Genomic DNA, 41,611 nt, shown 5'->3' with positions numbered 1-41,611 from the left:
GCGTGGCTGCGTGACCTCAGAGACCAGGGTGTCCAGGTTAGCGTCCATCGCAGGTGCCCCCTTCAGGGGTTCGGCGTTCGGGTAAGCAACGCTGAGTCTGGACACCCTGGTCTCTGAGGTCACGCAGCCACGCCGAAGACCTTATCTCCCCGCATCAATCATCTAGCCGTGCCCGGTCCCTGAGGTGCGAGCGCAGCACAGCCGGGTCCTGAGGTGCCGCGAGGAACGAGCGGCCTCGAAGGGCGAAGGGACCTGCCATCGCAGGCTTCGAGGCTCCGGCCGCAAGCGGCCTACGCACCTCGGCCAGCGCCTATCCGCGCAGCCTTAGCGGAGCAGCCTGCGCATCGCCTAAAATCGCCCAATGTTGAAGATCCCTACGCCCGCTCCGTTGCCCGACGTGCCCGTGCCGAAGCCGGAGACGGTGGTGCTGGTCGTGCGGGTCACGTGGGTGGCCGGTAAGGCGGTCGTGACGCATGCGGACCTCTCGCAGGCGCGTCGCCTTCCGTACGTGCTGACCCATCTCGACGATGCGGTCGTGGTGGCCGATGCCCTGGCCAATCCGGTCGAGACCACGGTGCGCATGCCGATCACGGTGACCAGACTCGGCGTCCGCGGGGCGGTGGCCGCGCCCGGTGCTGCCTTGCGCCTCGGTGTATGGGGGGCGGGCACCTCGGGCCGGTTCGTTCGCCGGGTCGCCCCTGTCGTCTCCCGGCGCTGAACCCGTCCTGCGGTCGCGCGGTAGGTGGCGCTCGCTCTACGATGGGTCCAGACATGACTGAACCCGCCACGCACACCTTCACCGTGCCCGCGAGCATCGACGCCGTTGCGGTCTTCGGCCCGGGCGACGAGTTCCTGCGGCTCATCGAACGCGACTTCCCCGGTGCCGACATCCACGTCCGCGGCGACCGCGTCAGCGTCACCGCCGAACCGGGCGAGGCCGCCCTCGTGGAACGCCTGCTCGACGAACTCGTGACCATCGTCCGCACCGGTCAGGGGCTGACCCGCGAGGTCGTCGAACGCGGCATCGGCATGCTGCGTGCCGAGACGCAGGAGCGGCCTGCGGAGGTGCTGAGTCTCAACATCCTGTCCAATCGCGGGCGCACGATCCGTCCGAAGACTCTCAACCAGAAGCGCTACGTCGACGCCATCGACGCGCACACCGTCGTCTTCGGCATCGGCCCGGCCGGCACCGGAAAGACCTACCTCGCTATGGCCAAGGCCGTCCAGGCGCTGCAGGCCAAGGAGGTCTCCCGCATCATCTTGACCCGGCCGGCGGTCGAGGCCGGCGAACGACTCGGTTATCTGCCGGGCACGCTCAGCGAGAAGATCGACCCGTATCTGCGCCCCCTGTACGACGCGCTGCACGACATGATCGATCCCGAATCGATCCCCAAGCTCCTGACCGCCGGCGTCATCGAGGTCGCCCCCCTGGCCTATATGCGCGGCCGAACGCTCAACGACGCCTTCATCATCCTCGACGAGGCGCAGAACACGACCGCCGAGCAGATGAAGATGTTCCTGACCCGCCTCGGCTTCGGGTCCAAGATCGTCGTCACCGGCGACGTCACCCAGGTCGACCTGCCGACCGGCCAGCGCAGCGGCCTGCGCATCGTGCAGGACGTCCTCGGCGACGTCGACGACATCCACTTCTCGCGGCTCACCTCCCACGACGTCGTGCGTCACCGGCTCGTCGGAAAGATCGTCGCGGCCTACGACACCTTCGAGTCCAGTGAATCCACCGCGCCACGAGAGGGACAGCGTGAACGTCGACATTCTCGATGAATCGGGCACCGGAGCCGACGTCGTCGCGCTGACCCTCCTGAGCCGTTTCGTCATGCGGCGCATGCGCCTGCACCCGGCGACCGAACTGACCGTGCGGCTCGTCGAACCGGGCACCATCGCCACGCTGAACCAGCAGTGGATGGGCAAGAGCGGGCCGACCGACGTGCTCTCTTTCCCGATGGACGAGCTGACGCCGGGCCGTGACGACGAGGACGCGCCCGAGGGTTATCTCGGCGACATCGCGCTGTGCCCCCAGGTCGCCGCGCAGCAGGCACCGGCCGCCGGGCACACGACCTCCGACGAGATCGAACTGCTCCTCGTCCACGGCATCCTCCATCTGCTCGGCTACGACCACGCCGAACCCGAGGAACACGCCGAGATGTTCGGCCTCCAGGGGCGGCTGCTGCTGGAGTGGCAGCGCGCCGGCCTCGGTATCGACCCCGAGAACCCGTGATGTTCGATCCGGTCAGCTGGACCCCTGTCGTCGTGGCCGTCGCTTTGGCGTTCGCGGCCGGCGTGCTCACTAGCGTCGAGACGGCCATGTTGTCGTTCTCGCGGGCGCGAGCCGTCGAACTGAACGAGGGGGGCCGGGCCGGAGCCGCGCGTCTGGTGCGCATCCTCGACGATCCGGCTCCCTACCTCAACAGCCTCACTCTGCTGCGGGTGCTCGCCGAAACCGCAGCCATCGTGCTGGCGGCGCTGTTCGTGGCCGGCGAGGTCAACGGCCTGTGGCAGCAGTTCCTGGTGGCGACGCTCGTCATGGGCGTCGTCAGCTTCGTCTTCATCGGCGTCGGCCCGCGCACGCTCGGCCGTCAACGTGCCGAGGCCATCGCGGTGTGGGCGGCGCTGCCGACCACCGCGCTGGAGTGGGTTCTCGGCCCGATCCCGAAACTGCTCATCGTCGTCGGCAACGCCCTGACCCCCGGACGCGGTTTCAGCGAGGGGCCGTTCGCCTCGGAGGTGGAGGTGCGCGAGATGGTCGACATCGCGGCGGCGGCATCGCTCATCGAGACCGACGAGTCCAAGATGATCCAGTCGGTTTTCGAGCTGGGCGACACGCTCGTGCGCGAGGTCATGGTTCCGCGTACGGACGTCGTCTCCATCGAGCAGACCAAGACGCTGCGCCAGGCGATGTCGCTGTGCCTGCAGAGCGGCTATTCGCGGCTGCCCGTGGTCGAAGAGAATCTCGACGAGGTGGTCGGCATGGCCTATCTCAAGGACCTCACCAAACGGGTCTTCGACCATCACACCGCCGAGCAGGTCGAGCACGTCGACACGATCATGCGCCCGTGCCTGTTCGTGCCCGACACCAAGCCCGCCGACGACCTGATGAAGCAGATGCAGGCCACCCGCACGCATGTCGCCATCGTCGTCGACGAGTTCGGCGGCACTGCGGGCCTGGTGACTATCGAGGACATCTTGGAGGAGATCGTCGGCGAGATCACCGACGAGTACGACTCCGAGCCGGACGAGGCGGTGCGGCTCGCCGACGGTTCGTGGCGGGTCAGCGTGCGCCTCGACCTCGATGACCTGGCCGAGCTGACCGGGGTCGATGTCGATGACGACGAAGTGGACACGGTAGGCGGATTGCTCGCCAAACACCTCGGCGAGGTGCCGCTGCCGGGGTCGGCGGCCGAGGCACCCGGGCTGCGTCTGGTGGCCGAGGGGGCGTCCGGCCGGCGTAACAAGGTCGGCCATGTGCGGGTGACGCGGCTCACCGGGGCCGCCGGGTCGGTAGCCTCGAACGCATGACGGATGAACTCACGGCGGAGGACGCCAAACTCGTGACGCTGGCACGGGCGACACGGGCGCGTACGGGCGCGGCGCAGGGGGCCGCCGTGCGCGACCTCGACGGACGGACCTACACGGCGGCGACCGTGCGGCTGGCGTCCTTGGGGCTGGAAGCTCTCGACCTGGCGGTGGCGATGGCGGTGTCGTCGGGGGCGACGGGCCTGGAGGCCGGTGCGGTCGTCGGCCCGCAGGAGCGGCTCGTCGGCGTCGATGCGGTGCGCGACCTGGCTGGTGAGGGCGTCACGGTCTTCCTGGCCGATCCCGAGGGCGCGGTGCACACCGTCAAGCGCACCTGACATGGCGGCCTCCTTCCGCTCCGGCTTCGCCTGTTTCGTCGGGCGTCCGAACGCCGGCAAGTCGACGCTGACCAACGCGCTGGTCGGCGACAAGATCGCGATCACCTCCTCCAAGCCGCAGACCACGCGCCATGCGATCCGGGGCCTGGTGCATACCGACGGCGCTCAACTCGTGCTGGTCGACACGCCGGGCCTGCACCGTCCGCGCACGGTCCTGGGCGAACGGCTCAACGACCTGGTGCGCACGACGTGGGCCGATGTCGACACCGTGGCGATGTGTTTCCCGTCGGACCAACGGGTCGGGCCGGGCGACAAGTACCTGGTCAAGGAGTTGGCGGGGCTGCGCCGCAAGCCGGTCCTCGCTGTCGCGACGAAGACCGACCTGGTCTCGCCGGCGCGGCTGGCCGAGCATCTGCTGGCGATCCAGGCGGCCGGCGAGGAGGCGGGCATCCGCTGGCGCGAGATCGTTCCGGTCAGCGCCGCCCAGGGCGCCCAGGTCGGCCTGCTGCGCGATCTGCTCATCGACACGCTGCCCGAGGGCGCGCCGCTGTATCCGGACGGCCAGCTGACCGATGAGCCGGCCGAGACGCTCGTGGCCGAGGTGGTCCGCGAGGCGGCGCTGGAGGGTGTGCGCGACGAGCTGCCGCATTCGCTCGCGGTCGTCGTGGACGAGATCGTGCCGCGTGAGGACCGCTCCGCGCACAAGCCGCTGACCGATGTTCGGGTTCACGTGTTCGTCGAGCGCGACAGCCAGAAGGGCATCATCATCGGCCACAAGGGTGCCCGCCTGCGGGAGATCGGTGCGGCTTCTCGTCGCCAGATCGAGAAGATCCTCGGCACCCCGGTCTACCTCGACCTGCACGTCAAGGTCGCGAAGGACTGGCAGCGCGACCCCAAGCAACTCCGCCGCCTCGGCTTCTGAGGCTGTGGACCGGCGCGTTTCATTTATAGGTCGGGGTCGCTCGTTGAGGCTCGCAGCGAGGAACGAGCGGAGCCTCGAAATGGGCCTCCGAACCCACCCTTACAGAGCGACCAAGTGGCCGACACCATTGACTGCTACCGCGCGGGCGAAACGCTTGGTCGGTCGCCTGTCTGTGCGTGGCGTGGATAGGTGGGGTAGTGGAAGAAGCACCCGCGCAAAGATGTCGAAGCGCTGTTGGGTGAGTTTCATGAAGCGGGCTGGCGCATCGATGACCCGCCCACGTACTACCGCGTCAGGTGTCCGTGTGGCGACCACATGCGATGGATTCATCTGACTCCATCTGGGAAGAACTACGTCCGGAACGCGCTACATTGGCTATACCGCCAACCGTGCTGTCCAACGAAGGAGGAACGATGAGCGCGCAGATCGAACTACGAGCCGAGTTCGCCTTCGATCCCGCCGGAGGACGCTCCGAAGTCGAGGAGTTGACCGACCGGTTGATGCTGGAACTGCAGAACCTCGCGGACAGTGGTGGGGGAATCGATGACCCGGCGTTGTCGGTAGATCTGGCAACGTGCCGCTTGACCGTCGAGTTGGTAGCGCAGGCCCGTAACTTCGATGATGCCGTGGCGCTCGCCGATGCATCTGTTCGGGCCGCTGTGCACGCCGCTGGCTGGAACACCCCGGAGTGGGTACTGCAAGCGCGACGCAAGTCGGCTGGTCTGCTGGAATCTGCCTGACGCGAATGAACACGCGGACGCCCCAAGAGCATGGCGTTCAACTGAGAGATTCCGCAGATAGGTCCGCTGGCCGAGGTGCGAGCGAGGAACGAGCGGAGCCTCGAAGCCACCTGCGGGTGGGTCCCTTCGAGGCTCGTCGCAAGCTCCTCGCACCTCAGGGACCGGCTGCGGTGGGGGTCGTTTCGAGGCTCGCACGCTCGCACCTCAGGGACCGAGGGGTGGCGGTCAGGGGATGAGGGTGGCGGCAAGGGTCGCGCCGAGGTCGTAGGCGCGGGAGGTCTCGGTGTCGGTGACGTCGCCGAGGACGGTCAGGTGATCGGCCGCGCGCTGCCAGGGGAGCGCCTGCACGATGGACTCCACCGAGCGCACCGCGCCGGTCGTGTCGTAGCGACCGTGGACCCACAAGCCCCACGGCTTCTTCGGCCCGGTGAAGGATGACGAGCCGCCGCTGCCGTCGTCGGTGAGCGCGCCACCGGCCTGCAGGAAGATCGTGTCGAAGAAGTGCTTCAGCGCGCCGCTCATGTAGCCGAAGTTGGCAGGAGTCCCGAGCAGGTAGCCGTCCGCAGCCAGCACGTCGCCGGCATCGGCCTCCAGCGCCTCGCGCACGACCACCTCCACGCCTTCGATCTCCTCGTCATGCGCGCCGGCCACGACCGCCTCGGCCAGGTGCCGCACCGCAGGCGTCGGCGCATGCTGGACGATCAGCAGCCGGCTCATCGGCCCAGCCTCTCGCGTCCGTGCGGCGTCAGCCAGGCCGCCGGATCCGGTCCGCGCGGCACGATCCGCGTGGGATTGATGTCGGTGTGCACGACGTAGTAATGCCGCTTGATTTGGTCGAAGTCGACCGACTCCCCGAAGCCCGGCGTCTGGAACAGGTCGCGCGCATAGCCCCACAGGTTCGGCATCTCGGTCAGCTTGTTGCGGTTGCACTTGAAGTGCCCGTGGTAGACCGCATCGAAGCGAACCAAGGTCGTCCACAGCCGTACGTCGGCCTCGGTGATCGTCTCGCCCATGAGGTAGCGCCGCTCGCTCAGGCGCTCCTCGAGCCAGTCCATCGCCGCCCAGAGCCGTTCGTAGGCCGCGTCGTACGCCTCCTGAGACCCGGCGAACCCGCAGCGGTAGACGCCGTTGTTGACCTCGGTGAACACCCGCCGCATGACCGACTCCATCTCCTCGCGGACGTCGTCGGGCCACAGGTCGGGCGCGCCGTCGCGGTGGAAGTCGCGCCACTCGAAGAAGAAGTCGTGGGTGATCCACGGGAAGTCGTTGGTGACCACCTGCCTCGTCGGCACATCGACGATCGCCGGGACGGTGATGCCCTTCGGGTAGTCCGGGAACCGCGCGACGTAGGCCTCCTGTAGCCGCTCGTAGCCGAGCACCGGATCGACGCCGCCGGGATCGAGGTCGAAGGTCCAGCTGCGCCGGTCGTGGACCGGCCCGCACAGGCCCAGGCCGATCACGTCGTCCAGGCCCAGCAGTGAGCGCACGATGATCGCCCGGTTGGCCCACGGGCACGCGCGCGCCGCCACCAGCCGGTAGCGGCCCGGTTCGACCGGCCAATGCGGCGAATCGCGGGTGATCCGGTCACCGATGTAGTCCATGTCGCGGTCGAACTCCGCGCCCGCCTTGACATAGGCTCCCGCAGTGTCATGGGGGTCGGCGGCGGCACTGCTGTGGTCATTCATGGTGCTACGCTAGCGGCGACATGCGCACGGTGAACCTCCTTCTTCGCTGCCGCGTCGAGGTCTGATCTGGTCGGACACCTCGCCGCGGAGTCTCGCTGTGGCCGACCGCCCGAGACCGCACCCAAGCAGAGGAAATCCGCCATGAAGAACAACGTCGTCTCCGCGCAGACCGCATCGCCCATGCCGTTTCGCCGCTACCGCGCCTTCGCGCCCATCGACCTGCCCGACCGCACCTGGCCGAGCAAGGTCATCACCAAGGCCCCGCGCTGGCTGTCGACCGACCTGCGGGACGGCAACCAGGCGCTCATCGATCCCATGACCCCGGTGCGCAAGCGCCGCATGTTCGACCTGCTGGTCCGCATGGGCTACCAGGAGATCGAGATCGGCTTCCCGGCCGCCTCGGAGACCGAGTTCGAGTTCATCCGCTCGCTGATCGAGGGCGATCTGATCCCCGACACCGTGACGATCTCGGTGCTGACGCAGGCCCGCGAGGACCTGATCGAGCGCACCACGCAGTCGCTGTCTGGTGCCAAGCGCGCCAACATCCACCTGTACAACGCCGTCGCGCCGCTGTTTCGCCGGGTTGTGTTCAACGCTTCGACCGACGAGGTGCGGGCCATCGCTACGCGGGGTACCGAGATGGTGATGAAGTACGCCGAGCAGAACATGGCCGACACCGAATTCGGCTACCAGTACAGCCCGGAGATCTTCACCGGTGCCGAGCTGGATTTCTCCCTGGAGGTCTGCGAAGCGGTTATGGACGTCTGGCAGCCCGAGGACGGCCGCGAGATCATCCTCAACCTGCCCGCGACCGTCGAGATGGCCACGCCGAATGTCTACGCCGACCAGATCGAGTGGTTCGGCCGTCACATCAGTCGCCGCGAGCACGTCGCGATCAGCCTGCACCCGCACAACGACCGGGGCACCGCCGTGGCCGCGACGGAGCTGGGCGTCATGGCCGGGGCTGATCGTGTCGAGGGCTGCCTGTTCGGCCACGGCGAGCGCACCGGCAACGTCGACCTGGTGACGCTGGGCATGAACCTGTTCAGCCAGGGCATCGACCCGCAGATCGACTTCTCCGACATCGACGAGGTCCGTCGCACGGTCGAGTACTGCACGAACCTGCCGGTCCATCCGCGCCACCCGTACGCGGGCGACCTGGTGTACACGGCGTTCTCCGGTTCCCACCAGGACGCGATCAAGAAGGGCCTGGAAGACTTGGAGCGTCAGGCCGCCGAGCAGGGTGTCCCGGTCGGCGAGATCGCCTGGGAGGCCCCGTACCTGCCCATCGATCCGCATGACGTCGGGCGCACGTACGAGGCGGTCATCCGGGTCAACAGCCAGTCCGGCAAGGGCGGCGTGGCCTACATCCTCAAGGCCGAACACCAGCTGGACCTGCCGCGCCGGCTGCAGATCGAGTTCAGCCGGGTCGTGCAGCAGATGTCCGAGGGCGAGGCCGGCGAGATCGAGGCCGACGCGATCTGGGACGCCTTCCGCACCGAGTACCTGGAGCGCGAGACCCCGTATGTGCTGAATGCCTTCAGTTCCACGACATCGGCCGACGGACACGACCAGCAGGTCGTCGAGCTGGTCGTACGCGGCGAGACGCGGTCCTTCAAGGGCGAGGGCAACGGCCCGGTCGACGCCTTCGTCGACGGGATGCGCCAGGCGGGTGCCGAGATTCGCGTGCTCGACTACACCGAGCACGCGCTGTCGGCCGGGGGCGACGCTCTCGCGGCGGCCTATGTCGAGTGCGAGATCGCCGGTGAGATCGTCTGGGGCGTCGGCATCGATCCGAACATCGTGCGGGCTTCGCTCAAGGCGGTCGTCTCGGCCGCCAACCGCGCCGAAGCGGTGACGATCCCGAAGTAGGCGCAGCAGGTCATTGAGGTGCGCGTTTGGGTCCCTTCGCCCTTCGAGGCTCGTCGCAAGCTCGCACCTCAGGGACCGGCGGTTTCCGGTGGCTGAGGTGCGAGGCCGCCTGCGGCCGAGCCTCGAAGCCACCTACCCGGTGCGTAGCGGAGGTCCCTTCGAGGTGTGCTGCGCTCGCACCTCAGGGACCGGCCACGGCACACGACGCGATGGAGATCAGCAAGTCCTCAGCGGGTGGTGATCGTCACGGTGTCGGCGGCGGCGCTGGGGTCCTCGACCCAGCCGTCGGGGGAGTCCTCGACGCTCCACCGGCGCCCGTCGAAGTGGACACCGGTGATGCCGAGCCGTGAGGCGTTGGCCACCGCATACTGCGCGAGCGCCCACCCGCGGATCGCGGTGTCCTCCGGTGGCCCGGTGAAGACGGTGACGACATCGTCGCCCTGGACGACCCCGCCGAGGCTGCCGAAGGCGGCGTTGACGTCATCGAGAACCGCAGTGGCGCTGCCGCCCACCCCCTCGTTGAGTTGACAGGTGAAGGCCGCCGGACTGTAGCCTCGCAGCGAGGACGCCAGCGTCCGCGCTGCCGGCTCGTGCTGGGCGTAAGCCTCGGGATAGGCCGACCGCTGGACCGCCTGCGCGGCGACGGTGATCTCGGCGTTCTCGTAGTCGGGCACCTTGACCAGGGCGTCGTAGAAGGCCCCGATCGAATAGGCCGGATCGGTCAACTGCTCGACCGTGCCCCACCCCTGCGACGGCCGCTGCTGGAACAGGCCGACGGAATCGAGGTGGCCGTAGTCGAGATTGTGGATCTTCGACTCCTGGTACGCCGTGGCGATGGCGATGGTCGTCGCCCGCGCGGGCAGGCCGCGGTTCTGGGCGACGGCCGCCATGAGCGAAGCCCAGCGGGCCTGTTCGAGATCGACCTGAGTGCGGGTGCCGTCGACCTCGGCAACGCAGTATTCAGGGCGAAGGGGGGTGCGGTCGAGGATCGTGGTCGCCACCACGAGCACCGCGACGACGAACAGCCCGGCGAGGAGCCAGCGAAACTTCACGAGCGATGGCGACCGATCATCAGTTGGCGTGCAGGTCGGCGTTCAACTCGATGCCGGCCCGCTCCCCGCGCGCGCGGGCCTCAAGGGTGCCGGTCTCGCTGTTGAGCAGGAACAGCCAGCCGTTCTGGCCCGACAGCTCGGCGGCCTTGACCACCGATCCGTCCGGCAGGGTGACCTTCGAGCCGGCGGTCACGTAGCAGCCGGCCGCCACCACGCAGTCGTCGCCCAGGCTGATGCCGACACCGGAGTTCGCGCCGAGCAGGCTGTTCTGACCGATGCTGATGACCTCCTTGCCGCCGCCGGACAGGGTTCCCATGATCGAGGCACCGCCACCGATGTCGCTGCCGTTCCCGACCACGACCCCGGCCGAGATGCGTCCCTCGACCATCGCCGCGCCAAGCGTGCCGGCGTTGAAGTTGACGAAACCCTCGTGCATGACGGTCGTCCCCTCGCCCAGATGCGCGCCGAGACGGACCCGGTCGGCGTCGGCGATGCGCACGCCCGAGGGGACGACGTAATCGGTCATCCGAGGGAACTTATCGACACTGGTCACGCTCAGGTGCAGGCCCTGGGCGCGGGCGCGGGCGCGGGCGGCGGTGAGATCGCCGATGGCCACCGGCCCCAGCGACGTCCAGGCGACATTGGCCAGGAGACCGAACACGCCGTCGAGGCTCTGGCCGTGCGGGCGGACGAGGCGGTGCGACAGCAGGTGCAGGCGCAGGTAGGCGTCGTAGGCGTTCGCGGGGGCCTGGGCCAGATCGTCGATCACGGTGCGCACGACAATGGTGCGCACGCTGCGGATCGGGTCCTCGCGCTCTGCGGCGGTCAGGGCCTCCGGCTCGTGATCGTGATCGCCGGGGGCACCCAGGCGGGGTTCGGGGTACCAGACGTCGAGGACCGTTCCGTCCTCGGTGAGGGTGGCGAGGCCGAAGGCGTGGGCACCAGGATGCTCGGTCGTCATGGACTCCAACCTACCGAGTGGGGCGGGCCGGGTCAGACGGCACCGGCGAAGCCGTGCTGACGCCAGGCCTCGTAGACGGCGATGGAGGCGCAGTTGGCCAGGTTCATCGAGCGGCGCGCGGGCAGCATCGGCAGGCGCAGGCGGTCGGTGACCCGCTGGTGCCCGGTGACCTCTTCGGGTAGCCCGGTCGGCTCGGAGCCGAACATGAGCACGTCGCCCGGCTCGTAGGCGACGTCGGTGTAGGCGCGGGTGGCCCCGGTGGTGAACGCGAACAACCGCGCCTCGCCGAAGGCGTCGAGGGCCTGATCGAAGCTCTCGTGGACCGTGACGACGGCCAGGTCGTGATAGTCCAGGCCGGCCCGGCGCAGCTTGCTGTCCTCGAAGTCGAACAGCGGGTTGACGACGTGCAGGTGCGCCCCGGTCGCAGCGGCCAGCCGGATCGCGTTACCGGTATTGCCCGCGATGCGCGGCTCGACGAAGCAGATGGCGAACACGGCCGCAGCCTACGCGCCGCCGCGCCTACACTCGGGGTCATGGCAGCTCCCGCGCGCGTTTTCATCAGCCATGTCTTCACCTCCGCCCCGGAGGTCGTGTTCGACAAGCTGAGCGATCACGACAACCTCGGCCCGGTGCTCGGTGCCACCATCACTCGCCTGCGCGACGGTGACACCGAGCGCAACGGCGTCGGCTCGGCCCGCACGGTCAAGGTCGGCCCGCTGCCGGGCTTCGTCGAGACCACGACGACGGCCGAGCGCCCCTCGCTGATCGAGTACCGGATCACCGAAGGTTCGCCGTTGCGCGGCCACTGGGGCCGTCAGGAACTCACCGCGACGCCCGACGGCGGCACCCGGCTGGACTACAGCATCGGCTTCAACGCCGTCGTGCCCGGCCTGGCACCGCTCGTCGCGGCCGCCTTGCAGCGGGTCATCGGCAAGGGCATCGGCACACTCTGTCCCTGACCCGGCGGCCTCGGAACGTTCGCGCCAGTAGGTCCGCTGGCTGAGGTACGAGCGAGCCTCGAAGTCTGCCGTAGTTGAGTCCCTTCGAGGCTCGGCCGCAGGCGGCCTCGCACCTCAGGGACCGCCCTTCGAGGCGGCTCGTTCCTCGCGGCACCTCAGGGACCGGGCTTCGCCCACCAGCGGCGTCAGCTCATGCAGGCTGCGGCCAGGGACTCCATAGCCGAAGCGTCGAGCAGCGCGCTGCCGTCGAGGCCTTGCGCCAGCGCCTCGTCGACCAGGCAGTTGGCCGTCTCTTCCGGCAAGCCGCTGTCGACCATGCCGGCGATGACCTGCTCTCGCACGCTGGGATCGGTGAGGTCCACCTCGCCGACGAGGTTCGCGAGGTCCTCGTCGGACGCATCATCGACGCAGGCCATAGCGGCGGCGTCGATGGAGGACTCCCGGTCGCTCTCGTCGAGCTGACCGAAGTCCGAGAGGCTATCGGTGCCGCCCTTGATGTCTTCGACGATGCAGTCGGTGACCTTCTTGCCGAGGTCGCGGTCGGCGATCTCCTCGCGTAGATCGTCCTCGGTATAGCCGGGGCCGCAGGCTGACAGGGCCGCCGCAGCGAGCAGGCCGATCAAGGTCATCGAGAGGGACTTCATGCGATCTCCTAGGTTGAGAGGCACTGAACGTGCCGCCGTGCCGAAGGCGGGACTTGAACCCGCACACCCGAGGGCACAGGAACCTAAATCCTGCGTGTCTGCCAATTCCACCACTTCGGCGTGAACACCGGCAGTTTAGAACGTGTGCAGATAGGTCCGCTGGCTGAGGTGCGCCCTTCGAGGTTCGCCGCAAGCTCCTCGCACCTCAGGACTCGCGAGGAACGAGCGTCTCCCGCAAGCGGGAGGTGCCCCCACCTCGAAGCCTACGATGGTGGGTCATTTCGAGGCTCCGCTCGTTCCTCGCTTCGCACCTCAACGACCAGGTTGCACCTATCGGCGCATCCTCTGAGGAGATGCCGTTCGACTCCGTCGATCAGGCGGGCAGGGCGAGGTCGCGGCGGAGTTTGGCGACGTGGCCCGTGGCCTTGACGTTGTAGGCGGCGTGGCTGATCGTCCCGTCGGGGTCAACGACGAAGGTCGAACGGATGACTCCCTGGACGACCTTGCCGTAGAGCGTTTTCTCCCCGAATGCGCCCCACGCGGTCAGGACCTCCTTGTCGGCGTCCGACAGCAAGGTGATGCCGAGGCCGTCGCGCTCGCGGAACATCGCCAGCTTCTCCGGTGAATCGGGCGAGATGCCGAGCACCGTGTAGCCCTCGACGGTGAACCGCTCGATGGAGTCGCTGAAGTCGCAGGCCTGCTTCGTGCAGCCCGGTGTCATTGCTGCGGGGTAGAAGTAGACGATGACCGAACCGCCGCGTAGGTCCGACAAGGTCACGGTCTCGCCGGTGTCGGTGGGCAGGGTGAAGTCCGGTGCCGTGTCGCCGGGCTGCAATCGAATGCTCATGGGTCCTATCCTTGCCCAGACGACAACATCCAGCCCCAGGCAGGGGTGGACAGGAGCGAGACGTGGCGCGTGAGACTGACGACCTGGTGTCCGAGATCGACGAGGTGCGCGAGCATCTGGCGTCGACTATCGACACCCTCATTGACCGGACCCACCCGAAGTCGATCCTGCGTCGCGGGCTGGCCTCGGTGAAGGCGCGATTCGTCGACGAGACCGGCTCGCCCCGGTTCGAGACCATCGTCCCGCTCGTGGCGGTGGCCGCAGGCACGGTGGCCGCAGCCGTCGTCGTGCGCCGTCTGACCCGCTGATGGGGGCCAGACTCCCCATCCGGATGCTGCACGACCGGCTGCTGGTGAGCCTGGACGGAGAGACCGGTGACCGGCGTTCCTCCGGCGGCATCCTCATCCCGGCCACCGCCTCCGTGGGCAAGCGCCTGGCCTGGGCGCGGGTCGAGGCGGCCGGTGCCCAGGTGCGCTCGGTCGAGGTCGGCGACCGGGTCCTGTTCGATCCCGAGGACCGTGCCGAGGTCGAGGTGCGCGGCGAAGACCTCATCCTGCTGCGCGAGCGCGACCTGCACGCCGTCGCGTCGGAGCGCATCGAGGAAGGCCAGACCGGGCTGTACCTGTGAGCACCAGGCCTCCGCGTTGGCACCAGTTCCCGGTGCCCCAGGACTCGCTGGCCGACCGGCTGCGGACGCTACGCCGCCGCTGGCGGCTGATCGTGCGGCTCAGCATCTCGACCTCGGTGGCCTTCGGCGTGGCGACGACCCTGCTGGGACACCAGCAGGCCTTCTTCGCGCCGATTGCCGCAGTGATCGTCATCATCGCTGGAGCAGGCCAGCGCTCGCGGACGACTCTCGAACTCGTCGTCGGCGTGGCCGTCGGCGTACTCGTGGGTGAGTTGCTGATCTTGTCCATCGGCCGGGGCACCTGGCAGATCGCCCTCGTCGTGGCGCTGACCGTCGCCATTTCGACCCTGGTCGGCATCAAGGGACTCGCCCTGACGCAGGCGGCGAACTCCGCAGTGCTGCTGGCAGCCGTCCTCCCGGTAGCGGGAGGCGGCAACCCGGCGCTGACGCGCTTCCTCGACGCGCTCGTGGGCGGGGCGTGCGGGCTGGCGATGGTCCTGCTGCTGCCGCGCAATCCCGTGCGGGACATCAACCAGCCGGTGCAGCGGCTGCTCGACCAGCTCGCCGATCTGCTGGAGCGCACCGCCCAGGCGATGCGCACTGGCGATGCGGCCCTGGCCGACATCGTGCTCGGCCAGGCGCGCGCCGCGCAGCCGCTCGTCGACGCGGTCTCGGCGACGGCGCTCAACGTCGAGGAGATCGCCCGGATGTCGCCGATGCGATGGGGTCAACGAGCCGAACTGCAGCGGTTCGTCGGGTCGGTACACGACCTCGACAATGCGCTGCGCGACGCACGGGTGCTCGCCCGGCGGGTCTCGGCCATGCTCCGGCACGGTGAGAGCGCTCCGGTGCTGATGGCCACTGCGGTCGAGCAACTGGCGCGGGCGGTGCGGATCTACGCCGACGACCTGGCCAGCCGTGACGACTTCGTCGAGGCGCGTGAGGCTGTCATCGAGGCTGCCCGCACCGCCATCACCTGCCTGTCGGGCGCGATGACGATCAACGCCGCCGCCATCGGTGCCCAGGTGCGCTCGCTGGCCGCCGACCTGCTCGCCGCCAGCGGCGTCACCCGCGATGAGATGGGCGACCTCCTCGACTTCGGGTGAGTGCGCCTCAGGAGTCGGGAGGGTGACCGGCGCACACCCAAGGTGACACCATCGGGACATGGAACCGATGGAACTGGCGGTACTCGGCGTCGTCGTGGTCATCGCGGTGAGCGTCGTCTCGCCGCAGCTGGGCATCGCCGCGCCGCTGTCACTCGTGGCCGTGGGCGTCGCCTTGTCCTTCGTGCCCGGAGCGCCGCATGCCGAAGTCGAACCGGAGATCATCCTCGCTGGCGTGCTGCCCCCGCTGCTGTACGCGGTCGCCGTGACGATGCCGGTCATCGACTTTCGCCGCGACCTGAAATCCATCGGCGGCCTGTCCATCGTGCTGGTGCTGGCGACCTCGGCCGGCATCGGCCTGGTGCTGCCGCAGGTGGTGCCGGGCATCGGGTTCGCGGAGGCCTTCGCGCTCGGCGCCATCGTCAGCCCGACCGATGCCGTCGCCACTTCCATCGCCCGCCGCACCGGTGCGCCGCAGCGGCTGTTGACGATGCTCGACGGCGAGAGCATGCTCAACGACGCGACCGCCCTCGTGCTGCTGCGCAGCGCCGTCGCCGCCACGGGCATCTCGGTCTCGGCGCTCGACGTCGGCCTGCACCTGCTGCGGGCCATTGCGGTGGCGGTGCTCGTCGGACTGGTCGTGGCCGCGGTGAGCCTGCTGGTGCGCTCGCTCGTGCGCGACGCGACGGTAGCGACGGCGATCTCCTTCATCGTGCCGTTCGCCGCCTATACGCCCTCGGAGCATCTAGGCGGGTCCGGCCTCGTCGCGGTGGTGGTGGCCGGTCTCGGTATCGGCTCGCGCGGCTACGTCGAGTTGCGTCCCGACGACCGGGTGGCCGAGCGGATCAACTGGCACACCATCGCCTTCCTGCTGGAGGGCGCGGTCTTCCTCGTTATGGGCCTGCAGCTGCGGCCCCTGTGGGAGGACTTCGACGAGACCGGGCAGTCCGTGGGCCTGCTGCTGGGCGTCAGTGCGCTGGTGCTCGGCTTCGTGTGCCTGGCACGGGTGGTGTTCGTGGCGGCGCTGCTGCTGGGCCTGCACGGCGACCGCAAACAGCACGAGGCGTGGCGTCCGCGCCTGGCGGCGATGCGCGACTTCCTGGCGTCCCCGGAGGCGCAGCGTCACTCCGAGGCGCGCCGGGCGCGGGCGCTGCAGGCCGTCGAGCGGCGTGACGCGGACATCACCTTCTACGGCGAGCATCGCCTCGGCGTGAAGGACGGGATCGTGCTGACCTGGGCGGGGATGCGCGGCTGCATCACGGTCGCCGCCGCCCAGACGCTGCCGCCGGACCTCGCCCAGCGCGAGATGCTGGTGCTCGTCGCGTTCTGCGTGGCCGGGGCGTCGCTGTTGCTGCAGGGCGGCACGCTGGCATTGGTCGTGCGGCGGCTGGGTGTCGTCGACGACCGGTCGGAGCAACGGCGCGAGCAGGTGCAGGTGCTCATGGCGGCGCTCGCCGATGTGGCCTACGCGCGCTGTGACGACGTGCGCGACGAGGGACTGGACGGACGACTGCTCGACGCCGTCGTCATCGAGCGGGTGCGCGAGCGGGCGACACCGTCCTCGGAGTGGGAGTGGGCCGGGCAGGAGGAGGCCCCCGATCAGGTGCAGCGGCTGCAGGATTTCCGCGATCTGCGGCAGGCCGTGATCGAGGATCAGCGCGAGGCGTTGCTCGACCTGCGGGCTGCTGGGCGTCACGACTCGGTGGTCATCGCCACGCTGCTCGACCGTCTCGACGTCCTCCAGCTGGCCTCGCGCTGAGGCGGGCCGCGCGGCAGGCCGCTGAGGGAGTGTCCTCCCTCGGAGAGGGTCCGCGAGGCGGCATCATGGACCGGTGAGACTGTACCGCGACTCTGCGGTCGTGCTGCGTACCCACAAACTGGGGGAGGCCGACCGCATCATCACCCTGCTGACCCGTCAGCACGGACAGGTGCGCGCCGTAGCCAAGGGCATCCGTAAGACGACGAGCCGCCTCGGCGGCCGGCTGGAGCCGTTCATGCACGCCGACCTGCAGTTCGCGGTCGGGCGGACCCTCGACATCGTCAAGCAGGTGCAGACACTCGACCCGTTCTCCCTCGCGCTCGGTAAGGATTACGGTGCGTACACCGCCGGGACGGTCATGCTGGAAACCGCTCAGCGGGTCGTCCCGGAGCATTCCGACGCCTCGCTGCCGCAGTACCAGTTGCTCGTCGGGGCTCTACGTGCCCTGACCGAGCGACGTCAGCCCCCGGCGCTGCTGCTGGACTCCTATCAGTTGCGCGCCCTGGCCATCGCCGGTTATGCGCCGAGTTTCGGCCTGTGCGCGCGTTGCGGTGCCGCCGGCCCGCACCGTAACTTCCACGCGGCCTCCGGCGGCATCCTGTGCGATGCCTGCCGGGTGCCCGGCTCGTCGGTGCCGAGTCCCTTCACGGTGACATTGCTGGGTGCCCTGCTGGCCGGTGACTGGGAGGTCGCTGCGGCCTCGGACGAGCGTTCGCGCCGCGAGGCCACCGGCATTGTCAACGCTTACGTGGCCTGGCACCTGGAGCGTTCGCTGCGTTCGCTCGCGCACGTCGACCGGTAGGAGCGCCGATGACCACGCCCAGACCACCCCGCCCTCATCCGTCGGGGGAGCGCCCGCCGGTGCTGCCGCGCGAGCTGGTGCCGCGGCACGTGGGCATCGTCATGGACGGCAACGGCCGGTGGGCCAAGCAGCGTGGGCTGCCGCGCACGGCCGGTCACGAACGGGGCGAGGCCGCCCTGTTCGACGTGGTCGAAGGAGCCGTGGAACTGGGCATCGAGGCCGTCTCGGCCTACGCCTTCTCCACGGAGAACTGGAAGCGGTCACCCGACGAGGTGCGCTTCCTCATGGGCTTCAACCGCGACGTCATCCGGCGTCGCCGCGACGAGATGCATGCGATGGGCGTGCGGGTGCGCTGGGCCGGCCGCCGGCCGCGACTGTGGCGCAGCGTCGTCAAGGAGCTGGAAGCCGCCGAGGAACTTACCCGTGACAACAAGGTCCTCACGCTGACGATGTGCGTCAACTACGGTGGCCGGGCCGAGATCGCCGACGCAGCCGCCGCGCTCGCCCGCGATGTGGCGGCTGGCCGGGTCAATCCTGACAAGGTCGACGAGAAGGTCTTCGCGCGTTACCTCGACGAGCCGTGGATGCCCGATGTCGACTTGTTCTGGCGCACCTCCGGCGAGCAGCGCACCAGCAACTTCCTGCTGTGGCAGTCGGCCTATGCCGAGATGGTCTTCAGCGACATTGCCTGGCCCGACGTCGACCGCCGCGCCTTGTTCGCTGCGGTGGAGGAGTACGCCCGCCGCAACCGCCGCTACGGCAGCGCGTGAGACTGAGGGGTTCCGCTGGCTGAGGTGCGCCCTTCGAGGCTCGGCCGCGAGCGGCCTCGCACCTCAGGGAGCGAAGGTCTACGGCTCAAACAGGGCTTGCGCGAGGTATTCGCCGTCGCGGAGGCCGGGCGGGATGGCGAACAGCGCCGAGCCGATGTGCCGGATGTACTCGTTGAGGGCATCGGTTTTGAGCGAGGTCTGCAGCGCGATGAACTGCTCCGGGTCGCGCTGGAACGCTAGGAAGAACAACCCTGCAGTGATCTGCCCGAGAGCGTTGTTGCCGTCGACGTAGTTGTAGCCGCGCCGCAGGATGCGTACCCCGTCGTTGAGGTCCGGGTGCGCGAGCCGCACGTGGGAGGTCGACGGGACCGCGAAGTCACCGGTGGAGGAGCGCATCGAGAAGTCCGGCTCGGTCATCTCCTCACCGCCCGACAATGGAGCACCCTCGCCCTTGCTGCGCCCGATGATCGCCTCCTGCTCGGCCAGTTGGACGCGATCCCAGTTTTCGATCGTCATCTGGATCGTGCGGGCCACCAGGTAGCTGCCGCCGGCCATCCACCCGTCGTCGGCCCACACCCAGCGCTTCAGCGCGTCGGCGTCGTCGGCGAGGATGTTCGCGGTGCCGTCCTTGAAGCCGAACAGATTGCGCGGGGTCTGCTGGTCGGTGCTGGTGCGGGACGTACGGCCGTAGCCGAGGCGGGTCCAGCGGATCTGTGCGCGCCCGAAGGCGATGCGGCTGAGGTTGCGGATCGCGTGCATGGTGACCTGCGGATCGTCTGCACACGCCTGAATGCACAGATCGCCGCCGCTGATCGGGTCCTCCAGCAGGTCGAAGGCGAACAGCGGCAACTCCTGCAGCGGCGCGGGCCGCCGGTCGGCGATGCCGAAGGTGTCGCCCTCGCGGTCGAACAGCGACGGACCGAGGCCGAAGGTCAGGGTCAAGGAGTGCGGGCCGAGGCCGAGGGCCTCGCCGGTGTCGTCCGGCGGCGCGAGCGGTGGGCCGTCGACGGCACCGGTCTTGCCCACTTCGCGTCCGGCGGTCAGCAGCGCGGCTGCTTCGGTCCAGTCCTGCAGCAGGGAGATCAGGTCGTCGCGGTCGGCGCGCGAGGTCATGTCGAAACTGGCGAAGTACAGGTGCCGCTGCACGGGAGTCGTGATGCCGGCCTGGTGATCGCCGTAGAACGGGTGGGTGGCGCCCTCGTCGAGCGCCTGGTCGGCACTGCCGCGGCCCAGCCCGTAGCCGATGGCCGTGCCCGCCGCAGTGGCGGCCGCCAAGCCCAGAACCCCCCGGCGGCTGATGCCACCGGGGGTGTTCTCGGGCGTGACGGGCGTGCTCACTCGGCCGGATCGACTCCCAGCACCGTGTGGGTCAGCTGCGACAGCGGCTCGCTCAGCGCGCTGAGCTGGGCACCCAACTCGTTGCGCTTGTCCTGGTCGACGGTGTCGTAGGACACGAAGCCGGACTCGTAGGAGCCGTAGGTGGCCAGCAGGTCCTTCATCGCGGCGAACTGCTCGTCCAGCTCGGCCACGAGGTCGGCCCCGTCGTCACCCTTGCTCTCGGCGATCTCACGAACCGCATTGTAGGCGACCTCGGCACCCTCGACGTTGGCGTAGAAGTCGTACAGGTCGGTGTGGCTGAACTCGTCCTCCTCGCCGGGGAGCTTGCCGTCGGGTGCGGCGACCTCGTCGAGCAGGCCGATGGCACCGTTGGTGATGTTGTCGATGGTCAGCTCGAAGTCGTCGGCGTGGACCTCGTCGTAGAGCGCCTGGACGTCGGCGACGAGCTGGTCGGCGACCTCCGCGCGGCCGGCGGCGTCGAGCGGCGTGATGTCCTCACCGGGGTAGTTGGCCTTCGCCTGGTCGATCCACAGGTCCATTTCGATGCGGTGGAAGCCGGTGAACGGCAGGCCCTCGGCCTCGGCACCGGGCTTGCGGTAGTCGATCTTCGGATCGAGGTCGCCGAACTGCTCGGCGGTCGGCTCGACCCGCTCGTAGTTGATGCGGGCCAGCGGGAACAGGCGGCGGGCCTCGTCGTCGTTGCCGGCCTTGTAGGCGTCGGTGAAGTTCTTGACGCCCGTGACTAACTCGCCGATCTGCGTCTTGGTGTAGGCGGTGTAGTTGGCGACGGCGGTGTCGATGGCCTCCTGCTCGTTCTCGGAGACTTCCAGCTCCTTGCCGGTGACGCTGAAATCGGCCTTGCCGACGCCCTCGCCGACCATGCCCGGCTTGCAGACGGTGTAGTAGTCGCCGGGCTGCAACTGGACGGTCAGGTCGCGGCTCGCGCCGGCGGCGATGTTCTCGACCTCGCCGACGATGCTCAGGCCGTCTTCGGCGAGCACGTAGAACTCGGTGACCTTGTCGCCGGTGTTCTCGACGTCGAAGCGGACGGTGCCGCTCTCGGCGGTGGCTTCGGCGACGTCGCAGGCGTCGGCGCTGCTGGTGACCTTGATGGTGGTGCTGGCACCTTCGTCGTTCTTGACGCAGCCCGACAGGATCAGCGCGCCGGCGAGGGCGGCCAGGCCGGGGGCAGCCAGGCGGGTGGACATGATTTTCATGCGTTCTCTGCTTCCTTGGGAGGAGTCGGCGACGACGGTCGCCGCCGGAAGGTGATACGGACGAACAGGGTCATCACGACGGCGAGATACACGGCCCAGGCCAGGACTTCGAGCTTGGTCATCTCGGGAGTGAAGCCGATGGTGCCCTTGAGCAGGGCTGCCGGGAAGCCGGACGGGTCGAGGACGTCGGTGATGCGGAACAGCCACGCCGCGTCGCCGTACAGGCCTGCCACCAGGTCGCTCGCGCCGCTCGGTGCCGGCTCGAAGGGGCCGGGCAGGAAGCGGGCCTCCTGCAGGTCGTGGATCGCGTAGGCCAGGACGCCTGCGGCGACGATGACGAGGGCCAGGCCGGTCCAGCGGAAGAAGCGGGCCAGGTCGATGCGGATCGCGCCGTGGTAGATCGCCGCGCCGAGAACGACCGCGCAGGCCAGGCCGAGCACCGCGCCGAGCCAGGTGGCCTCGTTGTTACCCGACGAGCGCACCGCGCTCCACAGGAACAGCGCCGTCTCGATGCCCTCGCGGGCCACGGCGAAGAAGCCGATGGCGATGAGGCTCCAGTCCGAGCCGGTGAGCGCCCGGTCGACTTCGGCCTCCAACTCGGACTTCAGGTGCCGCGCGGTGCGGGCCATCCAGAACACCATCCAGGTGACGAAGCCGACCGCGACGAGCGATAGCGTGCCGCCGATGAACTCCTGGGCCTGGAAGGTCAGTCCGTAGGTGCCGAAGGTGAGGATCGCGCCGACCGACAGTGACAGGGCCAGCGCGCAGCCGACGCCGGCCCAGATGCGCCAGCGCACGTCATCGCGGCCGATCTTGCGCACGTAGGCGAGCAGGATGCCGACGATGAGGGCCGCTTCGAGGCCCTCGCGCAGACCGATAATGAAGGTGCTGACCATGAACGGCTGCCGACCTTTCGCCGGGTTATTAGGTGAGGCTCACTTAGCCGGGTGAAGCGTACACCCGGACGGCCCCGGCGCAACACCAGCGTTGATGTGTTCGCCGCGTCACCCGCGCGGGCAGTCTGCGTGTCGGCGGCGGACGGTAGGCTCGCCCCCGTGCGTGTAGCGAGATTTGCCGGACCAGACGATCCGCGATTCGGCCTGGTGGGCGAGGAGGACGGAACCCCCACCATCGCCGTGCTCAAGGGAGATCCGCTCTACGCGGGATTCGAGCTGACGGGGGAGAAGGTCGCCCTGGCCGACGTGCGGCTCCTCGCCCCGGTCATCCCGCGCAGCAAGGTGGTGTGCATCGGCAAGAACTACGCAGGCCACGCCGCCGAGATGGGCGGGCCGCTGCCGAGCGAGCCGCTGGTCTTCCTCAAACCGAACACGAGCGTCATCGGTCCCGGCGAACCTGTCGTCTATCCACGCCAGACGCAGAACCTCCACTTCGAGGGCGAACTGGCGGTGGTCATCGGCCGCATCTGCCGCGACGTCCCGGCGGCGGACGCCGCGAAGGTGATCTTCGGCTACACCATCGCCAACGACGTCACCGCGCGCGACCTGCAGGCCGCGGACGGCCAGTGGGCGCGGGCCAAGGGGTTCGACACCTTCTGCCCGCTCGGGCCGTGGATCGAGACGAACCTCGAACCCGGCGACCTGCGGATTCGCACGACGCTCAACGGCGAGGTCAAGCAGGACGGCACGACCGCCGACCTCGTCTTCGACGTCCCCACGCTCGTCGCGCACGTCTCCAGCTTTATGACGCTGCTGCCGGGCGACGTGCTGCTGACCGGTACGCCCGAGGGCGTCGGGCCGATGCAGGTCGGCGACTCGGTCGGCATCACGATCTCCGGCATCGGCACCCTCGTCAACCAGGTGGTCTCCCATGACTGAGTCCTCGTCCGCTCCCGTCGTCGCGCGCTTCTGCCCGTCGCCGACCGGCAACCCGCACGTCGGCATGGCGCGTACGGCGCTGTTCAGCTGGGCGTTCGCGCGCCATCACGGGGGTCGCTTCGTCTTCCGCATCGAGGACACCGACGCCAGCCGCGACAGCCAGGAGTCCTACGACCTGCTCGTCGACGTCATGCGCTGGCTCGGCCTGGACTGGGACGAGGGCGTCGAGGTCGGTGGTCCGAACGGTCCGTACCGGCAGAGCGAGCGTATGGGCATCTACGCCGATGTCGCGCAGCGCCTGCTCGATGCGGGCCTGGCCTACAAGGCCTATGACACCGCCGAGGAGTTGGAGGAGCGCCGCGAGAAGGCGCGCGCCGAGGGCCGCCCGAGCGGCTACGACGGCCTGCACCGCGACCTCACGCCCGAGCAGCAGGCGGCCTACGAGGCCGAGGGCCGCAAGCCGGTCATCCGTTTCAAGATGCCCCAGAAGGACTGGACCTTCGACGACCTCGTGCGCGGCCCGATCACCTTCGGTGCCGAGAACGTGCAGGATTTCGTCATCGTGCGCGCCAACGGCCAGCCGCTCTACACGCTGACCAATCCCACCGACGACGCGCTCATGGGCATCACCCACGTCCTGCGCGGCGAGGACATCCTCTCCTCGACACCGCGTCAGATCGCCATGTACGAGGCGTTCGCGCAGATCGGCGTGGGCAGCGGGCAGGTGCCGCGCTTCGGGCACCTGCCGTACGTGACGGGGGCGGGCAACCGCAAGCTGTCCAAGCGCGATCCGGAGTCGAATCTGCTCGGTTACCGCGACGACGGCTTCCTGCCCGAGGGGCTGCTCAACTATCTGGCCCTGCTCGGCTGGTCGCTGGACGCCGAACGCGATGTGTTCACTCTGGCCGAGATGGTCGAGGCCTTCGACATCTCGCGGGTCAATCCGAACCCGGCGCGCTTCGACCTGGCCAAGTGCGAGGCGATCAACGGCGATCACATCCGGCTGCTCCCGGCAGACGAGGTGACCGAGCGGCTGGTCCCGCATTTCGCTGCGGCGGGGCTGATCGGCGACCCGGCGAGCGAGGACGAGTCGGCGCTGCTGGCTGCGGCGGCTCCGCTCGTCCACGAGCGCATCGCCAAGCTGACCGAGGCCGTCGGCATGCTGCGCTTCCTCTTCGTCGACGAGGCTGACTTCAGTGTCAACGAGGCCGATGCCGCCAAGCAGTTCGACGAGAAGGGGCTGGCCACGGTGGCGGCCGCCCGCGAGGCCCTGGCCGGGCTGGAGCAGTGGACGACCGAGGGCATCGAGACCGCCTTGCGCGCGGCGTTGATCGACGGCCTCGGGTTGAAGCCGCGGCTCGCCTTCGGTCCGGTGCGGGTCGCGGTCACCGGCAGCCGTATCTCGCCACCGCTGTTCGAGTCGCTGGAACTGCTCGGCGCGTCGCGGACCGTGGCCCGGCTCGACGCCGCGCTGGCGTGCACCGGGTCTTGAGGGGATGCGCCGTTAGGCCGAGTCACTCCCTGAGGTGCGAGCGGAGCGAGCCTCGAAGGGGCCGGAACCGCTGCTCATTTCGAGGCTCGGCCGCAGGTGGCCTCGCGCCTCAATGAGCGGCTCAGCGATATTGAATCGGCCATTCTCTGACCGGTTTGGGGTCGGGGAACGTGGTCCGGTAGAGTGTCTCCTCGGTTCGGGCGGCCCGCGAAAGCGAGTCATCCGATACCCCAGTGGGGTATGGTGTAATTGGCAACACGGCTGATTCTGGTTCAGTTGTTCTAGGTTCGAGTCCTAGTACCCCAGCGAAGATCGGTTCGCGGCCTGCTGGCAGGCTGGTGTTCCCTCTTCAAGGCCCCGTTGGTCTAGCGGTTATGACGCCGCCCTCTCAAGGCGGAGATCGCCGGTTCGAATCCGGTACGGGGTACGGCCACCTTCTCGTTGAGGTGGCTTTCTCGGCCTCCGGGCCGTGGCCCCGTTGTGTAGCGGCCTAGCACGCCGCCCTCTCAAGGCGGTAGCGCGGGTTCGAATCCCGTCGGGGCTACAGACGTTGGCGGCCCACCCCGTTCTTTGGGGTGGGCCGGCAATCGTGATATCTGGCTCAGTGATTCGAGGAGCCGCCGCAGCGGAGCGAGGACGGCAGAGTCCCGTCGGGGCTACCACGGTGAAGACCGAATCGACATCGACGCGGCTGCCTGAGCGTGCCGGATGGATCTGGCCCTCGTAGGGTGGGGGACATGCCCGATCTGCGGATGGCGGTCCTCATCGACGCCGACAATGCCCAAGCCTCCAAGATCGAGGTGATCTTGCGCCGGGTTGCCGAATACGGCAAGGCCAATGTGCGCAAGGCCTACGGCAACTGGCGCAAGGACGAGTTGAAGTCGTGGTCGGAGCGGTTGCACGAGTTCGCCATCGCGCCGGTTCAGCAGTTCGACCTGACCAAGGGCAAGAACGCCTCCGATATCGCTATGGCGATCGACGCGATGGATCTGCTGCACGCCGGTGACGTCGACGGCTTCGCCATCGTTTCCAGCGACGCCGACTTCACGCCGTTGGTCATGCGGCTGCGCCAGTCGGGTGCGGAGGTCATCGGTTTCGGTCAGGCCAAGGCCCCTGAGCCGTTCCGCAACGCCTGCTCGCGCTTCTTCGAGGTCGAGGCGCTCGGCAGCGACGGGCAGGCCGACGACGCGGCCGCGCCCCCGCAGAGACGTACCGGCGCGCAACTCAAGCAGAACTCCCGGCTGATGACGCTCATGCGCTCGGCCATCGATGACGCCGCCGACGACGACGGTTGGGCGACGCTCTCGCAGGTCAGCAACCTGATCCGCAATCAGTCCTCCTTCGAGCCGCGCAACTTCGGGTACGCCAAGTTCAGCGACCTGGTCAAGGCCATCGACCTGTTCGAGGTGGCCGGTGACAACAAGCGGGTCCGGCGCCATCCGAAGCGCGCCAAGGGTTGATCTGTCGGTGGCGTGCGGCACGATGAGGCCATGAGCACGCGCTGGATGGATTCGCCGGTCGGAGGCCTGCGCCTGCACAGTTCGGCGGGCCTGCTCACCGCCGTCGACTTCGATGCCACGCCTCGCGGGCGTCGCGTCGCCGACGAGGTCCTCGATGCCGCCGAGGCGCAGCTGAACGACTACTTCGCCGGCCGGCGGACGGCCTTCGACCTGCCGCTGGCGCAGGATGGCACCGAGTTCCAGCGCAAGGTGTGGGCCGAGTTACGGCGCATCCCCTTCGGCCAGACGGTGAGCTACGGCGACATCGCGCGGCGGCTCGGATACGAGCCGGTGATCTCCCGTGCTGTCGGTACGGCGAACGGGGCCAACCGGCTGCCGATCATCGTGCCCTGTCACCGGGTGATCGGCTCGGACGGGAACCTCGTCGGCTACGCGGGCGGCATCGAGCGCAAGCGTGTCCTACTCGACATGGAGCGCCCCGGCCTGTTCTGATGGGGCATGGGCAAAAAGAAGACCAGTAAGACCGACAAGGCGATTGCCGAGCTGAAGGCGCTCGTCAAGAAGTACGAGAAGCGCATCGACACGTTGGAGGCGAAGCTCGCCGAGCGCGCCGACGTGGCGGGCACCTACAAGAAGCTCGCCGAGAAGTACAAGGCGAAGGCTGAGGAGTACAAGGCGGAGGCGAAGGGCTACCAGGCCAAGGCCGCCAAGCTGGCGAAGAAGGCCGCCAAGGACGCCAAACAGTTCGCCGCCAAGGCGGCCGATCAGGCCGATGACGCCGGCGACGACCTGGAGGACGCGGCCGATCACCTGCTGGCGCAGGTCACGACCGTCCTGGCCGATGCCAAGGCGGTTTTGGTCGAGAAGGCTGTGGCGGTCAAGCAGGCCGCGACGTCGGGCGCAACCGAGGAGCCGGCTCCGGCGGACGAGTCTGCGGCGGGTCCGGACTCCTCGTGGACGGTCGCGCAGTTGCGTGAGGCGGCCAAGGAGCGTGGCATCGCGGGTTACTCGCGCAAGACCAAGGCGCAGCTGCTCGACGAACTGAGCTGACCTCGCGCCTGCGCCGGCAAGGCCTCACATGCTGCGGCGCAGGCTCTGCGAGAGCCGTTCGCCGGCGGCGACGACGGCAGGGGCGTGCATGCGTCCCGGCTGTCGGGTCAGGCGTTCCAGCGGTCCGGAAACCGACACCGCCGCGACGACCTTGCCCGAGGGCGCGCGCACGGGCGCGGAGACCGAACCGACGCCGCTCTCGCGCTCGGCGACGCTCTGCGCCCAGCCGCGTCGACGGACTGCGGCGAGTTCGGCAGCCGAGAAGTTGGCCTTGAGCAGGCCCTTGTTCATGCGCTCGGGGTCCTCCCAGGCCAGCAGGATCTGCGCGGCCGAGCCGCCGGCCATGGTGAGCTGGCTGCCGACCGGGATCGAGTCGCGCAGACCGGTCGGCCGGTCCGCCGCCGCGACGCAGACCCGGTGTTCGCCCTGGCGGCGGAACAGCTGAGCCGACTCGCCGGTGATGTCGCGCAGGCGTGCGAGGACCGGCCCGGCGGCGGCCAGCAGCCGGTCTTCACCGGCCGCCGAGGCGAGTTCGCCCAGGCGCGGGCCGAGGATGAAGCGGCCTTGCATGTCGCGGGCGACGAAGCGATGGTGTTCGAGGGCGACGGCGAGGCGGTGGGCGGTCGGGCGCGCCAGGCCGGTGGCGGCGACGAGGCCGGCGAGGGTGGCCGGCCCCGGTTCGAGGGCGGCCAGCACGAGAGCGGCTTTGTCGAGAACGCCGACTCCGCTAGAGTTGTCCATGCCTTGATACTGCCGTATCGAATCGTGAGACGCAAGTGGTGGGTTAGTCCACCCTTCGTGGCCCGTGACGCTGCGGCGGGTCGATGATGCGAGAACAATCTGGTACGGCAGAACATGAGGAAGTGGCAGCGATGGGCAGGACTCTGGCCGAGAAGATCTGGGACGATCACGTCGTCCGCAGTGCCGAGGGCGAACCGGACCTTCTCTTCATCGATCTCCACCTGATCCACGAGGTCACCAGCCCGCAGGCTTTCGACGGCCTGCGCCTGTCGGGCCGCCGGGTGCGCCGGCCTGACCTCACGCTGGCGACCGAGGACCACAACATCCCGACGACCGACCTCGACAAGCCGATCGCCGACCCGGTTTCGCGCACGCAGGTCGAGACGCTGCGCCGCAACGCCGAGGAGTTCGGCGTGCGCCTGCATCCGATGGGCGACATCGACCAGGGCATCGTCCACGTCGTCGGCCCGCAGCTGGGCCTGACCCAGCCGGGCATGACCATCGTGTGCGGCGACTCGCACACCTCCACCCACGGTGCCTTCGGCTCCATCGCCTTCGGCATCGGCACGAGCGAAGTCGAGCACGTGCTGGCCACGCAGTCGCTGTCGCAGGCCAAGCCGAAGATGATGGCCGTCGAGGTCGTCGGGGACCTGCCCGAGGGATCGACCGCCAAGGACCTGATCCTCGCGCTCATCGCGCAGGAGACCACCGGCGGCGGTCAGGGCTACATCGTGGAGTACCGCGGCGAGGCGATCCGCAAGCTGTCGATGGAAGCCCGCATGACGATCTGCAATATGAGCATCGAATGGGGCGCCAAGGCCGGTCTCATCGCTCCGGACCAGACGACCTTCGACTACATCCAGGGCCGCCCGCACGCTCCGCAGGGCGAGGCGTGGGACGAGGCCGTCGCCTACTGGTCGAGCCTGGTCACCGACGAGGACGCGCACTTCGACAAGATCGTCACGCTCGACGCCAGCAAGGTCACGCCGTTCGTCACATGGGGCACCAACCCCGGCCAGGGCGTGCCGCTGTCGGCCGCAGTGCCGTCGCCGGACGACTTCGAGGACGCCAACGAGAAGGTCGCCGCCGAACGCGCGCTGGAGTACATGGGCCTGACCGCAGGCACCCCGATGCGCGACATCGACATCGACACGGTCTTCATCGGCTCCTGCACCAACGGCCGCATGGAGGACCTGCGCACGGTCGCCGAACTCCTCAAGGGCCGCACGGTCGACGCCAACACCCGCGTCCTCGTCGTGCCCGGCTCGGTACGGGTGCGCCTGCAGGCCGAGGCCGAGGGCCTGGACCTGATCTTCAAGGAGGCCGGTGCCGAATGGCGTGGAGCGGGCTGCTCGATGTGCCTGGGCATGAACCCCGACACGCTGACGCCCGGCGAGCGCAGCGCCTCGACCTCCAACCGCAATTTCGAGGGTCGGCAGGGCAAGGGCGGCCGGACCCACCTGGTCTCGCCCGAGGTCGCCGCCGCGACGGCGATCCTGGGTCACCTGGCCTCGCCCGCCGATCTGCCGCAGCTCACCCCCGCAGGAGTCTGAATCATGGACAAGTTCACGACCCACACCGGCGTCGCCGCCCCGTTGCGCCGCAGCAACGTCGACACTGACCAGATCATCCCGGCGGTCTACCTCAAGCGGGTGACCCGCTCGGGCTTCGAGGACGGCCTGTTCGCCGCCTGGCGCGGTGACCCGGACTTCATCCTCAACCAGCCCGCCTTCGAGAAGGCCACGGTGCTCATCGCCGGTCCCGACTTCGGCACGGGTTCCTCGCGCGAGCACGCCGTCTGGGCACTGCAGAACTACGGCTTCAAGGTCGTCATCTCCTCGCGCTTCGGTGACATCTTCCGCGGCAACTCCGGTAAGGCGGGCCTGCTCGCCGCGCAGGTGGACGAGAAGGTCGTGAACGCGCTCTGGGAGTACGTCGAGGCCAACCCCGGTGCGGAGGTCACGGTGGATCTGGAGTCGCGCACCGTCAGCGCCGGTGAGGGCGTCGACCGGATCGAGGACTCCTTCACCATCGACGACTACACCCGCTGGCGCCTGCTGGAGGGCCTGGACGACATCGCGATCACGCTGAGCCACGAGGACGACATCGCGGCCTACGAGGCCAAGCGGCTCGCGTTCAAGCCTGCCACGCTCTGAGGCGTTGCTCGGTCCCTGAGGTGCGAGCCTGCGAGCCTCGAAGGGACTCCAACCGCAACTCATTTCGAGGCTCCGCTCGTTCCTCGCTACGCACTGGGGGTACCTCCCGCTTGCGGGGGACAATGAGCGGCATCGACCTATAAACCAGCGGATCCCTAGTAGGGTGCGGGCATGGGTCGATGGTCGGGCATGCCGCAGACGACACGTTGGGTCGTCCGGGTGTTGCGTCCGTGGCTCATGCTCCTGACCAAGCGTGACTGGCAGGGCGCCGAGAAACTGCCGTCCGCGGGCGGCTATGTGCTCGCCCCGAACCACATCTCGCACCTGGACCCGTTCCTCATCTCGCACTTCATGGTCGATCACGGCATCGCGCCGCGGTTCCTCGGCAAGCACACGCTGTTCACGATCCCGCTGTTTGGCCGCATCCTCACCGGAGCCGAGCAGATTCCCGTCTATCGCGGCACCGGCGAGGCGGCCAAGTCGCTGAGCGTGGCCGTCGCGGCGGTCGAGGCCGGCAAGGTCGTCACGATCTACCCCGAGGGCACCATCACGCGCGACCCCGAGGCCTGGCCGATGACCGGCCGCACGGGGGCGGTGCGGGTGGCGCTGTCCAGCGGCCGGCCGCTCATTCCGATGGCCCAATGGGGCACCCAGGACATCCTGTGGCCCTACAGCAAGCGCCTGCGGCTGTTCCCGCGCAAGACGATCCACGTGCGCATCGGCGATCCGCTCGACCTGAGCGACCTGGAGAGCCGCGAACTCACCGAGGACCTCCTGCACGTCGCGACCGAGCGGCTCATGGATGCGCTGACGGCCTTGGTCGCCGACATCCGCGGCGAACTGCCGAGCGGGCCGCGCGTCGAGGTGCGCGAGGTGCAACGGTGGACGAGTATCGACCCGAAGGAGAACTGATGGCAAGGATCGCAGTCATGGGTGCCGGCTCCTGGGGCACCGCGTTCGCGCTGGTACTCGCCGACGCGGGCAACGAGGTGCGCATGTGGGGGCGCCGTCCGGAGCTGTGCGAGGCCATCGCGGCCGGGCACGAGAACACCGACTACCTGCCGGGCATCGCCCTGCCGGCGGCGATCACCGCCTCGCCGGACGCCGCCGTGGCACTCGACGGGGCCGAGGTCGTCATCCTCGCGGTGCCGTCGCAGCAGCTGCGCGCCAACCTCGGCGACTGGGGCGCACACGTGCCCGCCGATGCCGTGCTAGTGAGCCTGATGAAGGGCGTCGAACTCGGCACTCATCTGCGCATGAGCGAGGTCATCGCCGAGTTGACCGGTGCCGGCCCGGAGCGGATCGCCGTGGTCAGCGGCCCCAATCTCGCCCGCGAGATCGCCCTGCGAGAGCCGGCCGCGAGCGTGGTGGCCTGCGCCGACGAGCAGACTGCGATCCGGCTTCAGGGGCTGTGTCACTCGCCGTCCTTCCGTCCGTACACCAACACCGACGTCATCGGCTGCGAGCTGGGCGGTACCACCAAGAACGTCATCGGCCTGGCTGTCGGTGTCGCGGTGGGCCTGGGCTTCGGTGACAACGCCAAGGCGTCGATCATCACTCGCGGCCTGGCCGAGACAACCCGGCTGGGGGTGGCGCTCGGTGCCGATCCGATGACCTTCGCGGGGCTGGCGGGCCTCGGTGACCTGGTGGCCACCTGCTCCTCGCCCCTGTCGCGCAACCGGAGCTTCGGCGAGAAACTGGGGCAGGGGCTGACGGTCGAGGAGGCCGCAGCGCAGATGCGTCAGGTGGCCGAGGGCGTCAAGTCATGTACGTCGGTCAAGGAACTCGCGGGGCTGCACGGGGTGGACATGCCCATCGTCGACGGCGTGGACGCCCTGGTGCAGGGCACCATCACCCCGGCGGAGCTGGTCAAGGCGATGATCTCCCGGCAGACCCAGCCCGAGGTCCGCTGAGCCTGCGTCGCGCCCTTCGAGACTCGACCGCTTGCGGCCTCACACCTCAGGGGCCGGAGAATAATCAGCGGTTTCCTAGAGCCGGTCCAGGCAGCCGGTGATGTCGCCCCAGAGGTCGTCGACGTTCTCGATACCGACCGACATGCGGATGAGTGCCTCGGGCACCGAGGCCGGCTCTCCGGCGTGCCGCCGCCGCCGCTCCCACGTGGTCTCGACCCCGCCGAGGCTCGTCGCGTAGACGATGATCTGGCTGGACTCGGTGAGCGCCTGGGCCGCCTGTGCCCCCGCAGCGACCTCGAAGGAGACCATGCTGCCGAAGCCGGGGTAGCGCACCGCACGGACCTCGGGCCGCCCGCGCAGCCGCGCGGCCAGGGCGGCAGCGTTCTTCTCGGCCCGGTCGAGGCGCACGTGCAGGGTGCGGATGCCGCGCAGCGTCAGGTAGGTCTCCAAGGAGCCGGGCACGCCGCCCAGCGAGGTGCGCCGGGCGATCAGGGCGTGGGCGGCGCGCTCGTCGTGGGTGACGACCGCGCCGAGCAGTACGTCGCTGTGCCCGGAGAGCAGCTTGGAGGCGGAATGGACGACGAAGTCCGCGCCGAGATCGAGCGGCCGCTGCCGCAGCGGCGTCGCCAGCGTGTTGTCCACGGCCACGGCGACCCCGAGCGCGGTGACCGCCGTGCTGATCGCCCGGACGTCGGCCACCTCGAGCAGCGGATTGGTCGGCGACTCCAGCCACACGAGCGCGGCGTCACGGGCCTCGGCGATGACCGCTGCGGTATCGGTCGTGTTGACCAGATGCAACCGGATGAGTCCGTGCTTGGCTCGCCGGGTCAACTCGGACGTGGTGCCGTAGTAGCAGCCGGCCGAGGCGACGACCTTCGCGCCGACCGGCAGTAGTTCCAGCACCGCGACGGTCGCGGCCATCCCGGAGGCGAAGGCGACGGCCGTGCCGCCTTCGAGCGCGCCGATGGCCTCCTCCAGGCCGCTCCAGCCGGAGTGACCCTGTCGCGTGTACTCGGTGTCACCACCGGGCACCAGCGTCGTCGCCAGAGTGATCGGCGCGTTGAGCGGCCCGCCGGGAACCGGATGGGGCCGCCCGGCGGCCACAGCGAGGGTCTCGGGGGAGATCGGCCGTGCGGACACGCTCGCCACTGTGCCACATGGCCGGTTCCTGCGGCCCGCAGCGTATAGGGTCTGGGCGATGACTGCCTCCGACTCCCGCATCCGTGTCAGCCTCGTCTACGGGGGCCGCTCCAGTGAGCACGGCGTCTCCTGCCTCACCGCGCGCGAGGTGTTGTCGGTGATCGACGCCACCCGCTACGACGTGCGCTGCATCGGCATCACGCCGGAGGGCCGCTGGGTCGAGTTCCGCCCGGGCTGGCCGGACCTGGAGCCGGGCCGCCTGCCCCAGGTGCCGGGCGACGCGCCGCCGGTGCCGTGGGAGAGCGTGGCCGAGGCCGACGTGGTCTTCCCGCTACTGCACGGCCCGTGGGGCGAGGACGGTACCCTCCAGGGTCTCTTGGAGATGGCCGGAGTGCGCTATGTCGGGGCCGGGGTCCTGGCGAGCGCCGTCGGCATGGACAAGGTGTTCGCCAAGGCGATCTTCGCCTCGGCGGGCCTGCCGCAGGTGCCGTACGTGCCCATCGAGGGTGCGACGTGGCCGTCTGACCGCGACCGGGTCGAGGCGCGTGTGCGGGCGCTCGGCCTGCCGGTCTTCGTCAAGCCGGCGCGGGCCGGATCGAGTTCGGGCGTGACCCGCGTCGATACGTGGGACGACCTCGTGCCGGCCATCGAGGAGGCGCGCCGCTTCGATCCGAAGGTGCTCGTGGAGGCCGGCTGTGTCGGTGCCCGCGAGGTCGAGTGCGGCATCGTGCAGGGCCTCGACGGCGCGCCCGAGGCCAGTGTCGTCGGCGAGGTGAGCGTGCAGCACGCCGCTCACGCCTTCTATGACTTCGAGGCCAAATACCTCGACGGTACGAGCGCCAACGTGGTGCCCGCCGATCTGCCGCCGACGGTTTCCGAGCGCATCCGTACCTATGCGATCACCGCCTTCGAGGCCATCGGCGGCGAGGGCCTGGCGCGAGTGGACTTCTTCCTCGACGGCGAGGATCTGGTCATCAACGAGATCAACACCCTGCCCGGATTCACCACCTCGTCGATGTTCCCGTCGCTGTGGGAGGCCTCGGGCCTGCCCTATGCCGACCTCGTCGACCGGCTGTTGCAGTTGGCGTTGGCCCGTCCGACCGGACTGCGCTGAGCCGCGCGACCCCGCCTAGGTGACAATGGCCGCTATGCAGACAGCCGATCGCGCGACGCGCGACTTGACCGTGGAGACCGTGGCCGAACTGGGCGAGTTCGCACTCATCGAGCGCATCACGGGCCTGCTCACTGCGGGGGAGGCGGTCGTGGTGGGTGCCGGTGACGATGCGGCGGAGATCACGGTGCAGGGATCGGTGATCGTCTCGACCGACGTCCTGGTCGATCAGCGGCACTTCCGCCGTGACTGGTCGACTGCGCAGGAGGTCGGGCGTAAGGCTGCTGCGGCGAGCATGTCCGACCTCAACGCGATGGGCGGCCGGGCGACGGCGCTGACCGTCGGCCTGACGCTGCCCGGCGATCTGCCGGTCTCCTGGGTCGACGAGTTGACGCGCGGCCTGGTGCAGGAGGCCGGCCAAGTGGGGGCGTCGGTCGTCGGCGGCGACGTCACCGAATCGGAGGTCTTGAGCATCGCCGTCACGGCGGTCGGCCAGGTGGCCCGGAGCGTGCGGCGCGGCGGGGCCATGCCCGGCGATCAGGTCGCCGTCGCCGGACCCCTCGGCCTGGCCGGCGCGGGATTTGCCACGCTGAGCCGCGGATTCCGCTCGCCGCGGGCCGCCGTCGAGGCGCATCGGGTCCCCGCGCCCCCCTACGGCGCCGGCGAGCGCGCCGCCGCTGCGGGAGCCACGGCCATGATCGACGTCAGCGACGGCCTCGTGGGCGACCTGGGGCACGTCGCGGCCGCCAGCGGCGTGCAGATCGACCTCAGCACCGAACGGATTCTGCTGGAGCCGGCGGTCATCACCGTGGCCGAGGCGCTGGGCCGCCAGCCGCTCACCTTTGTCCTGGCCGGCGGCGACGACTATGCCCTCGCCGCGACTTTCCCGGCCGAGGCACCCCTGCCCGAGCCGTGGCAGCGCATCGGCACGGTGCTGCCGGTGCGTCCCGGCGGGCGGCCGGGTGTGACCGTCGACGGCGAGCCGTGGGACGGCGAGTCCGGACACGCTCACTTCCGGTAAGAGGTCCCGCTGATAGGCGGAATCGGGTCGCTGAGGTGCGAGGAGCTTGCGACGAGCCTCGAAGGGACCTAGCCCGCTGTGGGCAGGTCATGTCGTCCTTCACGGCCTCGCTGGTGCCGGGGCGCTGCGGGTCACCCATCCCCTTCCGGGATGGCCCACCGGCACGCTATGTTCGACGCTGTGATGTGATCTACGTCTCATCACGGTGTCGAGGGAGGACCACATGCCGAGAGGCCCACTCACCAGAGGTGCCGCCGTAGCGGCCGCGATACTGCTCCTGGTCTCGTGCGGAGTGACGCGCGGCGACCAGAGCCGCGACATGACGATGATGATCCCGAACAGTCCCGGCGGCGGCTACGACCTCACCGGCCGCGCGGCCGTGCGCTGCATGGAAGACGGCGACCTCACCGGCGGCACTTTCGAGGTCGCCAACATCATCGGCGCGGGCGGCTCGGTCGCCACGGCGCAGCTGATGAACAGCGCCGGTGACGAGCAGGTGATGATGACCATCGGACTCGGCGTTGTCGGTTCGCTGTACTCCTTCGGTGCCGACTACCGCCTGCAGGACGCGACACCGCTGGCGTTGCTGATCGAGGAGTCCGAGGGCATCCTCGTCCCGGCCGACTCGCCGTTCGAGACCGTCGGCGACTTTGTGGCGGCCTGGACCGCCGACCCGTCCTCGGTGACGACCGGCGGCGGATCGTCGCCGGGCGGGCCGGACCATCTGTTCCCGATGCAGCTGGCTGCCGAACTCGGTATCGACCCGAAGGACGTGCGCTTCGTCTCCTACGACGGTGGCGGCGCGCTCAAGACCGCCCTGCTCGGCGAGAAGATCGACGCCGGCTTCTCCGGCCTCGGCGAGTTCGAGGGACAGATTGCCGACGGCGAGCTGCGTGTCCTGGCGGTCTCCGGGGAGCAGCGTTCGGAGTCGACGGTGCTGGCCGATGTGCCGACGCTGATGGAGTCGGGGATCGACTTCAGCTTCATCAACTGGCGCGGCGTCCTCGGCCCGCCGGACCTGCCGCAGAAGCGCCGCGACGAACTCATCGGCTACCTGGAGGAGTTGCACAGCACCCCGTGCTGGCAGGACGCGCTGGCGGCGAACGGCTGGACCGATGCCTTCATCACCGGCGACGACTTCGAGGAGTTCTTGATCGACCAGGACGAGCGCGTCTCGACGACGCTGGAGGAGTTGGGGCTGGTATGACGAACGAGACACACGTCGACAAGGCGCAATACGGCCTGGCCGCAGGGCTGGGCGTGGTCGGTGCCTACACGATCTACGACGCGACGACGCTGTCGGTGGGCTTCGCTGATCCGGTCGGGCCTCGGGTGTTCCCCTACGTCATCGGCTCGGTCATGGTGGTGCTCGCGGTGCTGCTGGCCGTGGCGACGGCGCGCGGCGACCGGCCCGAAGCCGCCGACGGCGAGGACATCGACCTCACGACGCCGGCCGACTGGGTCACCGTGCTCAAGCTCGTTGGCGTACTCGTGGTCAACATCGCGCTGGTCAACACGCTCGGCTGGGCGATCACCGGGGCGATCCTGTTCGCCGGATGCACGTGGGCGCTGGGCAGCCGCACCTACCTCAAGGACATCCTCATCGGCACGGTCCTCTCGGTGGGCAGCTGGTACTTCTTCTACGTCGGACTCGACATCCCGCTGACGCCGGGCATCCTGGACGGGATCCTCTGATGGAGAACCTCGAACTGCTGTGGGGCGGCCTGCAGACGGCCCTGACCCCGGAGAATCTCATGTGGGCCGCCATCGGCGTCCTGCTCGGCACCTTCGTCGGTGTCCTGCCCGGCATCGGCCCGGCGATGGCGGTGGCACTGCTGCTGCCGGCCACCTACGGGCTGGAGCCGACGGCCGCGTTCATCATGTTCGCCGGCATCTACTACGGCGGCATGTACGGCGGATCGACCACCTCGATCCTGCTCAACACCCCCGGCGAGTCCGCCTCGGTGATGACCGCGCTCGAAGGCAACAAGATGGCCAAGCGCGGCCGGGCGGCCCAGGCCCTCGCCACGGCGGCCATCGGTTCGTTCGTCGCGGGCACCATCGGCACGCTGCTCGTGGTCTTCTTCGCCCCGGCAATGGCCAAGGTGGCGGTCAAGATCGGCGCGCCGTCGTACTTCGCGATCATGCTGCTGGCCATCGTCTTGGTGACGGCGGTGCTCGGGGCGTCCAAGCTGCGCGGGTTCATCGCGCTGTTCATGGGCCTGACCATCGGCCTGGTCGGACTCGACCTGTCGACCGGCCAGCCGCGGCTCAACCTCGATCAGCCGCTGCTGGCCGACCGGCTCGACATCGTCGTGGTGGCCGTCGGCATCTTCGCGCTCGGTGAGGCGCTGTGGGTGGCCGCGCATCTGCGCCGCAAGCCGTTGGAGGTCATCCCCACCGGCCGGCCGTGGATGGGCAAGGACGACTGGCGGCGCTCGTGGAAGCCGTGGCTACGCGGCACGGCGCTCGGCTTCCCGTTCGGCGCGGTCCCGGCTGGCGGCGCGGAGACGCCGACGTTCCTGTCGTACGTGCTGGAGCGGCGGCTTGCCAAGGACGGCCACGAGTTCGGCAACGGTGCCATCGAGGGCGTCGCCGGACCGGAGGCGGCCAACAACGCCTCGGCTGCGGGCACCTTCGTCCCGCTGCTGGCGTTGGGCCTGCCGGTGACCGCCACCGCGTCGATCATGCTCGCCGCGCTGACCGGCTACGGCATCCAGCCCGGCCCGCAGCTCATGGAGACCCATTCGGACCTGGTCTGGACGCTGCTGGCCAGCCTGCTCATCGGCAACACGCTGCTGCTGGTGCTCAACTTGCCGCTCGCCCCGGTCTGGGCGCGGTTGTTGCGCACCCCGCGGCCGTACCTGTACGCGGGCATCCTGTTCTTCGCCTCGCTCGGTGCCTACACGGTCAAGCAGCAGCCGTTCGACCTGATCCTGCTGTTGCTGTTCGGTCTCATGGGCCTGGCGATGCGGCGCTTCGGGCTGCCGGTGCTGCCGTTGATCCTCGGGGTCATCCTGGGGCCGTTGATGGAGACCAAGATGCGTGAGGCGATGGCGATCTCCGACGGCAAGGCGTCCGCATTGTTCAGCGAGCCGCTGGCGGTCGTCGTGTACGTCATGATCGGATTGGCGCTGGTGGGGTCGTTCGTCTCGGCCCGCAAGGCGTCACGGAGCAGCGAGGAGACAGCATGACGATCGTCGTGGCGTATGCGCCCGATCAGTTCGGCGCGGCGGCCCTGGACGCGGCCCTGGAGTTGGCGGCGGCCGGGCCGGAGCGCCGCCGGGTGGTGGTGGTCAACGCGACCAAGGGCGATGCCCTGGTGGACGCGCGTTTCGCCGATGCGGCCGACCTGGTCTCCCTCGAGTCGGTGCTCGCCGAGGCCTCGGTGCCGACGGAGTTGCGTCAGCCGGTGGGTGCCGATGCCGCCGACGCGGTGCTCGACGTCGCCGGGGAGGTCGGGGCGAGCGTGGTCGTGGTCGGTCTGCGGCCGCGGACGCCGGTCGGCAAGATGCTCATGGGCAGCGTGGCCCAGCGCATCCTGCTCGACGCGACGATGCCGGTGCTGGCCGTCAAGCCGGGGCAGCCTCGTCCGTGGTGACCTCGTCGCCGGTCTCGGTCTGCGGAGGCAGTTCGCAGTAGCCGTCGTGGCACACCGGCGCACCCGTGTCGCCGACCTGCTCGAAGCGGCCGGCCGGTGCCGTCACGCCGGCTCCTGTGCCGCGCGGCGCAGGGCCTCGGCGAACACCGCCGGTTCCTGGGCGCCCGAGACGGCGAAGCGTCCGCCGACGACGAAGAACGGCACCGCGCCGATGCCGTATTCGACGGCTTGGCGCTGATCGGCGCGGACGTCTTCGAGGTAACGGTCCTCGGTCAGCGCCGCAGTGACTTCGGCTGCGTCGAGGCCGACGTCGGCCGCCAGTGCGGCGATCTGCTCGATGCGGTTGAGGTCGCGGCCCTCCTCGAAGTAGGCCCGCAACAGCCGTTCCTTGAGTTCGACCTGGCGGCCCCGCGCCTTGGCCAGGTGCAAGGCTTGGTGGGCTAGGACGGTGTTGGCGTGGCGCAGCGCCGCGAAGTCGTAGGCGAGGCCCTCTCCGGCGGCGATCTCGGTCATCTGGGCGAGCATGTGCTCGGCCTGGGGCTGGGGGATGCGCTTGTGCTCGGCGAGGAACTGCGCCTCGCTGCCGGCGTAGCTGACCGGGGTGTCGGGGGAGAGTTCGAAGGAGTGGTACTCGACCTCGACCTCGCCGCCGAACTCGGCGGCCCCCTGCTCGAAGCGGCGCTTGCCCACGAAGCACCAGGGACAGGCGATGTCGGACCAGATGTCGACCTTGACCGTTGGACTCATGGCACAGTCAACTCTCGTGAGGCCCAACCTGTTCCCCGGCACCCGGCCCGCTTCGGCGAGAATGACGTTGTGAACCATGCTCTCGAAGACCTGCAGGCCCGCGGACTGATCGCGCACTCCACCGACCTCGGCGCGTTGAGCGAGGCGATGGACGCCGGACCGGTCACCTACTACGTCGGCTTCGACCCGACCGCGCCCAGCCTGCACGTCGGCAACCTGCTGCAGCTCCTGACGGCCCGCCGGCTCCAGCTGGCCGGCCATCGCCCGTTGATCCTGGTCGGCGGCTCGACGGGCCTGATCGGCGATCCGAAGCAGTCCGGCGAGCGCGTGATGAACAGCAAGGAGACGGTCGCCGAGTGGGTCGAGCGGATTCGGTCCCAGGTGGCCCAGTTCGTCTCCTTCGAGGGGGACAACGCCGCACTGGTGGTCAACAACCTGGACTGGACGAGCCAGCTCAACACCGTCGACTTCCTGCGCGACATCGGCAAGCACTTCCCCGTGAACCGCATGCTGGCTCGCGACGTGGTGGCGAGCCGGCTGGAGTCCGGGATCAGCTACACCGAGTTCAGCTACGTCCTGCTGCAGGCGCTGGACTTCCTCGAGCTGCACCGCCGTCACGGTTGCGTGCTGCAGACCGGCGGCAGCGACCAGTGGGGCAACCTCACCGGCGGTGTCGAGCTGATCCGCCGGGCCGAGGGTGCCAGGGTGCACGCGCTGGCGACCCCGCTCATCACCAAGGCCGACGGCACCAAGTTCGGCAAGACCGAGACCGGCACGATCTGGCTCGATCCTGCGTTGATGAGTCCCTATGCCTTCTACCAGGCCTGGATCCAGGCCGAGGACTCCAAGGTGGGCGACTACCTCAAGCAGTTCACTTTCGTCCCGGTCGAGGAGGTCGACGCGCTCATGTCCGAGCACGAGCAGGCGCCGGGACGGCGGCTTCCGCAGCGCCGGCTGGCGCGCGAGCTGACGACCCTGGTCCACGGCGCGGCTGAGACCGAGGCGGCCGAACTCGCCGCCGGCGCCCTCTTCGGCCGCGGAGACCTCGCGGACCTGCCGGAGTCGACGCTGGCCGCCGCCCTGGCCGAGGCGGGGCGGGCCGAACTCGACGTGGCGGCCAGTCTCACCGACGCACTGGTGGCCACGGGGCTGTGCGAGAGCCGTTCGGCGGCCCGTCGTGCGGTCGCCGACGGCGGCGCGTACGTCAACAACGAGCGGGCTTCCGATCCCGACCAGGCCCTCGCCGATCTGCCCGCGCTGCACGGCTCGTGGCTGGTCTTACGCCGTGGTAAGCGCCAGATTGCAGGCGTGAAACTCGGTTCCTCCTGAATGTGGTGCGCATCACACCGTTTCGATTTGACCGATCGGGAAACGTCCGCGTAATGTTCTTCTTGTTGCTCGGCACGGCGGAGCGCAAGGCCAGGAGGCCGGGCGCTCGGAGCCAGCAGCCACTCCAACCGAAACGGCTAACGCCAGGAACGCTCTCAGCACTGGGAGTATGATCCGGAAACTAGCCGCTGACAACGGCGAGTGATATCGGAGAGATTCACCCGGTTTGACCGGTGAGCCTCAGACGGTGTAGGTTAGAACAGTTGCCCCGAGCGGGTGGCCCTCCGACCGAGGGTTACTCGCAGGTGTGCGTCTGATCCTTGAGAACTCAACAGTGTGCCAAAAGTCGACGAATAATCAGTACAACCCCCGTCGGCAACAGACTTCGGTCTGATGTCGTCGAGGACAATTCCGACAAATTGATTGTCAGCAATCAGTTCGTCAGGAATCAACTCAAGTTGTTGACCCGGTTTCGACCGGGGAATTTTTCAACGGAGAGTTTGATCCTGGCTCAGGACGAACGCTGGCGGCGTGCTTAACACATGCAAGTCGAGCGGTAAGGCTCCTTCGGGAGTACACGAGCGGCGAACGGGTGAGTAACACGTGAGCAATCTGCCCTTCTCATCGGAATAACCATTGGAAACGATGGCTAATGCCGAATACGACCTCCTTTCGCATGATCGGAGGTGGAAAGCTCCGGCGGAGAAGGATGAGCTCGCGGCCTATCAGCTTGTTGGTGGGGTAATGGCCCACCAAGGCGACGACGGGTAGCCGGCCTGAGAGGGTGACCGGCCACACTGGGACTGAGACACGGCCCAGACTCCTACGGGAGGCAGCAGTGGGGAAT

At 68.9% G+C, this 41,611-nt stretch carries 45 protein-coding genes, 4 tRNA genes and 1 rRNA gene; 35 read left to right on the top strand and 15 right to left on the bottom strand.

Annotated features, from left to right (window positions below; genetic code table 11):
* The first annotated feature begins 361 nt into the window (after positions 1-361).
* From QM597_RS05595 to QM597_RS05565, 7 genes are all read left to right on the top strand, one after another.
* A complete protein-coding gene (locus QM597_RS05595; protein WP_415003883.1) occupies positions 362-718 on the top strand; it encodes a hypothetical protein in 357 nt (118 codons plus the stop codon).
* Positions 719-771: 53 nt separating this feature from the next.
* The gene (locus tag QM597_RS05590; RefSeq protein WP_415003882.1) at positions 772-1,782 is read left to right on the top strand and encodes a PhoH family protein; all 1,011 of its coding nucleotides are present in this window, start codon (positions 772-774) and stop codon (positions 1,780-1,782) included.
* Positions 1,760-2,236 carry an rRNA maturation RNase YbeY gene (ybeY, locus tag QM597_RS05585; RefSeq protein ID WP_415003881.1) on the top strand — a complete coding sequence of 159 codons (477 nt, stop codon included), beginning with the start codon at positions 1,760-1,762 and terminating at the stop codon, positions 2,234-2,236. The genes QM597_RS05590 and ybeY overlap by 23 nt, the downstream gene beginning before the upstream one ends.
* Positions 2,236-3,534, top strand: a complete 1,299-nt coding sequence (locus tag QM597_RS05580) for a hemolysin family protein (RefSeq protein ID WP_415003880.1) — start codon at positions 2,236-2,238, stop codon at positions 3,532-3,534. Before ybeY ends, QM597_RS05580 begins: the two co-directional genes overlap by 1 nt.
* Positions 3,531-3,869: a cytidine deaminase gene (locus tag QM597_RS05575; protein WP_415003879.1), complete on the top strand. Its 339-nt coding sequence runs from the start codon at positions 3,531-3,533 to the stop codon at positions 3,867-3,869. The genes QM597_RS05580 and QM597_RS05575 overlap by 4 nt, the downstream gene beginning before the upstream one ends.
* Position 3,870: 1 nt before the next feature.
* Positions 3,871-4,791, top strand: a complete 921-nt coding sequence (era, locus tag QM597_RS05570) for a GTPase Era (protein WP_415003878.1) — start codon at positions 3,871-3,873, stop codon at positions 4,789-4,791.
* A 413-nt stretch (positions 4,792-5,204) separates the two neighbouring features.
* On the top strand, positions 5,205-5,531 hold the full coding sequence (locus QM597_RS05565; RefSeq protein ID WP_415003877.1) for a hypothetical protein: 327 nt from the start codon (positions 5,205-5,207) through the stop codon (positions 5,529-5,531).
* 225 nt (positions 5,532-5,756) lie between these two features.
* Here QM597_RS05565 and QM597_RS05560 read toward each other — a convergent pair whose 3' ends face one another.
* Both QM597_RS05560 and QM597_RS05555 read right to left on the bottom strand, forming a co-directional pair.
* Positions 5,757-6,248, bottom strand: a complete 492-nt coding sequence (locus QM597_RS05560; protein WP_415003876.1) for a flavodoxin family protein — start codon at positions 6,246-6,248, stop codon at positions 5,757-5,759.
* Positions 6,245-7,216, bottom strand: a complete 972-nt coding sequence (locus QM597_RS05555) for a glutathione S-transferase family protein (protein WP_415003875.1) — start codon at positions 7,214-7,216, stop codon at positions 6,245-6,247. The genes QM597_RS05560 and QM597_RS05555 overlap by 4 nt, the downstream gene beginning before the upstream one ends.
* A gap of 141 nt (positions 7,217-7,357) precedes the next feature.
* On the opposite strand from QM597_RS05555, the gene leuA reads away from it, so the two are divergent.
* Positions 7,358-9,088, top strand: a complete 1,731-nt coding sequence (gene leuA, locus QM597_RS05550) for a 2-isopropylmalate synthase (protein WP_415003874.1) — start codon at positions 7,358-7,360, stop codon at positions 9,086-9,088.
* A 227-nt stretch (positions 9,089-9,315) separates the two neighbouring features.
* Here the strand turns inward: leuA and QM597_RS05545 are convergent, their stop codons facing one another.
* From QM597_RS05545 to QM597_RS05535, 3 genes are read right to left on the bottom strand one after another with little or no spacing between them, the layout of a single operon-like run.
* On the bottom strand, positions 9,316-10,140 hold the full coding sequence (locus QM597_RS05545) for a hypothetical protein (RefSeq protein WP_415003873.1): 825 nt from the start codon (positions 10,138-10,140) through the stop codon (positions 9,316-9,318).
* A 19-nt stretch (positions 10,141-10,159) separates the two neighbouring features.
* The gene (dapD, locus tag QM597_RS05540; RefSeq protein WP_415003872.1) at positions 10,160-11,101 is read right to left on the bottom strand and encodes a 2,3,4,5-tetrahydropyridine-2,6-dicarboxylate N-succinyltransferase; all 942 of its coding nucleotides are present in this window, start codon (positions 11,099-11,101) and stop codon (positions 10,160-10,162) included.
* Positions 11,102-11,133: 32 nt separating this feature from the next.
* On the bottom strand, positions 11,134-11,595 hold the full coding sequence (locus QM597_RS05535) for a tRNA (cytidine(34)-2'-O)-methyltransferase (protein WP_415003871.1): 462 nt from the start codon (positions 11,593-11,595) through the stop codon (positions 11,134-11,136).
* Between the two features lie 39 nt (positions 11,596-11,634).
* Here QM597_RS05535 and QM597_RS05530 point away from each other — a divergent pair, with 39 nt between their 5' ends.
* On the top strand, positions 11,635-12,060 hold the full coding sequence (locus QM597_RS05530) for an SRPBCC family protein (protein ID WP_415003870.1): 426 nt from the start codon (positions 11,635-11,637) through the stop codon (positions 12,058-12,060).
* A 185-nt stretch (positions 12,061-12,245) separates the two neighbouring features.
* On the opposite strand, the gene QM597_RS05525 is transcribed toward QM597_RS05530, so the two are convergent.
* The 3 genes from QM597_RS05525 to bcp form a co-directional block, all read right to left on the bottom strand.
* A complete protein-coding gene (locus tag QM597_RS05525; RefSeq protein ID WP_415003869.1) occupies positions 12,246-12,704 on the bottom strand; it encodes a hypothetical protein in 459 nt (152 codons plus the stop codon).
* 38 nt (positions 12,705-12,742) lie between these two features.
* Positions 12,743-12,824: transfer RNA gene (locus tag QM597_RS05520), tRNA-Leu, on the bottom strand.
* A gap of 253 nt (positions 12,825-13,077) precedes the next feature.
* Complete coding sequence (gene bcp / locus QM597_RS05515; protein WP_415003868.1) at positions 13,078-13,551, bottom strand: thioredoxin-dependent thiol peroxidase; 474 nt, start codon at positions 13,549-13,551, stop codon at positions 13,078-13,080.
* Between the two features lie 62 nt (positions 13,552-13,613).
* On the opposite strand from bcp, the gene QM597_RS05510 reads away from it, so the two are divergent.
* The 6 genes from QM597_RS05510 to QM597_RS05485 all read left to right on the top strand — a co-directional run bounded on the left by QM597_RS05510 (position 13,614) and on the right by QM597_RS05485 (position 18,613).
* Complete coding sequence (locus QM597_RS05510; RefSeq protein WP_415003867.1) at positions 13,614-13,859, top strand: DUF3618 domain-containing protein; 246 nt, start codon at positions 13,614-13,616, stop codon at positions 13,857-13,859.
* Entirely contained in the window at positions 13,859-14,179 is a 321-nt protein-coding gene (locus tag QM597_RS05505; protein ID WP_415003866.1) for a GroES family chaperonin, read from the top strand. Before QM597_RS05510 ends, QM597_RS05505 begins: the two co-directional genes overlap by 1 nt.
* Positions 14,176-15,285, top strand: a complete 1,110-nt coding sequence (locus QM597_RS05500; protein WP_415003865.1) for an FUSC family protein — start codon at positions 14,176-14,178, stop codon at positions 15,283-15,285. The genes QM597_RS05505 and QM597_RS05500 overlap by 4 nt, the downstream gene beginning before the upstream one ends.
* A gap of 58 nt (positions 15,286-15,343) precedes the next feature.
* On the top strand, positions 15,344-17,041 hold the full coding sequence (locus tag QM597_RS05495) for a cation:proton antiporter (RefSeq protein WP_415003864.1): 1,698 nt from the start codon (positions 15,344-15,346) through the stop codon (positions 17,039-17,041).
* A gap of 73 nt (positions 17,042-17,114) precedes the next feature.
* Positions 17,115-17,843 (top strand): DNA repair protein RecO, encoded by a 729-nt coding sequence (gene recO, locus QM597_RS05490; RefSeq protein WP_415003863.1) that lies wholly within the window; start codon positions 17,115-17,117, stop codon positions 17,841-17,843.
* Between the two features lie 8 nt (positions 17,844-17,851).
* Positions 17,852-18,613: an isoprenyl transferase gene (locus tag QM597_RS05485; RefSeq protein WP_415003862.1), complete on the top strand. Its 762-nt coding sequence runs from the start codon at positions 17,852-17,854 to the stop codon at positions 18,611-18,613.
* Positions 18,614-18,691: 78 nt separating this feature from the next.
* Here the strand turns inward: QM597_RS05485 and efeB are convergent, their stop codons facing one another.
* From efeB to efeU, 3 genes are read right to left on the bottom strand one after another with little or no spacing between them, the layout of a single operon-like run.
* Complete coding sequence (gene efeB / locus QM597_RS05480; RefSeq protein WP_415003861.1) at positions 18,692-19,951, bottom strand: iron uptake transporter deferrochelatase/peroxidase subunit; 1,260 nt, start codon at positions 19,949-19,951, stop codon at positions 18,692-18,694.
* The gene (efeO, locus tag QM597_RS05475; protein WP_415003860.1) at positions 19,948-21,168 is read right to left on the bottom strand and encodes an iron uptake system protein EfeO; all 1,221 of its coding nucleotides are present in this window, start codon (positions 21,166-21,168) and stop codon (positions 19,948-19,950) included. Before efeO ends, efeB begins: the two co-directional genes overlap by 4 nt.
* Positions 21,165-22,064, bottom strand: coding sequence for an iron uptake transporter permease EfeU (gene efeU, locus QM597_RS05470; RefSeq protein ID WP_415003859.1), 900 nt, complete (start codon positions 22,062-22,064; stop codon positions 21,165-21,167). Before efeU ends, efeO begins: the two co-directional genes overlap by 4 nt.
* A gap of 159 nt (positions 22,065-22,223) precedes the next feature.
* Here efeU and QM597_RS05465 point away from each other — a divergent pair, with 159 nt between their 5' ends.
* The 8 genes from QM597_RS05465 (at position 22,224) to QM597_RS05430 (ending at position 27,005) form a co-directional block, all read left to right on the top strand.
* The gene (locus tag QM597_RS05465) at positions 22,224-23,003 is read left to right on the top strand and encodes a fumarylacetoacetate hydrolase family protein (RefSeq protein WP_415003858.1); all 780 of its coding nucleotides are present in this window, start codon (positions 22,224-22,226) and stop codon (positions 23,001-23,003) included.
* Positions 22,996-24,495 carry a glutamate--tRNA ligase gene (gene gltX / locus QM597_RS05460; protein ID WP_415003857.1) on the top strand — a complete coding sequence of 500 codons (1,500 nt, stop codon included), beginning with the start codon at positions 22,996-22,998 and terminating at the stop codon, positions 24,493-24,495. Before QM597_RS05465 ends, gltX begins: the two co-directional genes overlap by 8 nt.
* 234 nt (positions 24,496-24,729) lie before the next feature.
* Positions 24,730-24,801, top strand: a tRNA-Gln gene (locus tag QM597_RS05455).
* Positions 24,802-24,849: 48 nt separating this feature from the next.
* A tRNA-Glu gene (locus QM597_RS05450) sits at positions 24,850-24,922 on the top strand.
* 44 nt (positions 24,923-24,966) lie between these two features.
* Positions 24,967-25,039, top strand: a tRNA-Glu gene (locus QM597_RS05445).
* Positions 25,040-25,232: 193 nt separating this feature from the next.
* Entirely contained in the window at positions 25,233-25,955 is a 723-nt protein-coding gene (locus QM597_RS05440) for an NYN domain-containing protein (protein WP_415003856.1), read from the top strand.
* Positions 25,956-25,985: 30 nt separating this feature from the next.
* A complete protein-coding gene (locus QM597_RS05435) occupies positions 25,986-26,447 on the top strand; it encodes a methylated-DNA--[protein]-cysteine S-methyltransferase (protein WP_415003855.1) in 462 nt (153 codons plus the stop codon).
* 6 nt (positions 26,448-26,453) lie between these two features.
* The gene (locus QM597_RS05430) at positions 26,454-27,005 is read left to right on the top strand and encodes a hypothetical protein (protein ID WP_415003854.1); all 552 of its coding nucleotides are present in this window, start codon (positions 26,454-26,456) and stop codon (positions 27,003-27,005) included.
* Positions 27,006-27,029: 24 nt separating this feature from the next.
* Here the strand turns inward: QM597_RS05430 and QM597_RS05425 are convergent, their stop codons facing one another.
* Positions 27,030-27,746 carry an IclR family transcriptional regulator gene (locus QM597_RS05425; protein ID WP_415003853.1) on the bottom strand — a complete coding sequence of 239 codons (717 nt, stop codon included), beginning with the start codon at positions 27,744-27,746 and terminating at the stop codon, positions 27,030-27,032.
* Between the two features lie 131 nt (positions 27,747-27,877).
* Between QM597_RS05425 and leuC the strand changes: the two genes are divergently transcribed.
* From leuC to QM597_RS05405, 4 genes are all read left to right on the top strand, one after another.
* Positions 27,878-29,299 carry a 3-isopropylmalate dehydratase large subunit gene (leuC, locus tag QM597_RS05420; RefSeq protein ID WP_415003852.1) on the top strand — a complete coding sequence of 474 codons (1,422 nt, stop codon included), beginning with the start codon at positions 27,878-27,880 and terminating at the stop codon, positions 29,297-29,299.
* A gap of 3 nt (positions 29,300-29,302) precedes the next feature.
* Positions 29,303-29,902 carry a 3-isopropylmalate dehydratase small subunit gene (gene leuD, locus QM597_RS05415; RefSeq protein WP_415003851.1) on the top strand — a complete coding sequence of 200 codons (600 nt, stop codon included), beginning with the start codon at positions 29,303-29,305 and terminating at the stop codon, positions 29,900-29,902.
* A 171-nt stretch (positions 29,903-30,073) separates the two neighbouring features.
* Complete coding sequence (locus QM597_RS05410; RefSeq protein ID WP_415003850.1) at positions 30,074-30,814, top strand: lysophospholipid acyltransferase family protein; 741 nt, start codon at positions 30,074-30,076, stop codon at positions 30,812-30,814.
* Positions 30,814-31,815: an NAD(P)H-dependent glycerol-3-phosphate dehydrogenase gene (locus QM597_RS05405; protein ID WP_415003849.1), complete on the top strand. Its 1,002-nt coding sequence runs from the start codon at positions 30,814-30,816 to the stop codon at positions 31,813-31,815. Before QM597_RS05410 ends, QM597_RS05405 begins: the two co-directional genes overlap by 1 nt.
* A gap of 75 nt (positions 31,816-31,890) precedes the next feature.
* On the opposite strand, the gene QM597_RS05400 is transcribed toward QM597_RS05405, so the two are convergent.
* Complete coding sequence (locus tag QM597_RS05400; protein ID WP_415003848.1) at positions 31,891-32,955, bottom strand: trans-sulfuration enzyme family protein; 1,065 nt, start codon at positions 32,953-32,955, stop codon at positions 31,891-31,893.
* Positions 32,956-33,013: 58 nt separating this feature from the next.
* Here QM597_RS05400 and QM597_RS05395 point away from each other — a divergent pair, with 58 nt between their 5' ends.
* The 6 genes from QM597_RS05395 (at position 33,014) to QM597_RS05370 (ending at position 38,688) form a co-directional block, all read left to right on the top strand.
* The gene (locus tag QM597_RS05395) at positions 33,014-34,069 is read left to right on the top strand and encodes a D-alanine--D-alanine ligase family protein (RefSeq protein WP_415003847.1); all 1,056 of its coding nucleotides are present in this window, start codon (positions 33,014-33,016) and stop codon (positions 34,067-34,069) included.
* Between the two features lie 34 nt (positions 34,070-34,103).
* On the top strand, positions 34,104-35,087 hold the full coding sequence (locus QM597_RS05390) for a thiamine-phosphate kinase (protein WP_415003846.1): 984 nt from the start codon (positions 34,104-34,106) through the stop codon (positions 35,085-35,087).
* A 319-nt stretch (positions 35,088-35,406) separates the two neighbouring features.
* Positions 35,407-36,294, top strand: a complete 888-nt coding sequence (locus QM597_RS05385) for a Bug family tripartite tricarboxylate transporter substrate binding protein (protein WP_415003845.1) — start codon at positions 35,407-35,409, stop codon at positions 36,292-36,294.
* Positions 36,291-36,782 carry a tripartite tricarboxylate transporter TctB family protein gene (locus tag QM597_RS05380; protein WP_415003844.1) on the top strand — a complete coding sequence of 164 codons (492 nt, stop codon included), beginning with the start codon at positions 36,291-36,293 and terminating at the stop codon, positions 36,780-36,782. The genes QM597_RS05385 and QM597_RS05380 overlap by 4 nt, the downstream gene beginning before the upstream one ends.
* Entirely contained in the window at positions 36,782-38,281 is a 1,500-nt protein-coding gene (locus QM597_RS05375) for a tripartite tricarboxylate transporter permease (RefSeq protein WP_415003843.1), read from the top strand. The genes QM597_RS05380 and QM597_RS05375 overlap by 1 nt, the downstream gene beginning before the upstream one ends.
* Positions 38,278-38,688 carry a universal stress protein gene (locus QM597_RS05370; RefSeq protein ID WP_415003842.1) on the top strand — a complete coding sequence of 137 codons (411 nt, stop codon included), beginning with the start codon at positions 38,278-38,280 and terminating at the stop codon, positions 38,686-38,688. The genes QM597_RS05375 and QM597_RS05370 overlap by 4 nt, the downstream gene beginning before the upstream one ends.
* On the opposite strand, the gene QM597_RS05365 is transcribed toward QM597_RS05370, so the two are convergent.
* The gene (locus QM597_RS05365; protein ID WP_415003841.1) at positions 38,660-38,794 is read right to left on the bottom strand and encodes a hypothetical protein; all 135 of its coding nucleotides are present in this window, start codon (positions 38,792-38,794) and stop codon (positions 38,660-38,662) included. The two genes, QM597_RS05370 and QM597_RS05365, sit on opposite strands and share 29 nt — an antisense overlap.
* Positions 38,791-39,435, bottom strand: a complete 645-nt coding sequence (locus QM597_RS05360) for a DsbA family oxidoreductase (protein ID WP_415003840.1) — start codon at positions 39,433-39,435, stop codon at positions 38,791-38,793. The genes QM597_RS05365 and QM597_RS05360 overlap by 4 nt, the downstream gene beginning before the upstream one ends.
* A 69-nt stretch (positions 39,436-39,504) precedes the next feature.
* On the opposite strand from QM597_RS05360, the gene tyrS reads away from it, so the two are divergent.
* Both tyrS and QM597_RS05350 read left to right on the top strand, forming a co-directional pair.
* A complete protein-coding gene (gene tyrS, locus QM597_RS05355; RefSeq protein ID WP_415003839.1) occupies positions 39,505-40,764 on the top strand; it encodes a tyrosine--tRNA ligase in 1,260 nt (419 codons plus the stop codon).
* Between the two features lie 488 nt (positions 40,765-41,252).
* A 16S ribosomal RNA gene (locus tag QM597_RS05350) occupies positions 41,253-41,611 on the top strand; the annotation flags it as partial.

Source organism: Aeromicrobium sp., assembly GCF_047607065.1.
GTDB lineage: Bacteria > Actinomycetota > Actinomycetes > Propionibacteriales > Nocardioidaceae > Aeromicrobium.
The sequence above is the reverse complement of the archived record's forward strand: the minus strand, read 5'-3'. Positions and strand labels throughout refer to the sequence as shown.

Bases quoted from the DNA above. Each gene is read 5' to 3' on its own strand.
- bcp (WP_415003868.1), bottom strand. From the start codon at position 13,551: ATGAGCATTCGATTGCAGCCCGGCGACACGGCACCGGACTTCACCCTG.
- QM597_RS05525 (WP_415003869.1), bottom strand. From the start codon at position 12,704: ATGAAGTCCCTCTCGATGACCTTGATCGGCCTGCTCGCTGCGGCGGCC.
- efeO (WP_415003860.1), bottom strand. From the start codon at position 21,168: ATGAAAATCATGTCCACCCGCCTGGCTGCCCCCGGCCTGGCCGCCCTC.
- QM597_RS05390 (WP_415003846.1), top strand. From the start codon at position 34,104: ATGCAGACAGCCGATCGCGCGACGCGCGACTTGACCGTGGAGACCGTG.
- QM597_RS05375 (WP_415003843.1), top strand. From the start codon at position 36,782: ATGGAGAACCTCGAACTGCTGTGGGGCGGCCTGCAGACGGCCCTGACC.
- QM597_RS05575 (WP_415003879.1), top strand. From the start codon at position 3,531: ATGACGGATGAACTCACGGCGGAGGACGCCAAACTCGTGACGCTGGCA.
- QM597_RS05580 (WP_415003880.1), top strand. From the start codon at position 2,236: ATGTTCGATCCGGTCAGCTGGACCCCTGTCGTCGTGGCCGTCGCTTTG.
- leuA (WP_415003874.1), top strand. From the start codon at position 7,358: ATGAAGAACAACGTCGTCTCCGCGCAGACCGCATCGCCCATGCCGTTT.
- dapD (WP_415003872.1), bottom strand. From the start codon at position 11,101: ATGACGACCGAGCATCCTGGTGCCCACGCCTTCGGCCTCGCCACCCTC.
- QM597_RS05435 (WP_415003855.1), top strand. From the start codon at position 25,986: ATGAGCACGCGCTGGATGGATTCGCCGGTCGGAGGCCTGCGCCTGCAC.
- gltX (WP_415003857.1), top strand. From the start codon at position 22,996: ATGACTGAGTCCTCGTCCGCTCCCGTCGTCGCGCGCTTCTGCCCGTCG.
- QM597_RS05560 (WP_415003876.1), bottom strand. From the start codon at position 6,248: ATGAGCCGGCTGCTGATCGTCCAGCATGCGCCGACGCCTGCGGTGCGG.
- QM597_RS05555 (WP_415003875.1), bottom strand. From the start codon at position 7,216: ATGAATGACCACAGCAGTGCCGCCGCCGACCCCCATGACACTGCGGGA.
- QM597_RS05530 (WP_415003870.1), top strand. From the start codon at position 11,635: ATGGCAGCTCCCGCGCGCGTTTTCATCAGCCATGTCTTCACCTCCGCC.
- QM597_RS05595 (WP_415003883.1), top strand. From the start codon at position 362: ATGTTGAAGATCCCTACGCCCGCTCCGTTGCCCGACGTGCCCGTGCCG.
- efeU (WP_415003859.1), bottom strand. From the start codon at position 22,064: ATGGTCAGCACCTTCATTATCGGTCTGCGCGAGGGCCTCGAAGCGGCC.
- leuC (WP_415003852.1), top strand. From the start codon at position 27,878: ATGGGCAGGACTCTGGCCGAGAAGATCTGGGACGATCACGTCGTCCGC.
- QM597_RS05505 (WP_415003866.1), top strand. From the start codon at position 13,859: ATGGGGGCCAGACTCCCCATCCGGATGCTGCACGACCGGCTGCTGGTG.
- QM597_RS05380 (WP_415003844.1), top strand. From the start codon at position 36,291: ATGACGAACGAGACACACGTCGACAAGGCGCAATACGGCCTGGCCGCA.
- QM597_RS05385 (WP_415003845.1), top strand. From the start codon at position 35,407: ATGACGATGATGATCCCGAACAGTCCCGGCGGCGGCTACGACCTCACC.
- QM597_RS05495 (WP_415003864.1), top strand. From the start codon at position 15,344: ATGGAACCGATGGAACTGGCGGTACTCGGCGTCGTCGTGGTCATCGCG.
- QM597_RS05405 (WP_415003849.1), top strand. From the start codon at position 30,814: ATGGCAAGGATCGCAGTCATGGGTGCCGGCTCCTGGGGCACCGCGTTC.
- QM597_RS05360 (WP_415003840.1), bottom strand. From the start codon at position 39,435: ATGAGTCCAACGGTCAAGGTCGACATCTGGTCCGACATCGCCTGTCCC.
- QM597_RS05590 (WP_415003882.1), top strand. From the start codon at position 772: ATGACTGAACCCGCCACGCACACCTTCACCGTGCCCGCGAGCATCGAC.
- QM597_RS05440 (WP_415003856.1), top strand. From the start codon at position 25,233: ATGCCCGATCTGCGGATGGCGGTCCTCATCGACGCCGACAATGCCCAA.
- QM597_RS05395 (WP_415003847.1), top strand. From the start codon at position 33,014: ATGACTGCCTCCGACTCCCGCATCCGTGTCAGCCTCGTCTACGGGGGC.
- leuD (WP_415003851.1), top strand. From the start codon at position 29,303: ATGGACAAGTTCACGACCCACACCGGCGTCGCCGCCCCGTTGCGCCGC.
- QM597_RS05410 (WP_415003850.1), top strand. From the start codon at position 30,074: ATGGGTCGATGGTCGGGCATGCCGCAGACGACACGTTGGGTCGTCCGG.
- QM597_RS05565 (WP_415003877.1), top strand. From the start codon at position 5,205: ATGAGCGCGCAGATCGAACTACGAGCCGAGTTCGCCTTCGATCCCGCC.
- QM597_RS05425 (WP_415003853.1), bottom strand. From the start codon at position 27,746: ATGGACAACTCTAGCGGAGTCGGCGTTCTCGACAAAGCCGCTCTCGTG.
- era (WP_415003878.1), top strand. From the start codon at position 3,871: ATGGCGGCCTCCTTCCGCTCCGGCTTCGCCTGTTTCGTCGGGCGTCCG.
- QM597_RS05370 (WP_415003842.1), top strand. From the start codon at position 38,278: ATGACGATCGTCGTGGCGTATGCGCCCGATCAGTTCGGCGCGGCGGCC.
- QM597_RS05430 (WP_415003854.1), top strand. From the start codon at position 26,454: ATGGGCAAAAAGAAGACCAGTAAGACCGACAAGGCGATTGCCGAGCTG.
- QM597_RS05485 (WP_415003862.1), top strand. From the start codon at position 17,852: ATGACCACGCCCAGACCACCCCGCCCTCATCCGTCGGGGGAGCGCCCG.